The sequence below is a fragment of the Nocardia sp. NPDC056000 genome, from assembly GCF_042269265.1.
Taxonomy (GTDB): Bacteria; Actinomycetota; Actinomycetes; order Mycobacteriales; family Mycobacteriaceae; genus Nocardia.
In genome coordinates this window covers 57,672-114,603 of record NZ_JBHJXS010000014.1, presented here as the reverse complement: position 1 = coordinate 114,603, position 56,932 = coordinate 57,672, and the positions used below count along the sequence as shown (strand labels likewise).

Annotated in this window: 56 protein-coding genes and 1 tRNA gene (2 of these 57 only partly in view); 23 read left to right on the top strand and 34 right to left on the bottom strand. The window is 66.4% G+C overall.

The features are described 5' to 3' along the window. On the bottom strand, positions 1–2 hold a 2-nt sliver of the coding sequence (locus ACFC4D_RS35740; RefSeq protein ID WP_364629325.1) for a TetR/AcrR family transcriptional regulator. The gene continues 580 nt to the left of window position 1, outside the view; only 2 of the gene's 582 nt are visible here; its start codon straddles the left edge of the window (only 2 of its three bases are visible, at positions 1–2); its stop codon lies off the left edge, out of view. Positions 3–88: 86 nt separating this feature from the next. Here ACFC4D_RS35740 and ACFC4D_RS35735 point away from each other — a divergent pair, with 86 nt between their 5' ends. Next, positions 89–1,129: a beta-ketoacyl-ACP synthase III gene (locus ACFC4D_RS35735; protein WP_376069984.1), complete on the top strand. Its 1,041-nt coding sequence runs from the start codon at positions 89–91 to the stop codon at positions 1,127–1,129. Between the two features lie 3 nt (positions 1,130–1,132). Here ACFC4D_RS35735 and ACFC4D_RS35730 read toward each other — a convergent pair whose 3' ends face one another. Beyond that, on the bottom strand, positions 1,133–1,348 hold the full coding sequence (locus tag ACFC4D_RS35730) for a hypothetical protein (RefSeq protein WP_376069981.1): 216 nt from the start codon (positions 1,346–1,348) through the stop codon (positions 1,133–1,135). Positions 1,349–1,449: 101 nt separating this feature from the next. Here ACFC4D_RS35730 and ACFC4D_RS35725 point away from each other — a divergent pair, with 101 nt between their 5' ends. Then, complete coding sequence (locus tag ACFC4D_RS35725) at positions 1,450–1,992, top strand: YaeQ family protein (RefSeq protein WP_376069978.1); 543 nt, start codon at positions 1,450–1,452, stop codon at positions 1,990–1,992. Here the strand turns inward: ACFC4D_RS35725 and ACFC4D_RS35720 are convergent. Further along, positions 1,943–3,334: an ammonium transporter gene (locus ACFC4D_RS35720; protein WP_364629337.1), complete on the bottom strand. Its 1,392-nt coding sequence runs from the start codon at positions 3,332–3,334 to the stop codon at positions 1,943–1,945. The genes ACFC4D_RS35725 and ACFC4D_RS35720 overlap by 50 nt on opposite strands. An 81-nt stretch (positions 3,335–3,415) precedes the next feature. After that, positions 3,416–4,384, bottom strand: a complete 969-nt coding sequence (locus ACFC4D_RS35715; protein WP_376069975.1) for a helix-turn-helix transcriptional regulator — start codon at positions 4,382–4,384, stop codon at positions 3,416–3,418. A gap of 224 nt (positions 4,385–4,608) precedes the next feature. Here ACFC4D_RS35715 and ACFC4D_RS35710 point away from each other — a divergent pair, with 224 nt between their 5' ends. Further along, positions 4,609–5,856: a glycosyltransferase gene (locus ACFC4D_RS35710; protein WP_376069972.1), complete on the top strand. Its 1,248-nt coding sequence runs from the start codon at positions 4,609–4,611 to the stop codon at positions 5,854–5,856. Positions 5,857–5,965: 109 nt separating this feature from the next. On the opposite strand, the gene ACFC4D_RS35705 is transcribed toward ACFC4D_RS35710, so the two are convergent. The 11 genes from ACFC4D_RS35705 to ACFC4D_RS35655 form a co-directional block, all read right to left on the bottom strand. Beyond that, complete coding sequence (locus ACFC4D_RS35705) at positions 5,966–7,015, bottom strand: ABC transporter ATP-binding protein (protein ID WP_376069969.1); 1,050 nt, start codon at positions 7,013–7,015, stop codon at positions 5,966–5,968. A 16-nt stretch (positions 7,016–7,031) separates the two neighbouring features. After that, positions 7,032–7,790, bottom strand: a complete 759-nt coding sequence (gene modB, locus ACFC4D_RS35700) for a molybdate ABC transporter permease subunit (protein ID WP_375956087.1) — start codon at positions 7,788–7,790, stop codon at positions 7,032–7,034. Positions 7,791–7,866: 76 nt separating this feature from the next. Continuing rightward, positions 7,867–8,664: a molybdate ABC transporter substrate-binding protein gene (gene modA, locus ACFC4D_RS35695; protein WP_376069966.1), complete on the bottom strand. Its 798-nt coding sequence runs from the start codon at positions 8,662–8,664 to the stop codon at positions 7,867–7,869. 86 nt (positions 8,665–8,750) lie between these two features. Next, the gene (locus ACFC4D_RS35690; protein WP_375955385.1) at positions 8,751–9,149 is read right to left on the bottom strand and encodes a molybdopterin-binding protein; all 399 of its coding nucleotides are present in this window, start codon (positions 9,147–9,149) and stop codon (positions 8,751–8,753) included. Positions 9,150–9,247: 98 nt separating this feature from the next. Beyond that, complete coding sequence (locus tag ACFC4D_RS35685; protein ID WP_375955383.1) at positions 9,248–9,520, bottom strand: GlsB/YeaQ/YmgE family stress response membrane protein; 273 nt, start codon at positions 9,518–9,520, stop codon at positions 9,248–9,250. Between the two features lie 105 nt (positions 9,521–9,625). Further along, complete coding sequence (locus tag ACFC4D_RS35680; protein ID WP_376069963.1) at positions 9,626–10,138, bottom strand: hypothetical protein; 513 nt, start codon at positions 10,136–10,138, stop codon at positions 9,626–9,628. A gap of 8 nt (positions 10,139–10,146) precedes the next feature. Beyond that, positions 10,147–11,352 (bottom strand): DUF6973 domain-containing protein, encoded by a 1,206-nt coding sequence (locus ACFC4D_RS35675; RefSeq protein ID WP_376069961.1) that lies wholly within the window; start codon positions 11,350–11,352, stop codon positions 10,147–10,149. Next, the gene (locus tag ACFC4D_RS35670) at positions 11,349–11,654 is read right to left on the bottom strand and encodes a hypothetical protein (RefSeq protein ID WP_376069959.1); all 306 of its coding nucleotides are present in this window, start codon (positions 11,652–11,654) and stop codon (positions 11,349–11,351) included. Before ACFC4D_RS35670 ends, ACFC4D_RS35675 begins: the two co-directional genes overlap by 4 nt. 13 nt (positions 11,655–11,667) lie before the next feature. After that, positions 11,668–11,994 (bottom strand): YbaB/EbfC family nucleoid-associated protein, encoded by a 327-nt coding sequence (locus tag ACFC4D_RS35665; protein ID WP_376069957.1) that lies wholly within the window; start codon positions 11,992–11,994, stop codon positions 11,668–11,670. 125 nt (positions 11,995–12,119) lie between these two features. After that, positions 12,120–13,613, bottom strand: coding sequence for a carboxylesterase/lipase family protein (locus ACFC4D_RS35660; protein ID WP_376069955.1), 1,494 nt, complete (start codon positions 13,611–13,613; stop codon positions 12,120–12,122). A 192-nt stretch (positions 13,614–13,805) separates the two neighbouring features. Further along, positions 13,806–13,879, bottom strand: a tRNA-Arg gene (locus tag ACFC4D_RS35655). A gap of 204 nt (positions 13,880–14,083) precedes the next feature. Between ACFC4D_RS35655 and ACFC4D_RS35650 the strand changes: the two genes are divergently transcribed. From ACFC4D_RS35650 to ACFC4D_RS35615, 8 genes are all read left to right on the top strand, one after another. After that, positions 14,084–16,123, top strand: a complete 2,040-nt coding sequence (locus ACFC4D_RS35650; protein WP_376069952.1) for a cytochrome c oxidase assembly protein — start codon at positions 14,084–14,086, stop codon at positions 16,121–16,123. Continuing rightward, positions 16,120–17,079 (top strand): threonine/serine dehydratase, encoded by a 960-nt coding sequence (locus ACFC4D_RS35645; RefSeq protein ID WP_364629376.1) that lies wholly within the window; start codon positions 16,120–16,122, stop codon positions 17,077–17,079. Before ACFC4D_RS35650 ends, ACFC4D_RS35645 begins: the two co-directional genes overlap by 4 nt. Before the next feature lie 151 nt (positions 17,080–17,230). Further along, on the top strand, positions 17,231–17,677 hold the full coding sequence (locus ACFC4D_RS35640; RefSeq protein WP_376069948.1) for a single-stranded DNA-binding protein: 447 nt from the start codon (positions 17,231–17,233) through the stop codon (positions 17,675–17,677). 10 nt (positions 17,678–17,687) lie between these two features. Next, entirely contained in the window at positions 17,688–19,364 is a 1,677-nt protein-coding gene (gene ettA / locus ACFC4D_RS35635) for an energy-dependent translational throttle protein EttA (protein WP_364629381.1), read from the top strand. Between the two features lie 441 nt (positions 19,365–19,805). Next, positions 19,806–24,707: an NAD-glutamate dehydrogenase gene (locus tag ACFC4D_RS35630; protein ID WP_376069945.1), complete on the top strand. Its 4,902-nt coding sequence runs from the start codon at positions 19,806–19,808 to the stop codon at positions 24,705–24,707. A 14-nt stretch (positions 24,708–24,721) separates the two neighbouring features. Continuing rightward, positions 24,722–25,168 (top strand): acyl-CoA thioesterase, encoded by a 447-nt coding sequence (locus ACFC4D_RS35625; protein ID WP_375955372.1) that lies wholly within the window; start codon positions 24,722–24,724, stop codon positions 25,166–25,168. Further along, entirely contained in the window at positions 25,153–25,857 is a 705-nt protein-coding gene (locus ACFC4D_RS35620; protein ID WP_376069942.1) for a hypothetical protein, read from the top strand. Before ACFC4D_RS35625 ends, ACFC4D_RS35620 begins: the two co-directional genes overlap by 16 nt. 92 nt (positions 25,858–25,949) lie before the next feature. After that, complete coding sequence (locus ACFC4D_RS35615; protein ID WP_376069940.1) at positions 25,950–26,681, top strand: dienelactone hydrolase family protein; 732 nt, start codon at positions 25,950–25,952, stop codon at positions 26,679–26,681. Between the two features lie 8 nt (positions 26,682–26,689). Here the strand turns inward: ACFC4D_RS35615 and ACFC4D_RS35610 are convergent, their stop codons facing one another. Next, the gene (locus ACFC4D_RS35610; protein ID WP_375955367.1) at positions 26,690–27,007 is read right to left on the bottom strand and encodes an AzlD domain-containing protein; all 318 of its coding nucleotides are present in this window, start codon (positions 27,005–27,007) and stop codon (positions 26,690–26,692) included. A gap of 98 nt (positions 27,008–27,105) precedes the next feature. After that, positions 27,106–27,954 carry an AzlC family ABC transporter permease gene (locus ACFC4D_RS35605; RefSeq protein ID WP_376069939.1) on the bottom strand — a complete coding sequence of 283 codons (849 nt, stop codon included), beginning with the start codon at positions 27,952–27,954 and terminating at the stop codon, positions 27,106–27,108. A 202-nt stretch (positions 27,955–28,156) separates the two neighbouring features. Between ACFC4D_RS35605 and ACFC4D_RS35600 the strand changes: the two genes are divergently transcribed. Further along, positions 28,157–28,729, top strand: a complete 573-nt coding sequence (locus ACFC4D_RS35600; RefSeq protein WP_364629400.1) for an XRE family transcriptional regulator — start codon at positions 28,157–28,159, stop codon at positions 28,727–28,729. Positions 28,730–28,747: 18 nt separating this feature from the next. On the opposite strand, the gene ACFC4D_RS35595 is transcribed toward ACFC4D_RS35600, so the two are convergent. Continuing rightward, complete coding sequence (locus ACFC4D_RS35595; protein ID WP_364629402.1) at positions 28,748–29,443, bottom strand: HNH endonuclease; 696 nt, start codon at positions 29,441–29,443, stop codon at positions 28,748–28,750. A 235-nt stretch (positions 29,444–29,678) separates the two neighbouring features. Here ACFC4D_RS35595 and ACFC4D_RS35590 point away from each other — a divergent pair, with 235 nt between their 5' ends. The 5 genes from ACFC4D_RS35590 to ACFC4D_RS35570 all read left to right on the top strand — a co-directional run bounded on the left by ACFC4D_RS35590 (position 29,679) and on the right by ACFC4D_RS35570 (position 33,409). Further along, complete coding sequence (locus tag ACFC4D_RS35590) at positions 29,679–30,083, top strand: globin (RefSeq protein WP_375955363.1); 405 nt, start codon at positions 29,679–29,681, stop codon at positions 30,081–30,083. Positions 30,084–30,261: 178 nt separating this feature from the next. Further along, positions 30,262–31,857 (top strand): glycoside hydrolase family 13 protein, encoded by a 1,596-nt coding sequence (locus ACFC4D_RS35585; RefSeq protein WP_375956084.1) that lies wholly within the window; start codon positions 30,262–30,264, stop codon positions 31,855–31,857. Positions 31,858–31,934: 77 nt separating this feature from the next. Beyond that, complete coding sequence (locus tag ACFC4D_RS35580; RefSeq protein ID WP_364629408.1) at positions 31,935–32,216, top strand: hypothetical protein; 282 nt, start codon at positions 31,935–31,937, stop codon at positions 32,214–32,216. Then, positions 32,203–32,670 carry a DUF5130 domain-containing protein gene (locus tag ACFC4D_RS35575; RefSeq protein ID WP_375955361.1) on the top strand — a complete coding sequence of 156 codons (468 nt, stop codon included), beginning with the start codon at positions 32,203–32,205 and terminating at the stop codon, positions 32,668–32,670. The genes ACFC4D_RS35580 and ACFC4D_RS35575 overlap by 14 nt, the downstream gene beginning before the upstream one ends. Before the next feature lie 403 nt (positions 32,671–33,073). Next, complete coding sequence (locus ACFC4D_RS35570; protein WP_364632717.1) at positions 33,074–33,409, top strand: helix-turn-helix transcriptional regulator; 336 nt, start codon at positions 33,074–33,076, stop codon at positions 33,407–33,409. Between the two features lie 247 nt (positions 33,410–33,656). Here ACFC4D_RS35570 and ACFC4D_RS35565 read toward each other — a convergent pair whose 3' ends face one another. The 3 genes from ACFC4D_RS35565 to pepN all read right to left on the bottom strand — a co-directional run bounded on the left by ACFC4D_RS35565 (position 33,657) and on the right by pepN (position 37,587). Further along, positions 33,657–34,247 carry an ATP-dependent Clp protease proteolytic subunit gene (locus ACFC4D_RS35565; protein ID WP_364629414.1) on the bottom strand — a complete coding sequence of 197 codons (591 nt, stop codon included), beginning with the start codon at positions 34,245–34,247 and terminating at the stop codon, positions 33,657–33,659. Next, positions 34,244–34,849 (bottom strand): ATP-dependent Clp protease proteolytic subunit, encoded by a 606-nt coding sequence (locus ACFC4D_RS35560; protein ID WP_364629417.1) that lies wholly within the window; start codon positions 34,847–34,849, stop codon positions 34,244–34,246. The genes ACFC4D_RS35565 and ACFC4D_RS35560 overlap by 4 nt, the downstream gene beginning before the upstream one ends. 149 nt (positions 34,850–34,998) lie before the next feature. Further along, complete coding sequence (pepN, locus tag ACFC4D_RS35555) at positions 34,999–37,587, bottom strand: aminopeptidase N (protein ID WP_376069936.1); 2,589 nt, start codon at positions 37,585–37,587, stop codon at positions 34,999–35,001. Between the two features lie 182 nt (positions 37,588–37,769). On the opposite strand from pepN, the gene ACFC4D_RS35550 reads away from it, so the two are divergent. Beyond that, positions 37,770–38,606, top strand: coding sequence for a phosphoribosylaminoimidazolesuccinocarboxamide synthase (locus ACFC4D_RS35550; protein WP_376069934.1), 837 nt, complete (start codon positions 37,770–37,772; stop codon positions 38,604–38,606). Between the two features lies 1 nt (position 38,607). On the opposite strand, the gene ACFC4D_RS35545 is transcribed toward ACFC4D_RS35550, so the two are convergent. Next, the gene (locus ACFC4D_RS35545) at positions 38,608–39,282 is read right to left on the bottom strand and encodes an NAD(P)H oxidoreductase (RefSeq protein WP_376069932.1); all 675 of its coding nucleotides are present in this window, start codon (positions 39,280–39,282) and stop codon (positions 38,608–38,610) included. Positions 39,283–39,400: 118 nt separating this feature from the next. Between ACFC4D_RS35545 and ACFC4D_RS35540 the strand changes: the two genes are divergently transcribed. After that, positions 39,401–40,324 (top strand): AraC family transcriptional regulator, encoded by a 924-nt coding sequence (locus ACFC4D_RS35540; RefSeq protein ID WP_376069930.1) that lies wholly within the window; start codon positions 39,401–39,403, stop codon positions 40,322–40,324. A gap of 9 nt (positions 40,325–40,333) precedes the next feature. Here the strand turns inward: ACFC4D_RS35540 and ACFC4D_RS35535 are convergent, their stop codons facing one another. The 3 genes from ACFC4D_RS35535 to ACFC4D_RS35525 all read right to left on the bottom strand — a co-directional run bounded on the left by ACFC4D_RS35535 (position 40,334) and on the right by ACFC4D_RS35525 (position 43,332). Continuing rightward, entirely contained in the window at positions 40,334–41,596 is a 1,263-nt protein-coding gene (locus ACFC4D_RS35535; protein ID WP_376069927.1) for an RNA polymerase sigma factor, read from the bottom strand. 9 nt (positions 41,597–41,605) lie between these two features. Further along, positions 41,606–42,007, bottom strand: a complete 402-nt coding sequence (locus tag ACFC4D_RS35530) for a YciI family protein (RefSeq protein ID WP_376069924.1) — start codon at positions 42,005–42,007, stop codon at positions 41,606–41,608. A gap of 104 nt (positions 42,008–42,111) precedes the next feature. After that, positions 42,112–43,332 (bottom strand): NAD(P)/FAD-dependent oxidoreductase, encoded by a 1,221-nt coding sequence (locus tag ACFC4D_RS35525; RefSeq protein ID WP_376069921.1) that lies wholly within the window; start codon positions 43,330–43,332, stop codon positions 42,112–42,114. A 163-nt stretch (positions 43,333–43,495) separates the two neighbouring features. Between ACFC4D_RS35525 and ACFC4D_RS35520 the strand changes: the two genes are divergently transcribed. Then, positions 43,496–44,140, top strand: coding sequence for a DsbA family protein (locus ACFC4D_RS35520; RefSeq protein ID WP_375955345.1), 645 nt, complete (start codon positions 43,496–43,498; stop codon positions 44,138–44,140). A gap of 61 nt (positions 44,141–44,201) precedes the next feature. On the opposite strand, the gene ACFC4D_RS35515 is transcribed toward ACFC4D_RS35520, so the two are convergent. Together ACFC4D_RS35515 and ACFC4D_RS35510 are read right to left on the bottom strand one after the other, a co-directional pair. Continuing rightward, entirely contained in the window at positions 44,202–45,191 is a 990-nt protein-coding gene (locus ACFC4D_RS35515; RefSeq protein WP_376070400.1) for a M48 family metallopeptidase, read from the bottom strand. Between the two features lie 99 nt (positions 45,192–45,290). Beyond that, positions 45,291–46,211, bottom strand: coding sequence for a M48 family metallopeptidase (locus tag ACFC4D_RS35510; RefSeq protein ID WP_376070397.1), 921 nt, complete (start codon positions 46,209–46,211; stop codon positions 45,291–45,293). Positions 46,212–46,400: 189 nt separating this feature from the next. On the opposite strand from ACFC4D_RS35510, the gene ACFC4D_RS35505 reads away from it, so the two are divergent. Continuing rightward, positions 46,401–46,874, top strand: coding sequence for a ribose-5-phosphate isomerase (locus tag ACFC4D_RS35505; RefSeq protein ID WP_364629447.1), 474 nt, complete (start codon positions 46,401–46,403; stop codon positions 46,872–46,874). An 87-nt stretch (positions 46,875–46,961) separates the two neighbouring features. Continuing rightward, positions 46,962–47,774 (top strand): Fpg/Nei family DNA glycosylase, encoded by an 813-nt coding sequence (locus tag ACFC4D_RS35500; RefSeq protein ID WP_376069919.1) that lies wholly within the window; start codon positions 46,962–46,964, stop codon positions 47,772–47,774. 14 nt (positions 47,775–47,788) lie between these two features. Here ACFC4D_RS35500 and ACFC4D_RS35495 read toward each other — a convergent pair whose 3' ends face one another. After that, on the bottom strand, positions 47,789–48,232 hold the full coding sequence (locus ACFC4D_RS35495) for a hypothetical protein (protein ID WP_376069916.1): 444 nt from the start codon (positions 48,230–48,232) through the stop codon (positions 47,789–47,791). Positions 48,233–48,405: 173 nt separating this feature from the next. Here ACFC4D_RS35495 and ACFC4D_RS35490 point away from each other — a divergent pair, with 173 nt between their 5' ends. Continuing rightward, positions 48,406–49,650 carry an MFS transporter gene (locus tag ACFC4D_RS35490; RefSeq protein ID WP_376069913.1) on the top strand — a complete coding sequence of 415 codons (1,245 nt, stop codon included), beginning with the start codon at positions 48,406–48,408 and terminating at the stop codon, positions 49,648–49,650. On the opposite strand, the gene ACFC4D_RS35485 is transcribed toward ACFC4D_RS35490, so the two are convergent. The 6 genes from ACFC4D_RS35485 to ACFC4D_RS35460 all read right to left on the bottom strand — a co-directional run. Next, positions 49,617–51,116 (bottom strand): DUF4246 domain-containing protein, encoded by a 1,500-nt coding sequence (locus ACFC4D_RS35485; protein ID WP_376069910.1) that lies wholly within the window; start codon positions 51,114–51,116, stop codon positions 49,617–49,619. The two genes, ACFC4D_RS35490 and ACFC4D_RS35485, sit on opposite strands and share 34 nt — an antisense overlap. Then, entirely contained in the window at positions 51,109–52,470 is a 1,362-nt protein-coding gene (locus tag ACFC4D_RS35480) for a 2OG-Fe(II) oxygenase (RefSeq protein WP_376069908.1), read from the bottom strand. Before ACFC4D_RS35480 ends, ACFC4D_RS35485 begins: the two co-directional genes overlap by 8 nt. A gap of 64 nt (positions 52,471–52,534) precedes the next feature. Further along, positions 52,535–53,815 carry a glycosyltransferase family 87 protein gene (locus ACFC4D_RS35475; RefSeq protein WP_376069905.1) on the bottom strand — a complete coding sequence of 427 codons (1,281 nt, stop codon included), beginning with the start codon at positions 53,813–53,815 and terminating at the stop codon, positions 52,535–52,537. 60 nt (positions 53,816–53,875) lie between these two features. Next, on the bottom strand, positions 53,876–55,150 hold the full coding sequence (locus ACFC4D_RS35470; RefSeq protein WP_376070395.1) for a phosphatase PAP2 family protein: 1,275 nt from the start codon (positions 55,148–55,150) through the stop codon (positions 53,876–53,878). 164 nt (positions 55,151–55,314) lie between these two features. After that, complete coding sequence (locus ACFC4D_RS35465) at positions 55,315–56,178, bottom strand: DUF1542 domain-containing protein (RefSeq protein WP_376069903.1); 864 nt, start codon at positions 56,176–56,178, stop codon at positions 55,315–55,317. 228 nt (positions 56,179–56,406) lie between these two features. Further along, positions 56,407–56,932, bottom strand: partial view of a GGDEF domain-containing protein gene (locus ACFC4D_RS35460; protein ID WP_364629462.1) — the 3' portion only. The gene runs 479 nt beyond the window's last position; the window shows 526 of its 1,005 coding nt (coding positions 480–1,005); the start codon falls outside the window, past its right edge; it ends in the stop codon at positions 56,407–56,409.

Genomic DNA, 56,932 nt, shown 5'->3' with positions numbered 1-56,932 from the left:
ATGGAAAGTCCTCCAAACCTTGCTTGAACCGATCGGTCCATGTTAAACCTATCCCTGTGAACCGATCGGTTCACTTCGAGAGGATGACATGCCCGCGCACATCGCCACCGCAACGCCGGTAACCCACGCCACCACCCTGGGCCTCGGCGTATACCGTCCCCGCCGCATCGTCCCGAACGCGGAGATCGTCGACCGCATCGATTCCTCGGACGAATGGATTCGCACCCGTTCCGGGATCGAGGCCCGCCACTGGGCCGAAGCCGACGAGACCATCGTGTCCATGAGCACCGCCGCCGCCCGCGACGCGCTCGCCGCCGCGAACATTCCGGCCGAGCAGATCGACGCCGTCATCCTGGCGACCTCCTCGCAGATGGTGCTCGGCCCATCCGCCGGCGCGGTCGTCGCCACCGAACTCGGTATGCACGACACCGCGGCCTTCGACGTCTCGGCGGGCTGCGCGGGCTTCTGCTACGCGCTGGCCAATGCCGCCAATCTGGTGCGCGCGGGCCAGGCCCGGCACGTACTGGTGATCGGCGTCGAACGGCTGTCGGACCTGCTCGATCCGACCGACCGCACCTGCGCCTTCATCTTCGCCGACGGCGCGGGCGCGGTCGTGGTAGGACCGTCCGACATCGAGGGCATCGGGCCGGTGGCCTGGGGTTCGGACGGCAGCCAGACCGCGGCCATCAAGCAGGACAAGGACTTCGCGCAATACTTCGCCGAGGTCGCCGCCGCCGAGGCCAGCGGCGGCACCACCGAACGCCCCTACATCCGGATGAACGGCACCGCCGTATTCCGCTGGGCCGTCACGTTTTTGGAGAAGGCCTGCCGGGACGCCCTGGACCGCTCCGGGGTCACCGTCGACGATCTCGACGCGTTCATTCCGCACCAGGCCAACAGCCGCATCACCGACGCCCTCACCCGCGCGCTGCATATGCCCGACTCGGTGGCCATCGCCCGCGATATCGCCGAAACCGGCAACACCAGCGCCGCGTCCATTCCGATGGCGATGGAACAGCTGCTGCGCACCGGCGCGGCCAAGCCCGGTGACACCGCACTGCTGCTCGGTTTCGGTGCGGGCCTGGCCTACGCCGGTCAGGTGATCACCCTCCCGGCCATCCCCTCCTGAGCGCTATCGCTTGCGCCGGGCGACCCACGCGCTCAATAGCACCGTGACCAGGCATACGGCGACGGCCGACTGCGCGAAATAGCTCGACGTGCGGTCGGAGTCGCTGTCCCACCTGGCCACGAAGAAATACAGACTGATCGACACCAGCACGGCGGCAATGGCGGCGCCGACCACCCTGATTCCGATCGATGTCCTATTTCCCGATCCCCCCAAACGCATTACTCGACTGTAGCGATGCCGGGACGGTCTCGGGTGCCGCGCTTCCCAGCCGGGACGCGGCAGGGAAAGCGCCGTTCGATAGCCGATAAGCTGCTGGAACTATGGCCCTGAGCGCAACGATGCACACCTTCACGATTCAGCTCGCCGATATCGATCGCGGGGTGTACGAGGACCTGGAATTGCGGGTGGCCCGGCATCCCTCGGAATCGGCCGAGTTCATGGTGACGCGCTTGCTGGCGTACCTGCTCGAATACGAGGAGGGGATCGCGTTCAGCGAGGGCGGGGTGTCCGCCACCGATGAACCCGCGGTGCTGGTGCGCGATCTCACCGGGCAGATCACCGCCTGGATCGAGATCGGCGCACCCGACGCCGAGCGGGTGCATCGCGGCAGCAAGCTGGCCGGACGCGCGGCCATCTACACCCATCGTGATCCGGTGAAGGTGCAGGCGCTGTTGGCGGGCAAGCGAATTCACCGGGTCGAGGACATTCCGCTCTACAGTTTCGACCGCGAATTCATCGATGCCGTGGTGGCGGTGCTGGATCGGCGCAACACCGCGTCCCTGTCGATCACCGAACGGGTGCTGTACCTGGATATCAATGGCGCCAGTCTGCGCGGATCGGTGGCGGAACAGCCGATCGGATAGCCGATCCCGCCGGGGATACCGCGGAAACGCCGAGATCGTAAGCGGATTCGGCGTGCTCGGCCTCATCGATGCCGGTGATCTCGGCCTCGTGATCGACCCGGAAACCGATGGTCTTGTGGATGAGCCAGCCGACGATATACGTGGCCACGAACGAATAGAGCAGGACCGCGCCCGCCGCGATCAGCTGCCGCTGCAACTGGGTCCAGCCGCCGCCGTACAGCAGCCCGTTACCGCCCGCCGGATTCACCGTGGCATCGGCGAACACACCCACCAGCAGGGTGCCCACCAGACCGCCCACCAGGTGCACGCCGACCACATCGAGCGAATCGTCGTAGCCGAAGGTGAATTTCAGCCCGACCGCCAGCGCGCAGATCACGCCCGCCGCCACCCCGATCGCCAAAGCGCCCGTCGGGCCGACGAATCCGCAGGCCGGGGTGATCGCGACCAGTCCGGCCACCGCGCCCGAGGCCGCGCCCAGGGTGGTCGGCTTACCATCGCGCAACTGCTCGACGATGATCCACGCCAGCGACGCCACCCCCGTCGCGATGGTCGTATTGGTGAACGCCAGCGCCGCGAGATCTCCCGCGGTCAAAGCGGATCCGGCATTGAAGCCGTACCAGCCGAACCACAGCAGCGCCGCGCCGAGCAGGGTGAACGGCACATTGTGCGGGCGCGGAATACTGCGCGGCCAGCCGTGCCGATCACCGATCACCAATACCAGCGCGAGCGCCGCCGCACCCGCGTTGATATGCACCGCGGTACCGCCCGCGAAGTCGAATGCCTTGAGCCGGTTGGCAATCCAGCCGCCGACAGCGGCGGAATCGCCTGCGGAATCGGTGCCGGTGAACCCGTTCGCGCTGAAAACCCAATGCGCCACCGGGAAATACACCACGCTCGTCCATCCCACGATGAACACCACCCAGGCCCAGAACTTCGCGCGGCCCGCGATCGCACCCGATATGAGCGCGGTGGTGATAATCGCGAACATGAGCTGGAACATCACGAACGCCATGGTCGGAATCTGATGTCCGGCCGGACCGGACAGCGTGCCGTGCGTATCACGCAGCATCACCTGCGACATACCGCCGATCAGGCCCTGATAGGCGTCGGAGCCGAATGATTCGCTGTATCCGTACAGCAGCCACAGGGTCGTCACCACACCCAGGGCGACGAAATTCATCATGAGCATGTTCAGCACGCTCTTGCCGCCGACCATGCCGCCGTAGAAGAAAGCCAAGCCCGGCGTCATCAACATGACCAGTGCCGCACTCGCCAGCACCCACGCGGTATCTCCCGAATTCACGCTATTACCTCTTATTTCCACGGGATTCGCGTGAAGCATCGAGAGTTACTGTTTCGCCGGTGCGGCTCATCGTGTTTCGGGTCGGTGAATTCGAGCGGCCGCGCCGTTCATAGATTGCCGCTATGGCAGAGTTCGGGCGGTCGCGGAGGCGTAGCGGTGCGCCAGGCGGGTGAACGCGGCGGCGAGTTCGGGCGGGCCGACGATTTCGATATCGGCGTCGAATACGCCGAGGGCACACGCCAATGCGTTCCAGGACCAGGAACCAAGGATGACCCGGCAGCGATTCGGGCCGAGTTCCTCGACAACGCCGTCGCGGGCGAACTCGGCGACGGTCGCGGCGGGGGCATCGAGAATCGCCTCGCCCCGGCACGGCCAGCCGCCGGTGCCGTCCGAGCCCTGGAATCTGCTGGTGACGAAGGCCGCGACCGAACCGCCGGGAAGGTCGCGCGGGGCGAACCGGGGACCGTTCGGAATGCGCGGGGTGATGCGGTCGGCGCGGAAGATGCGCCAGTCCCCGCGATCCAGATCCCAGGCCACCAGATACCAGCGGCCGTACCTGGTCACCAGGTGATGCGGTTCGGCCCGGCGCGGGGGAGACTCGAGATCCGTTGCGGGAGAGGAGTAGTCGAAGCGGAGCACTTCACCCGCGTGTACCGCGGCGCTCAGCGTCAACAGGGTCGCGCTGTCCGCCGGAGTGACCGGAGCAGCGACGGTGGTCACCCGAAAGGCGTCGATGCGCCCGCGCAATCGCGCGGGCATAACCTGGCGCACGGTATGCAGCGCGCGCAGCGCGGCCTCCTCGATACCCGCGCCCGCGGTCGCGGCGATGCGCAGGGCGACGGCCAGCGCCACCGCCTGCTCATCGTCGAAGAGCAGCGGCGGCAATTCCGATCCGGCCTCCAGCCGGTAGCCGCCGTCGGGACCCTTGATCGCGGCGATCGGATAGCCGAGCTCGCGCAATCGATCGACATCGCGGCGCACCGTGCGGGCACTGATATCCAGGCGCTCGGCCAGCAGTGAACCCGGCCAGTCCCGGCGGGCCTGGAGCAGCGAGAGCAGCGCCAGCAGACGCGCGGAGGTCTTCGGCATGCTGTCCATGCTGCCAGAAGAAGCGGACATATCCTGGCCTCTTCTACCGCGAGAATTTCTCGTACCCACTCCGACCGGTAACGGAGCAGTCGTGAGTAGCGACACCGTGCGGTACCAGCCCGCCTGATCTGGCCCGAAATACCTTGGCGCTCATCGGAAACCGTGCCGATCATGATCGATATCGATAAGATCCGTTGCGGCTCTTGATGATCGGATGAGGTGTGATGGCCAGAATAGTGATCGTCGGAATCGGCAGCCGGGGCGATGTCGCCCCGCTGACCGGGCTCGGCGTGCGGTTGGCGGCGGCCGGGCACGAGGTCGTCATGGCCGCGCACGAGACCTTCGCGGATATGATCACCGCCTGCGGACTGCGATTCCGGCTGCTGGAGTTGAACTTCGGTTTCGAAGGCGACTACGCGGAGATTCAGCGCAAGACCGTCGCGGCGTTCAATACGCCCGACGGGTTCCGGACCATCGGCGCGGGCTTGATCGCGGCACTGCGGGATGAGCCCGCGGATCTGTTGCTGCTCACCCCGTACGCCGAATTCGCGGGACTGCCTTTCGCCGAGGCCGCCGGGATCCCCACCATCGCGCTGCGTTTGCAACCCACCTGTGCCACAGCCGATTACCCGCCCGCGGTGGCGGGTGTGTGGTCGCTCGGACCGGTCGGGAACCGATGGGCGTCCGATATCGGGGCCTGGCTAGTGGATCGCCGCTACGGCGGCGTGGTTCGCGAATTCCGCCGCGAACTGGGTCTGCCCGCGGTCTCGGTGCGAGAACTGCGGCGTCGGCGCACCGCGGCGGAATGGCCCATCCTGCACGGCTATTCGCCGACCGTCGCGCCGCGACCCGCCGATTGGCGTACGGGCCTGGAGGTTTCGGGCTTCTGGTGGCCCGCCCGGCCCACCGGGTGGGAGCCGCCCGCCGAACTCGTGGCGTTCCTGGAGGCGGGCCCGGCACCGGTCTTCGTCAGCTTCGGCAGCAATATCAACAATCCGGAGCGCACCGCCGAATTGGGCGAGATCGTCGGGACCGCACTGCGCCGCGCCGGGGTGCGCGCCATCGTCCAATCCGGCTGGACCGGGCTCGCGGTCTCGGACGACGATGTCATCACCATCGGCGAAATCCCCTACGACTGGCTGTTTCCGCACCTCGCGGCCGCCGTGCACCATTGCGGTGCGGGCACCTGCGCCGCCGCCTTGCGCGCGGGCGTGCCCACCGTCGCGGTACCGGAGATTCCGGAGCAACAGTTCTGGGCGCACCGGCTGGAGTTGCTCGGCGTCACCGCCGGAATCACCCGCCAGCCCAAGCTGACCGCGGACTGGCTGGCGAGCGCGATCACCACCGCGACAACCGATTCCGGGTTGCGTGGCAGAGTCGGCACGGTGGCCGAGCGTCTCGCGGACGAAGATGGTGCGGGCGCGGTGCTCGAGGTCATCGACGGCGTGCTCGAGAAAACGGCGACTCGCTGACGGGGCTGTCCGCGACCGCCCGGCTGGGATCTGATCGGTGGCCGTAGGCCGCGGCACGTCCTTCGTACCCCATCCGAATCGACTCGGGCGGCGGCATATATCCGCCTGATCAGGCCGGGTAGACGTGAATCTCGGTGGCCTTCAACGCCGCCCAGAGTCGCATACCGGGTTGGAGTCGCAATTCCGCGACCGCCGCCGGGGTGATATCGGCCAGCACCGGCGGTGCGCCGTCCAGTCGGACCCGGGTGGTGTTGGCATGCTGTTCGAAGCCCGCGACGGTGACCGGCCAGGCATTGCGCGGGCTGCCGGTGGGCTGGGTGAGGTGCAATCCGACCGCCGTGGGGGAGAAGGCCGCGAACACTCGTCCCGACGCGGGTTCGGACCCGGTGAGCGTGCCGCCCGCGTCGACCGCGATCTCGGTGCCCGTGGCGGTGCCCCGAAACAGGTTGAGTCCCACCAGATTCGCGACGTAGTCGGATCTGGGCCGCCGGGCGATCTCGGTCGGCGAGCCCTCCTGCACGATCGCGCCGTTCTCCAGAATGATGAGCCGGTCGGCCAGCACCATCGCATCGAGGGGGTCATGCGTGACCAGCACCGTATGCCCGGTGTAGCCGCGTAGGTGATGAGCCAGATCGGCGCGCACCTGCAACCGGGTGCTCGCGTCCAGCGCGGCGAGCGGTTCATCGAGCAGCAGCAGGTGCGGTTCGGTGGCCAGTGCGCGCGCCAGCGCCACCCGCTGTGCCTGCCCGCCCGATAGTTCGCGCGGTCCGGATTGCGCGAACTCGCTCAACCCGACCCGATCCAGCCAGGCGGCGGCGCGCTCCCGCGCGGCGGCGCGGCGCATACCGCGCGCCCGCAAACCGAACGCCACATTGTCCAGCGCCGAAAGATGCTGGAACAGAAGATAATCCTGGAAGACCACGCCGACCTGGCGGCGCTCGGCCGGAATGAACACCGACGGCGGTGCGTCCCAGGTGTTTTCGCCCAAGCGAATCGCGCCGCCGGTGAGCGGTGTGAGCCCGGCCAGCGCCCGCAGCGCCGTGGTCTTGCCCGCCCCATTCGGGCCGAGCAGCGCGATCACCTCACCGGGCGCGGAGGTGAAATCGATATCGAGGCGGAACGGCGCGCGCTCGACGCACAGTGCGGCGTGCAGCGTCATACCGACTCCTCAAGCCTCATACCGCGCCTCGAATCCAGCGCTCCCGCAGGGAGATCAGCACGCCGACCGAGACCACCAGCAGCACCATGCTCAATACGATCGCCGCATCGGGATCGGTTTCCAAGGCGAGGTACACCGCCAGCGGCATGGTCGTCGTCTTACCCGGAAAATTACCCGCGAAGGTGATGGTCGCACCGAATTCGCCCAGCGCCCGCGCCCAGCACAGCACCGTGCCCGCGACCACTCCAGGCAGCACCGAGGGCAGCGTCACCCGGCGGAAGGTGTACCACGCGGACGCGCCCAAAGTGGCTGCCGCTTCCTCGAATCGGGTATCGGCCGCGCGTAATGCGCCCTCCACCGAGATCACCAGGAACGGCATGGCCACGAACGCCTCCGCCACCACCACGCCGGCCGTGGTGAACGGCAGCGAATAGCCGAACCAGTCGTAGATATAGCGCCCGATCAGGCCGCGGCGGCCCAGCACCAGCAGCAGCGCCACACCGCCGACCACCGGCGGCAGCACCAGCGGCACCGTCACCAGTGCGCGAATCAGGCCGCGCCCCGGCAATTGCGCACGCGCCAGCAGCCAGGCCAGCGGAATGCCCAGCACCAGGCAGATACACGTCGCCAGCGTCGCGCAGATCAGTGAAAGCCGCAGCGCCTGACCGACTTCGGCGCTGAACAGTCGTTCGGGCAGCGTGCGCCACGGAGCGCGCACCAGCAGGCCGATCAGCGGGATCAGCAGAAATGCCAATGCGCAGACGGCGGGCAGCATGAGGGCGATCGGCCGCCGCCCCCGCACTGCCCGCCGCCGCGCCGAGGCTCCGGTCACCGGCACGCTCGAAAAGCCGTCACGGGGTGTCGAATCCGGCGTCGGCGAACACCTTCTTGGCCTTGTCCGAGGAAATGAAGGTGACGAACGAGGCGGCCGCCGCGGCATTGGGTGCCTTGTTCAGCGCGGCGATCGGATAGGTGTTGATCGCCTTGCTCGACTCCGGGAAATCGATGCCCTCGACCTTGTCCCCGGCGGCCTTCACATCGGTGCGGTACACCAGCGCGGCATCCACCTCACCGAGCGTCACCTTGGTGAGCGCGGCCTTCACATCCTGCTCACGAGTATCGGGCTGCGGGGTGATCGCGGCGATCTCGAACACCTTCTTCGCCGCCGCGCCACAGGGCACCTGCTCGGCGCACAGCGCCAGCCGCGGCTCGGTCTTACCGAAATCCGCGATCCCGGTGATATGACCCGGATTGCCCTTGGGCACGGCGATTTCCAGCCGATTGCTGACGAAGGTGGCCGGGGTGCCCTTCACATCGCCCGCGTCGACGACCTGTTGCATATTCGCCGGGGCCGCCGAAGCGAACACATCGGCGGGCGCGCCCTGCGTGATCTGCTGTGCCAGCGCCGAACTGCCGCCGAAGCTGAACACCACCTTCACGCCGGGATGATCGGTCTCGAACTGCTTGCCGAGCGTGGTGAAGGTTTCCGTCAGCGACGCCGCGGCCAGCACCGTCACCGTGCCGGAGAGCTTGTCGGAGTCGGCGGGTGCGCTCGAATCCTTGGAGTCGTTCGAGCTGCAACCGGCCAGACCGGCGGTGAGGGCGAGCGCGGCCGTGGCCGCGATGAAGCTGATCCGCAAATTCGTCACGCAGTAGAGCATATTGCCGTAGGCGCGGTACACAAGGCGCGTTTTCGCCAGAGAATCGGACAAGATCGACCGGTGGGTTTGTAGGATCAGCTCTCCGGGACCTCGACCACCACATGCGTCGACTTCACCGAGGCGACCGCGACGCTGCCGACCTCGAGCCCCAGCTCATCCACCGATTCCCGGCTCACCAGCGATACCAGCCGGAACGGCCCCGCCTGCAATTCCACCTGCGCCATCACCGTGTCCTTCACGATCCGCGTCACGATCCCGCGCATCCGATTGCGCGCCGACACCGCCACCGTGATCCCGGCCTCCGGTTTCTCGGCATTGGCCTGCAGGAACTCCGCGAGCTCGCGCCCGCTGACACCCATCCGCCCGTTCTCCAGCTGGATGGCGTTGAGCCGCCCCTGATCGATATATCGGCGCACGGTGTCATCACTGACACCCATCAGAGCGGCGACCTCGCTGATCCGCAGATTCGACACAACCTGCAGCCTATTGACGTATCCACGGAACGCAAACGACATGGATCCGCCCGGTGACCGTGGTCGGCCACCGGGCGGATCACTCACCCATCCGGGCGTCAGCGCAGGGCGCGACGACCGGTGACGAGGTTGACCAGGAACAGCAGAATCACCGCACCACCCAGGCAGGTGAAGAAGCTGAACCACAGCCCACCGCCCTCGACGTCCACCCCGAACAGCTTCAACAGGAAGCCGCCGAGCAGACCGCCGACGACGCCGACGACGATATTGAGCAGGATGCCCTGCTGCGCATCAGTTTTCATGATCTTGCTGGCGATCCATCCGGCCAAACCGCCGATGATGATCCACCCGAGAATGCCGAGGCCGAGCATGATGCGTCTCCTTAACAGAGGTCGGCGCCGAGGAACCGGCGCTCTGCTCAGCGCATACCCGCAATTCCGCAATCGATGCGCGGACCCACCATGTTCGTCCGGGAGCTAGGGCTGCGGGACGATCCAGCCCTTGCCATCAGCTGCGAGCATCGACTCCTTGGTTAAAGCACCGCTGCCGACCTGGAGCACCGGTGTGGGACCTTGCCAACGGACCGACTGCACCGGCCTGCCATCCTTGACGAAGAGCCAGTACTCCTGCGGTCGAAACCCCTCGCCGTCGGACTCCGGAATGTTCTTCCAGCAGTAACCGGCGGTCTCGGCCTTACCGTTCAGCTTGGCCCCGGTGGTGTTGACGCGGACCTCGACGACACGATCCCAGTCGTCGCTCCACCCCGCAGCGTTGGTGACCTCAACCAGAGGGAAGGGCTCGGTGCGGGTTTTGACATTCTGCAATTCGGCATTAAAACGCGCGCCGGACCCGAGCGTCTCGGGGCTGTTGCTCACGTCGAAGGTTGCCGCACAAGGGGGTGCTTCGACCTTGTCTCCGGCGTCGCTCGAACATCCGCTGACCAGCGTCGCCAGCGTGGCCGCCAGTATGACGCCACCGAGATTCTTCATTGGCCTCTTCACTTGCTCGGGAGTGGAACATAGACACCGGGAAGCAGACCGGTTTTCGACTCGGGAATGCCGTTGGGTCCGCCACTCCATCCGATCTGCGGATTGGTCCCATCGCCCGTGGTGCCGATGACAATCGCTCGGCCCTGACTTACGGCAGCGCCCACCTTGTTCGCCAATTCCGCAGGTGAAGCGTTCGGGTTCTCCGCCGCGATCTGGCGGCCGAGGTTGTTGTTGAAAAGATCCATGGCCTCACGGTGCGAAGGCTGTCCGCCGCCGCGTTCATGAGCTGTGGCATAGGATTTGGCAAAATCCTCACCGAACTTATCGGACATCAGCGCGTTCCAATACGTATGCCGGAAGGCATCGCCCTGTCCGTCGTTGACTGAATCGGGAAACAGCTGTTTAGCCGTGTCCGTAGCCTGACTCTTGATGTCGTAGAACTGTTTCAGCGACCAGACCCCTTGAGTGTTGACCAGATTCAGCAACGCGGCGGCTTCGCCCTTGGTCATCGATTGGGGCTGGAACGACGGGTTGAAAACCAGGATGGCATCCAGAATCTTCCCGCTCGGCCACACCACCGACTCGTCGGTTCCGACTTGGTTGTCGAGCAGGATCTGGGCCAGCTTCGGGTCCTTGGGTATGTTGGCCAAAGCCAGCTTCACCGTGTTCGTCAGGTCTTCCAGTACCCCGGCGATATCATTCGTCGCCGCATCCGTCGTACGGATCTTCGCCAGTGGCTCGCGGAACATATCGCCGATGACGAGGATGTCGGCCTGTTTCCTAGCCAATGCCGAAATAGGGTCCCACCAGTGGTCTTTACTGGTCTCCCAGGTCGATTTGTACGACTTCACCTCGCCCTGGTCCGTATAGAACAGATCCCAGTCGGACGCCTTGCATGCCGCGACCGCGACTTTGAGCTTCGCTATTTCGATCTGGAAAGTTTGGACGATCGGTTCGATCTTCTTCGCGAGCTTCCCATAGATGTCAACGGTGGCATGGCCATCGGTCTTGCTCGCGGCGGCCCGCTCGCGCGCCTTCGTGCCGCCTTCACCGATGAAGTACTCATCGGATTTGGCGAATTCAGTGGCGGCCGAGTTCATCTCGGCCTCGATCTCAGGTCCTACCTTCTCCAGGACTTTGACGAGCGACCATAGATGGCTCAGGTTCCAGCCGAGCAGCACCGGCACGGTCAGCTTCGAATCGGTGTCGCTCATTTGGGCATCCGCTCGGCATTGCCGGTATCCATTGCTTCGGCTGCCGCGGCGGCGGCATCGGTGGTATCCGCGATCGACTGAAGTTCATGGGCGTGGTACTTGATCAGCACCATATCCAGCGTTTTCAGGGTCTCTTCAATGGAGACTGCAATGGCCGAGTCCTTCATTCCGGTACCGTTGTCGGCCCGTGCCGCATCTCGCTCGGTTCCTCCGACGGGTGTCTTTCCCGAAATCGCCGTTGCCCGATCCCGCATATAGGTGGCGAGTCCGCGCATCTTCTCCGGATTGAATCCGACCGTCATAGTTGCTCGGCCCTCACATCGAGAAGGTGATCGGCGCGGCCCGGGGTTCGTCATCCCACTCGGGTGCGGCGTGCGCGGCAGAGCGGGGTGCGGTCAACTCCTCGAACACCTTTCGAGCCTCGACCTCGACATCCTCACTCGCCTTGCGGTGCAGGGCCGCGATCACCCGCGCGAGATCATCCGGTGCGGCGCTCATCGCATGCGGCGCTATCCGGATTCCGGTGATCATCTTGTAGGCGTCGACCTCGACCGTCACGGTCCCGCCATTCGATTGCGCTCGCCCCCGCAACCGGGAAATCGCGTCATCGATCCGCTCGGCACGATCCGCGTCGTCGATCATCCCCACCTCCGAAACCCCTTGCCCATAAGACGATCCGCTCCCCAGGTATCGCGAAGGGACCGTACTTTACGGGCAATGCTCGGGGCAACCCGAGAGCAACAGGGCATCGGCGAGAGCGCGGTGACCTATCGCTTCAGCGCGTTGCGGAGTGCGGCGAGTTCGGCTTGCCGCGGAATCGGGCCGACGGTCGAGTCCGGGGCGTCGAAGACCATGATCTGCTGGGCGTCCGGGTTGAGTGCAGACCAGCCGGGGTTTCCGGTTGTCGCGAATGCGAGCCAGGCCGCGCGCATGGTGTCCGCGAGTTGTTGCGGCGGGTTCGGGCCGGTGAGGGTCGAGGCTGCGGCGAGGGTGTCGAAGACGAAGGGGAGTTCGAGGGCGTGGCAGGCGTCGAGGTGCTGTATCGGTGTGCGCCAGGCGAATTCGTAGACGAAGGTGGGGGCGGGGGCCTGGGCGCGCAGCTCCGCTATGCGCAGGGAGCTGTCGCGGAAGGCGAAGTCGGTGATGATGGCGGCGTACAGGTCGGCGGATGAGGCGTCGGGGCGGTCGGCGGCGTAGGCGTCGGCGAGGGATTCGTCGAGTCCGTTGCGGCGCAACAGGAATGGCAGGATGTCCGCCGTGATGGCGGCGTCGATGCCCGCGCCGACGGTGAAGAAACGGAATTCGTCGGAGGTCGTTCCGATGAGCAGCGGAATATCGTGGCCGCGTCCGGCGGCGATGCCGTCGATGGGCGGGTCCGGGACCACCTCGTCATCGATGATGGGGAACAGGGTCATCAAACTCATCCCGTGTCGGATTATCGACGCGCCCCAGCGATCCGGATTCGGATCCTGCACCATGTCGAGCCCGAGCTGATTCTGTGCCGCGAGCAGCTTTTCCGAATCGACGGCAGCGAAAGCCGCTGCGGTCGGCTCGATTTCGAGTATCGCCGCCAATGCGGCGGAGACCTTCCGAGCGTCCTCCGCGGTCGCCGCGGTGCTGCCATTCCCGCTCTGCATGACGGCTTTGCCGAACAGCCCCGCGGCGGCGGGCGAGGCCAGCAGCGCCGCGATGCTCATGGCCCCGGCGGATTCCCCGAACACCGTCACATTGTCCGGATCACCCCCGAACCCGCGAATATTCTCCCGCACCCACCGCAGCGCACTCAATTGATCGAGCAGCCCCCGATTGTCCGGCGCCCCCTCGAGCACCGCGAACCCGGGAATCCCCACCCGATAATTGATCCCCACCACCACAACCCCACCGCGAGCCAGCGACGCCCCGTCATATATCGGAATGCTGTTCGCCCCGCGACTGAACGCACCCCCGTGAATCCACACCATGACGGGCAGATCGGTCCCCGAAGGATCCGGCGTCCACACATTGACCGTCAGCGATTCATCCCCCGGCCGAATATGCGTCCCGAGCAACGCCGCAATAGCCGGTGGATACGGAGTCTGCGAGCACGTCGCACTGTATTCAACAGCCGCCCGCACCCCCTCCCAAGGCGTCACCGCCCCGGGAGCCGCAAACCGCGCCGCCCCCACAAGCGGTGCCGCATAAGGAATCCCGAGAAACGCCGCCACCCCCTCAAACGCCCGCCCACTGACCTTCCCCCCGGTCACCTCGACAATAGGTTCCATCGCGGCACGCTCCTAGCCCCTCGAGATCACGTCGCCCCCGACATTAACCAGAACTCGTCCGGCCAGTGCCGGTTTTGCTTTCCGGACAGAACGCACACGCGCGAACGGGCACCCATCTTCGGGGTTTGGCTCCGGCGGTGGGTGGGTACCACTGAGCCTGGCGACGGTGTCGCGAGGATCAGGGTGGAGAGGCGCCCCCGGCAGGAATCGAACCTGCGACCTAGGGATTAGAAGGCCCTTGCTCTATCCAACTGAGCTACGGAGGCAGTGCGGGGCATCTGGGCGATGCGGCCACCAAACACCTTGACCCATATTGATCTCGGTGTCCAGCGACTTGAGTATAGCGAGCGTCCAGGTGGGGTTTGGGGGGTCGGCTGGCAACCGTTCGGCGCGTCGCGCGGGGGTGCGCGGACCGGAGGTCGGGAAACCCCCGGGAAGTTCGGACCCTTACTCCGAACTACCCTGGGCGTATGTCGTCACCGCAGGACTCGCCCGCAGCTACTGGTGTTCAGGTGACTCGGGCGGGGTCGGGCGGGAAGGTTTCGGTGCTCGCGGCCATGGGCGGGGCGGTCGCGGCGGTGGTCGCGGCGCTGGTCGTCGGGCTTTCCTCGGCGCAGGCGCTGAGTCTGCTGGGAATTCCGGATCCGGGGCCGCTGACCACCTACGGGCTGCCGGCCATGCGTGCGGTTGCCGATCTTGCTGCCGCGCTGACCGTCGGATCGCTGCTGTTCGCGGCGTTCTTCGTACCGCCGCAGGCCGATGGGCTGCTCGATGTGGGCGGGTATCGGGCGCTGCGACGCGCCGGGAACGCGGCGCTGGTGTGGGCGGGTGCGTCGGCGTTGCTGGTGCCGTTGACACTTTCGGACACCACCGGGCAACCATTTCTGGACTCGTTGCGTCCGGAGTCGGTGTGGCGCGCCGCGAATCAGGTCGATGTGGCCGGGTCGTGGCGGTTCACGGTGTTCTTCGTACTGGCCCTGGCGGTGGGTTGCCGTCTCGCGCTGCGCTGGGGCTGGACGCCGGTGCTGCTGTTGCTCTCGGTGATCTCCCTGCTGCCGGTCGCGCTGACCGGGCATTCCTCGGCGGGCGGGGCGCATGACATCGCCACCAATAGCCTTATTCTGCATCTGCTTTCGGCGTGTTTCTGGGTGGGCGGATTGTTCGCGGTGCTGGCGTACGCGCTGCGCGACGGCAAATACACCGCGCTGGCCACCCGCCGATTCTCGAAGATCGCGACGATTTCCTATGTGGTGATCGCGATCAGCGGTGTGATCAATGCCTGGATTCGGGTGCCGTGGGCGGATCTGTTCACTACTACTTATGGCCGCCTCGTACTGGCCAAGACGACGGCGCTGATCGTGCTCGGCATCATCGGCTATTTGCAGCGGCAACGTGCCATCCCCGCACTGGAGAAGGATCCGAGCGATCGCGGTGCGCTCATCCGATTCGCCGGAGTCGAATCGCTGATCTTCGCCGCCACCATCGGCCTGGCGGTCGGCCTCGGCCGCACCCCGCCGCCGGAACTGCGCAGTGTCCCGACCCCCGCCGAGGTCGAGATCGGCTACAACCTGGCCGGTCCGCCGAACCTCGCGCGCCTGGCCTTCGACTGGCGCTTCGATCTGATCTTCGGCACCCTCGCGATCGTGCTGGCGGTGCTCTACCTGCGCGGCGTGGCACGGCTCAAGAAGCGCGGTGACGCCTGGCCCGTCGGCCGCACCATCTCCTGGATCGCCGCGTGCGCGGTGCTGCTGATCGCGACCAGTTCCGGTGTCGGCCGCTACGCCCCGGCCATGTTCAGCGTGCATATGGCCCAGCACATGATGCTGTCCATGCTCGCGCCGATCCTGTTCGCACTGGGCGGCCCGGTGCTGCTGGCCCTGCGCGCGCTGCCGCCCGCCGGTCGCGATGCCCCGCCCGGACCGCGCGAGTGGATTCTGGCGGCCGTGCACAATCCGGTGTCACGCTTCATGACTCAGCCCGTGGTCGCGGCGGTGTTCTTCGTGGCCGGGTTCTACGTTCTGTACCTGGGCGGCCTTTTCGACCAGTTCGTCGGCTCGCACGGTGCGCACCTGTTGATGAATGTGCACTTCCTGCTGAGCGGCTACCTCTTCTACTGGGTCGTCATCGGTATCGATCCCAAGCCGCGTCAGGTGGAGCCGCTGACCAAACTGGGCATGGTGTTCGGTTCGCTGCCGTTCCACGCCTTCTTCGGTATCGCGCTGATGAGCATGAACACCGTGCTGGGCGGCTGGTTCTATCGCGCGCTCGGCCTGGGCTGGAACAACAATCTGCTCGACGATCAGCACACCGGCGGTAGCCTCGCCTGGGCCAGCGGTGAAATCCCATTGGTGGTGGTGATGCTGGCGCTGCTCATCCAGTGGTCGCGCAGCGATAAGAAACTGGCCACCAGGCTGGACCGCGCCGCCGATCGGGACGACGACGCGGAACTGGCCTCGTACAACGCCATGTACGCCGAGCTGGCCCGGCGTGATCGAGAGGTACGTAAGTGAACGACGTCGCCCAGGCGACCCGGAAGATCAAGCGGCTCTATCGATCCGACGTGCGGCGCGCGCGCCGCCTGCTGCACGGCCAGACCCGCAAGACCCCCGTGTTCCACACCGATATCCAGGGTCCGCGCGGCCCGGTGCCGGTGACCCTGAAGCTCGAACACCTCCAGCACGGCGGCACCTTCAAGGTGCGCGGCTGCCTGAACGCGCTGTTGCAGGCGGACCCCGGGATCACGCACGTGGTGATCGCCTCCGGCGGTAACGCGGGCATCGCCGCGGCGCTGGCCAGTTCGCTGCGCGGACTGTCCTGCACGGTGGTGGTGCCCGAATCCGCCCCGCACACCAAGGTGGCGGCCATGTGGTCGCACGGGGCCGAAGTGCTGTGGCACGGAACGACTTACGCCGAGGCGCACCGCTATGCCAGCCAGCTGGCCCGCGAGCGCAAGGCCATGCAGTTGCACGCCTATGACCTGCCCGCCATCGTGGCCGGTGCGGGTGTGGTCGGGCTGGAGATCGAGGAGCAGGTGCGCGGGCGGCCGCCGGTGCTGGTGGCGGTCGGGGGCGGAGGTCTGGTCGCCGGGATCTCGGTGGCGATCGGGCTGCGCGGCCGGGTGATCGGGGTGGAGCCGCAGGGCGCGCCGACCCTGCACAAGGCGCTGGCGGCGGGGCGGCCGGTGGATGTCGATGTGTCCAGCGTGGCCTCGGATGCCCTGGGCGCCAATCGGATCGGCGATATCGCCATGGAGGTGGCGCAGCGCTATGCGGTGCGATCGCTGCTGGTCAGCGATGATGCCATCGTGATGGCGCGGGAGTACCTGTGGCGCGAGTTCCGGATCGTGGTGGAACCCGCCGGGGCGACGGCGCTGGCGGCGATCCAGAGCGGGGCCTACGTTCCGGCGGCGGGGGAGCGGCCGGTGGTGGTGCTGTGCGGGGCGAATACCGATCTGGCGACGCTGTAGCCCGGTCGCGGAAGTCGGTAGCGCGCTGAACTCAAGTTATCCACAGCGCCGAGTTATCCACAATCGCGGAAGTGGGTCTGTCGCGCGAGTTCTCGCCGGTTCACGCTGGAGTCACGACAGCAGACGAGCCGAATCGGCAAGGGGGACAGCGATGTACGAGGCGAATACCGCGGTGATAGGCCGGGTGGTCACGCATCCGAGCCGGCGGGCACTGCCGAATGGGGAGCAGGTGCTCAGTTTCCGGCTGGCGAGTACGACCCGGCGGTTCGATGCCGCTAGCGGGGAGTGGGTCGATGGTGGCACCCTGTATTTGACGGTAACCTGCTGGCGCAAACTCGTGGAGGGTGTCGAGGCGTCCCTGCAGCGCGGTGACCCGGTCATCGCCTACGGTCAACTCCGCTCGAACGAGTACACCACCCGAGACGGTATGGAACGCAACGATCTCGAGATGTGCGCCACTGCCCTCGGTCCCGACCTGGGCCGTTGCACCGCCCCGGTGCAGCGCAAACACTTCGGCCACGGCGACCGCCCCGAGGCGTCGCCGGCGCCGCCCACAGATGCCGACCGCGCCGGAGAACCGGCAACCCAACACAGTTAGGCTTGCCCATATGGCTGAGTTCATTTACCAGATGATTAAGGTTCGAAAGGCGCATGGCGACAAGGTCGTGCTCGACAATGTGACCTTGAACTTCCTTCCGGGCGCGAAGATCGGTGTGGTCGGCCCGAACGGCGCCGGTAAGTCGAGCGTCCTGAAGATCATGGCGGGACTGGACCAGCCGAACAACGGTGAGGCCTGGCTGGCGCCGGGCGCGACCGTCGGCATCCTCATGCAGGAGCCGGAGCTCAACGAGGAAAAGACCGTTCGCGGCAACGTCGAAGAGGGCCTCGGCGAGGTCAAGGTCAAGCTCGACCGGTACAACGAGGTCGCCGAGCTCATGGGCGTCGAGTACACCGATGAGCTCATGGAAGAGATGGGCCAGCTGCAGGAGTACCTCGACCACGCCGATGCGTGGGATGTCGACTCCCAGCTCGAGCAGGCCATGGACGCGCTGCGCTGCCCGCCGCCGGACGAGCCGGTCACCAACCTCTCCGGTGGTGAGCGCCGTCGTGTCGCACTGTGCAAGCTGCTGCTGAGCAAGCCCGATCTGCTGCTGCTCGATGAGCCCACCAACCACCTCGACGCCGAATCGGTGCTGTGGCTGGAGCAGTTCCTGGCGAACTACCCGGGCGCCGTCCTGGCCGTCACCCACGACCGGTACTTCCTCGACAATGTCGCGGAGTGGATCCTCGAGCTCGACCGCGGCCGCACCTTCCCCTACGAGGGCAACTACTCCACCTACCTGGAGAAGAAGGCCGAGCGCCTCGAGGTGCAGGGCAAGAAGGATCAGAAGCTGCAGAAGCGCCTCAAGGAGGAATTGGCCTGGGTCCGCTCCGGCGCCAAGGCCCGCCAGGCTAAGAACAAGGCACGCCTGGGCCGCTACGAGGAAATGGCCGCCGAGGCCGACAAGATGCGCAAGTTGGACTTCGAGGAGATTCAGATCCCCGCGGGTCCGCGCCTGGGCTCGGTCGTCGTCGAGGTCGAGAATCTGGACAAGGGCTTCGGCGATCGCATTCTGATCAAGGATCTCTCGTTCACCTTGCCGCGCAACGGCATTGTCGGCGTCATCGGCCCCAACGGTGTCGGTAAGTCGACGCTCTTCAAGACCATTGTCGGGCTGGAGAGCCCGGACAGCGGCATCGTGAAGGTCGGCGAGACGGTCAAGCTGAGCTATGTCGACCAGAACCGCTCCGGTATCGACCCGAACAAGAATGTCTGGCAGGTCGTTTCCGACGGGCTGGACTTCATTCAGGTCGGCAATCAGGAAATGCCTTCGCGCGCTTACGTTTCCGCGTTCGGGTTCAAGGGCCCGGATCAGCAGAAGCCGGCCGGTGTGCTCTCCGGTGGTGAGCGCAACCGCCTGAATCTGGCGCTGACCCTCAAGCAGGGCGGCAATCTGATCCTGCTCGATGAGCCCACCAACGACCTCGACGTCGAAACCCTTGGCTCGCTGGAGAACGCGCTGGAGAACTTCGCGGGCTGCTCGGTGGTCATCTCCCACGATCGCTGGTTCCTGGACCGCACCTGCACGCACATCCTGGCGTGGGAGGGCAACGACGACAACGAGGCCGCGTGGTTCTGGTTCGAGGGTAACTTCGAGGCGTACGAGGCGAACAAGATCGAGCGCATGGGTCCGGAAGCGGCTCGCCCGCACCGGGTCACGCACCGCAAGCTCACCCGCGGTTAGACCGACTCGGTCACTGTGCCGTGCCCCGAGTGATCGCGGGCACGGTCACCAGGTTGTCCCGCGGCCGATCGCGGTCGCGGGACGAGTTACGGCAAACGCACGGGGCCGATCGATGATCACCGCGCGTAAGCCGCCGGCCGTTAACTGACGGCTCGCCGTTCACCCGGATGAGCACGAACATGCCCATCGATGAACGGCTATCGAAGAGCGAACTCGACAGTTTCGCGTACGCCCTATTGCGTGAAATGTCTTTTGGTGCAAGGTTTGTCGTGCGCGACCTGGTAGTTCCGGTCAGGTATGGCGAGTGCCGTACCGCCCGGTTTGCCCGAACCGTGCGACGCGTCGTGGCATTGACAGGAATTCAGCCCGGCGCATGCGCCGCCCAGCTACTCTCGGACCGGCGTCACTTGGTTACGGAACCGAATCCCAGGAGTTGGCGAAATGACGGTCTCGTCCGAATTGTCCAGCGCGGCCTGGGCTGCGAGTTTGCCCGCGTCGTTGCGAGGCAACCTCGTATCCCTCGAGGAGGCGTATTTCCGCCACGTCGACGCGGGCGACGCCGACTGCGCTATCCCCGTGACTTCGACTCAAATCTTCCGCTGCCAGATCGATCTGGCGGCCGAGCGCACCCTCGGCACCGCGAATCTGCGTGTCTACCACCCGGAGGACGACGCCGACCTCGGCGCGGCGGTCCAATTGGTCACCGAGGATATGCCGCTGCTGGTCGAATCGGTCACCGCGTACCTGAGCCGCATGGGCGTCAGCGTCAGCGAGGTCGTGCATCCCATCTTCGAGGTCACCCGCGATGCGTCGGGGCGGCTGGAAACCGCTGTCCCGCACGGGGTGGACGGCAATGGCAGCACCGGTCTGCGCGAATCCTGGATGCACGTGCAGTTGCATCCCTCCACCAGTCGTGAACAGCTCGAGCAGGTCGCACTGGGCCTGCCCGATGTGCTCACCGATGTGCGCCAGGTCATCGGCGCGACCGGGGCCATGCGCGAGGCGCAGAGCCGGGTCGCCGATGAACTCGACAATGCCGCCAAAGCGGGCGCATCCCCGTTCACCGCAACAGATCTCACCGATTGCGCCAATCTGCTGCGCTGGCTCGCCGACGGTCATTTCACACTCCTCGGCTACGCGCGCTATGAGCGCAGCACGGTGGACGGCCGGGCCAAGTCGGTCATGGCGCCGGGAACCGGTCTGGGCGTACTTGGTTCGCCGGACGGCACCGATTTCCGCGTCCCGGACAACAGTGGCGCCGCACCGCTGCTCATGCTCACCCAGGGGCTGGTCCCGGCCACCGTGCATCGCGCGGTCTACCCGTACTTCGTCGGCGTCGCCGAAATAGACGAATCCGGCAGTGTCACAGGCGAACACCTCTTCATCGGCGTCTTCACCGTGACCGCCCTGCACGAGAACGTGCTGGACATCCCCGTCATCGAACGGCGGGTGCGCACCCTCATCGAGGCCAGCGGTTTCGACCTGGATTCGTTCTCCGGGCAGCAGATGCTCGAGGTCATCCAGTCCTTCCCGCGCACCGAACTGTTCTCCTCGGACGGTGCCGCCCTGCGCCGCACCGCCAGCGCCGTGCTGAATGTCGGTATGCGCCGCCAGGTTCGGCTCTTCATGCGGATGGACGGCTACGGCCGCTTCGTGGCCTGCATGGTGTACCTGCCGCGCGACCGCTACACCACTAGGGTCCGGCTGGAAATGCAGGACATCCTGGTGCACGAGCTCGGCGGCGACTCCATCGACTATTCGGCGCGCGTCTCCGAAAGCGACCTCGCCAGTGTGTATTTCACGGTGCGGCTGCCCGATGAGGGCGCGATCGCCGATACCGATGAGCCCAACCGGCTGCGCATCCAGCATCTGCTCGCCGAGGCCACCCGCACCTGGGAGGACCATCTGCGCGATGAGGTGGCGACCTCCACCGTGCTGGATCCGTCCGTGGTGCAGCGCTATGTCGACGCCCTGCCGGAGAGCTACAAGGAGGATTTCGGCGCCGCCCGCGCGGTCGCCGATATCGTTCGGCTGCAACGGCTTCAGGACGGTGGCATCGACCAGTACCTGTACCGGAACGGCGATTCCGACCCCGGCTCCTGGCGCTTCACCCTCTACATCGGCGGTAACGGCATCTCGCTGAGCCAGGTGCTGCCGGTACTGCAGAGTCTGGGCGTCGAGGTCATCGACGAGCGCCCGCACCAGCTGGAATTCGATTCCGGTCCCGAGCAGTGGGTCTACGATTTCGGCCTGCTGGCCCGCCCGGAACTGCTGCGCGCCGCCCTCGATCGCAATATGGACGCCGAACTGGTGGAGTCCTCCGCCCGGCTGAGCGCCCTCGACGATCAGGTGCGCGGTCTGCGTGAGCGTTTCACCGCCGCCTTCGAAGCGCTCTGGTACGGCCGCGCCGAGGCCGACGGGCTGAACGAACTGGTGCTGCGCGCCGATCTGCACTGGCGCACCGTCTCCATCCTGCGCGCCTACGCGAAATACCTGCAGCAGGCCGGATTCCCGTACAGCCAGGCGAATATCACCCGCGTGCTGCTCGCCTATCCGGATGCCGCACGCATGTTCGTCGACCTCTTCGCCGCGCTCTTCGATCCCGATTCCGCCGACGAGAGCCATGCCCGCGATCTGGAAGGCGCCATGCGCCACCGCATCGACGAGGTGGTGAGCCTGGACGCCGACCGCATCCTGCGCGCCATCCTCGGGCTCATCAAGGCCACCCTGCGCACCAACTACTACGTCACCGATGCCGAGGGCCGCTCCCGCGACTACCTCTCCTTCAAGGTGGAGCCGCGCGAGATCGCCGAATTGCCCAAGCCGCGACCGCAATTCGAGATCTTCGTGTACTCGCCCCGGGTCGAGGGCGTGCATCTGCGCTTCGGTCCGGTGGCGCGCGGCGGATTGCGCTGGTCCGACCGCCTGGAGGATTTCCGCACCGAGATCCTGGGCCTGGTCAAGGCACAGGCGGTGAAGAACGCGGTCATCGTCCCGGTCGGGGCCAAGGGCGGTTTCGTGGTGAAACAGCCGCCGCTGGCCACCACCGATCCGGTGAACGATCGCCAGGCCCTGCAGAACGAGGGCGTTGCCTGCTACCGCACCTTCATCTCCGGTCTGCTCGATGTCACCGACAATGTGGATCGCGCTACCGGACAGGTGATTCCGCCCGCGCGGGTGCGCCGCCTCGATGACGATGACACCTATCTGGTGGTCGCCGCGGACAAGGGCACCGCCACCTTCTCCGATATCGCCAATGATGTGGCGAACCAGTACGGCTTCTGGCTGGGCGACGCGTTCGCCTCCGGTGGTTCGGTGGGCTATGACCACAAGGCCATGGGCATTACCGCTCGCGGCGCGTGGGAATCGGTGAAGCGGCATTTCGCCGAAATGGATATCGACACCCAGACAACGGATTTCACGGTGGTCGGCGTCGGCGATATGAGCGGCGATGTGTTCGGCAACGGCATGCTGCTGTCCCGGCATATCCGCCTGGTGGCCGCGTTCGACCACCGCAATATCTTCCTGGATCCCAATCCCGACGCCGAACGCTCATTCGTGGAACGCGAGCGCATGTTCGCACTGCCCCGTTCATCCTGGGCGGATTACGATCGCTCGCTGATCAGCGAGGGCGGCGGCGTTTTCGACCGCACGGTGAAATCCATTCCGATCAGCGCGCAGGTTCGCGAGGTGCTCGGCCTGGCCGCCGATATCACCGCGCTGTCCCCGCCGGAATTGATGCGCGCCATTCTGACCTCACCGGTGGGTCTGCTCTGGAACGGCGGTATCGGCACCTATATCAAGGCCAGCACCGAGACCAATGCCGAAGTGGGCGATAAGTCCAATGACGCGATCCGGGTGAGCGCGAATGAATTGCGCGTCAAGGTGATCGGCGAGGGCGGCAACCTGGGCGCGACGGCGCTGGGCCGCATCGAGTTCTGCCGCCTCGGCGGCAAGATGAACACCGACGCGCTGGACAATTCCGCGGGCGTGGACTGCTCGGACCACGAGGTCAATATCAAGGTGCTGCTCGACGGCGTGGTGTCGGCCGGGCAGTTGCTGCCCGTCGAGCGCAATCCGCTGCTGGCCTCCATGACAGATGAGGTCGCCGCACTCGTCCTGCGCGACAACGTCTCCCAGAACTACCTCATGGGCATGTCCCGGGCCGAGGCCCCGCGCATGCTGAATGTGCATCAGCGCGTGATCGAGGAACTGGAGACCCGCCGCGGCCTGGACCGCGAACTCGAGGCGCTGCCCAGCGATGCCGAGATGAAGTCGCGCCAGGAGCAGGGCGCGGGCCTCACCTCGCCGGAACTGTCCAATCTCATGGCGCACGTGAAGCTTTCGCTCAAGACCGATCTGCTGGCCAGCGATCTGCCGGACAGCGCGCACTTCTCCGCACGGCTGCCGCAGTACTTCCCGACACCGCTGCGCACCCGCTTCGGCGCGGCCATCAAGAAGCACCGGCTGCGCCGCGAGATCACCACCACCATGCTGATCAACGAGATGGTGGATCTGGGCGGTATCACCTACGCGCATCGGCTCAATGAGGAGATCGGCGCGACGGCCTCGGACGCGGTGCGCGCCTTCACCGCCGCCACTCAGATCTTCGGGCTGCACACCACCTGGGATCGCATTCGCGCCGCCGATATCTCGACCGGGATGAAGGACGCGCTCGAACTCGAGACCAAGCGCACCCTGGATCGCGCCTCGCGCTGGCTGCTGAACAACCGCCCGCAGCCCATCGCGGTCGGCGCGGAGATCCACCGGTACGCGCAGGAGGTGCGCCAGCTCTCGCCCAAGGTGTCGGGCTGGCTGCGCGGACATCACATCGACACGCTCAACGAGCAGTCCCGGGCGATCATGGCCCAGGGCGCGCCGTCCGAGTTGGCGACCGAGGTGTTCGGGCTGCTGAATCTCTTCCCGCTGCTCGATGTGATCGATATCGCCGATATCACCGATCGCTCGGGTGAGGAGGTGGGTGCGCTGTACTACGCGCTCAACGATCACCTCAAGATCGATTGGCTGTTGCAGGCGGTCAGCCACCTGGAACGCGGTGATCGCTGGCATGCGCTCGCCCGGCTCGCGCTGCGCGACGATATGTACGGTTCACTGCGCTCGCTGACCCTCGATGTGCTCTCCGCCGGTGACCCGGAGGAGACGGCCGAGGAGAAAATTGCATACTGGGAGTCGAAAAATCAGTCCCGTCTGGGTCGCGCCCGCGCCGCCCTGTCGGAACTGTTCGAATCCGGAACCCACGACCTGGCCACGCTGTCCGTTGCGGCGCGACAGGTACGCAGCATGGTGAGCGGGGTGGGCGCGCAATCGGAGGTACCGCGTTGACGAGTGTCGGTTCATTGAGTGACCAGGGCAAGACGCAGGCGCAACCCGCCCGCTTCCACACCAGGGTCGAGGTGCGCTGGTCCGATATGGACGCCTTCCAGCACATCAACCATGCGCGCATGGTGACCCTGCTGGAGGAGGCTCGCATCCCCTGGTTGTTCACCGATGACCGGCCCACCGTGCGGTTACGCTCCGGCTGCGTGCTCGCGGATCTGCGCGTGCAGTACAAGGGTCAGCTGCGGCATGAGGATTCACCACTGGACGTGTCCATGTGGATCGATCGCATGCGCGCGGTCGACTTCACCGTCGGCTACGAGGTGCGGGCGGCGGGCGCGGACCCGGCCTCCCCGCCCGCGGTGATCGCCTCCACCCAGCTCGCCGCCTTCGATATCGACACCCAGCGACTACGCCGCCTCGACCCCGCGGAACGGGATTATCTGTCGCTGTGGCTGGCCGACTGAGCCGCACCACAGTGACGTTCGGCGAACACACCCTGCACGTGCCGGATCCCGCGGAACGCGAGAATCTGGCCGCCTTCATCACCCATGCGGTGCGATTGGATCCGGGCGCGGTCATTCGGCTGCGCCGGCGCGGGGATCGCTATGTCTCCGCCTGGGCCGGAACCGGTTTCGAGGCGCTGGCGGTGCGCACGCTGGTGGCCGAACTCGGCACCGACGATGTGACCGTGAGCGGTGACACCGTGCTGTCCGGGCTGCACGGGCCGGGCTCGGCGCAGCCGTTCCCGCTCGGCTACGCCATGGATTCGGCCTGGCGCAGTGCGCTGCCACCCGAATCGGGTTTCGTGCACATCGATGACATACCCGCACGCATGCTCGTCGAATTGGCCGAGCGCGGTGCGGAATTGGCGCAGGAGCACGGGTCGAGTCACGGCCCGCCCGCCTCGCTGCTGGATCAGACGGTGCTCACCGTCTCCGGCGCGGGGGAAGAGGTCGAGGTGCCCATGCGCGTCGTATTCGCCCTGGCCGCAATGGATTTCATCCCGCACGGCGGCGAGAAGACCGATTCGCGCCGCATTTCGGTCGACGAGATCGTGCGGGTGCGGGCCGCCCGCACCTGGCTGCGCCTGGACGCCCGCTACGGTTCGGTGGCGCGCCGTCGCGGTCCCGCGATTCCGCTGCTCTCGCACTGACTTTCGTGAATCCTTCGCTGCCATCGATATGCCGATGGCAGCGATAGAATTCCCGATTGGCCGGTGCCGACCGCCGTGGCTACCTTGAGCGCATGAGTGATATCGGCATCGTGACCGAATGGATCAATATCGAGGTCGATGGCGCGGTGATGGCGGCCTTCCTGGCTCGGCCGGAGGCGCCCGGTGACTATCCGGGAGTCGTTGTCGGACACGAGATCTACGGTCTGCACGATTCGGTGCTCGCCGCCGCCGAGCGCCTCGCGGCCTTCGGTGTGACGGTCCTGGTCCCGGATCTCTTCCACCCCACCGAACCTCGTGCCCACCTGGACTGGACCCCCGAAGGCCGGGAACGCGGACTGGAATTGCTGCGCACCCTCGACCGCCCGGGCGTGCTGGCCGACATCTCCGCCTGCCTCGAGGAACTGAAGCGCCGCAATGCCACCTCGGTGGGCATGGTCGGCTTCAGCGCGGGCGGCCACGTCGCCTACTACGCCGCCACCCAACTCCCGCTGAATGTCGTCGCCGCCTTCTACCCCGGCTGGCTCACCAACACCGAAATCCCGCTCTCCACACCGGAACCCACCATCGAGTCGACCGCCGGAATCACCGGCCGAGTCCTGCTGTTCTTCGGCGGCCAAGACCCCCTCATCGACGCCGAAGCCCGAGCCGAACTCGAAAAAGCCCTCTCCGACAACAACATCGACCACGAACTCATCGTCTACGAGGACGCCCCGCACGGCTTCGTCTACCCCGGCCGCGACTGGTACCGCCCCGAATACGCCGAAGACGCCTGGTCCCGACTGGTAAACCTGCTGCGCGCCTGAGTCTTTCGTCAGTGCACGCCGAGCATTCGCAGTCCCGCGGTGACAACGGCCGCCGCGAGAATCACCACCAATAGCGGCGCTCGCCGCCACGCCAGTACGGCGGCGGCGAGCACCCCCGCCGGAAGCGCCAGCCCGAAATCTCCGGACCCGGACGGCACCAGCGTGGTGACCGCCAACGCCGCCAGCAGTACTACCGAGGCGATCTCGAGCAGCTTCACGGTTCGCGGCGAGACCTTCACGCGGCTGCGCAACGCCGGTCCGGCGAATCGGAAAGCGTAGGTGCCCACGGCAAGTGCGATAACTCCGACAAGCAGTGTGCTGGTCATCTGGGCCCCTCTCGCGGGATTCGTTCCGGTGGTCGTTGACATCGGGTTCTGGGGAGCAGCTCGACTGCGAGCCGGAAAAATGCTGCGCCGCAGGGGGGTTAGGTGTGTGTGCTGCTCGATACCATTGGCGCGGAACTCATCTCGGCTTGGTCCGCGGTAGCGCGCATGTCCACATCGGTCGAGTCGACCGCCCCGGCGCGGCCTGTCATACCTGCGGTGTCGGTCGTCTCGGCGGGCATGTTCGTTCCGGGGGTATCGACCGGATCGGCGGAATCGGCCTCTCCCGCGCGCCTCACGACCAGAAGTACGGCGGTCAGTGCGAGTAGGACCGGCAGGCCCGCGCCCAGGAAGGGGGTGGAGATCGCGGCGATGGCCGCTCCGGCGAGTGCGGCGGTGCGAGTGAGTCGATCGCGCAGGGCGGGCAGTACCAGGGTGATGAGCACCGCGGGGAAGACCGCGTCCAGGCCGAAGGCGTTGGGGTTGGGGACGACCGAGCCGAGCATCGCGCCGACTGCCGCGCCCAGTGGCCAGGCGGCCAGCACCGCGAGTCCGCAGAGCCAGTAGGCGGCGCGGCGGCGGGTGCGGTCGGGCTGGGCCAGGGCCATGGCGACCGATTCGTCGTTCATGACGTGGGTGCCCACGAGCCGCCGCCAGCCGGTGCCGACGACGTCGGGCACGGATAGCCCGTAGGGCACGTGCCGGGCGTTGACCAGCAGTCCGGCCAACACGGCCGCGATCAGGCTGCCGCCCGCGGTCAGAATGCCCAGGAAGACGAATTCGGATCCGCCCGCGACCACGGCCACGCTCAGCAGCATGGGCAGCCAGGTGGGGAATCCGGCAGTCACGGCCGTAGCGCCGTAGGACACGCCGATCATGGCAACCGCCAGGCAGATCGCCGCTATCCCCGTCAGTACACCCCGATCGAGTGTTCGCCATATCGAACGCATGCCGTCTATAGTGAACGCATCTCGTTCGCTAAGTCAAAGGATTCCCGTCGCCGACGTTCGGCCATGTCGTCGTGTCCATGACCAGGCGATTTATCCGCGGTGTAGTTCGATCCGGCGTTGGAAACTCCGTCGCACCTGTACGCCGGACCCGCGTGGCCGAAGTCGTGTTCCCGGTCCCGCGCCGGTACTGTGTGAACCCGATATGACCGTGTCCGACAGCCCCTCCGCCGCGTCTCCGCAAGAGGCGATCGCCGCTGCCCTGCGCCGTGAGCGCGCCCGAGCCGGGCTCTCGCTGACCGAGGTGGCGAAGAAGGCCGGAATCGCGAAATCGACTCTCTCGCAATTGGAGTCGGGATCCGGAAATCCCAGCATCGAGACCCTGTGGGCGCTGTGCGTGGCGCTGGATATCCCGTTCTCCAGGCTGCTGGATCCGCCGCGCCCGATGGTTCAGGTGATCCGCGCGGGGGAGGGCGCGATGCTCGCCTCATCGCAGTCGGAATATCGAACGACGCTGCTGGCGGCTTCCCCGCCCAATGCGCGGCGTGATATCTACCGCATCAAGGCCGAGCCGGGGCACTCGCGTGACTCGGATCCGCACAGTCACGGCGTTGTCGAGCACATCGTGCTCGGCGGCGGGCGCGCGAAAGTCGGTCCGGCCGATGCTCCGGTGGAGCTGAATCCGGGGGACTACATCTGCTACCCCGGTGACTCACCGCATGTGTTCGAGGCGCTCGAGCCCGGCACCTGGGCACTGCTGGTCAGCGAATACAGCTGAATCGGGTGGGCGTCTGTGTCAGGCGGCGCCTTCGCCGAGGTACTGCAGCCAGGTTGGGTCCAATTCCGAACTGGCGGTGAGTAGTCGCCAATGCGGACCCTTGGGGGACACCAGTTGATGGTGCAGCGTCCAGCCCAATTCGCTGAGCAGTTTGTCGGCCTTGCGGTGATTGCAGGGGGCGCAGGAGGCCACGCAGTTCTCCCACGAGTGCGCGCCGCCGCGGCTGCGCGGGATCACGTGGTCGATGGTCTCGGCCTTGCCGCCGCAGTACGCGCAGCGGTATCGATCTCGGTGCATGAGCGCGGCGCGGGTCATGGGCACCCGGGCGCGATAGGGGACGTGCACGTAGGTGCGTAGTCGAATCACCGAGGGGAGCGCCACCGAGGTGCCGGCGGAATGTACGACCGGACCTTCGGGATTGTCGTGAACGGTATGCGCCTTATCGCAGATGAGCAGTACGACGGCGCGGCGCGCGGATAGCGCGGTGAGCGGCTCATAGGTGGCGTTCAGGAGCAGAACGCGACTCTTGCTCCAGCTCAGGCCGGGAGTGACATCGGCCGGGCGATGCGCGGAATGATCATGATGCGCATCCGGATAGGAATGTTCGGACAAGATGTGCAGCGGAGTAGCCCCCGACCCACGATTGTGGACATCGGCGGGCTGGAGTTGTCGGTGCGTGCGCGCCTCGTGCCGGGCGCCGTGCCGCTGCTTCATGGGCTATACCCCGAATTCGTATTCGTCCGATGGTGTGGTAATCGGCAGACTGCCACCCAGTTGACCATGGAACGGCGCACATTGCACGGTGATTTCGCACATTGTCGGGCACAAACGGATGAACGACACATGACGGTATGAAACACCGCCCGCGACCAGCCGGTTCCCGCAAGATCATCCCGTCTCGACCCCGCCCCGGGCCGTGCGATATCGACGCGACGGGCACAATGGGGGCGTGACTTCCGGCGAGCAGACAGCGACCTCCTTCTATGAGGCGGTCGGCGGGGCAGCGACCTTCGAGCGGATCGTTGCCGCTTTCTACCGGGAGGTGGCAGCCGATGAGGTGCTGCGCCCGCTCTACCCCGAAGAGGATCTCGGGCCCGCCGAGCGTCGATTGCGGATGTTCCTGGAGCAGTACTGGGGTGGCCCGCGCACCTACGGTGAAGAGCGCGGACATCCGCGTTTGCGGATGCGGCACCACCCGTTCAAGGTCGGGCCGATCGAGCGTGACGCCTGGCTGCGCGCCATGCATATCGCAGTCGCCGAGATCGAGCCCGCACTGCTCGACGACGCCCACCGCAAACAGCTGCTCGACTACTTCGAGATGGCCGCCAATTCGCTCATGAACTCGCCCATCTGAATTCATGCCGCAGAAGTTGTAGGCCCCCAGAGCCTTTCCGGTTCCACGGCTCGCCCGCTGATCATTTGCTGAATCTGGACAAGTGTCGTCGTCACCCCCTCGAGTGTCGGCGGGCTGAGGCACCATTACGGCTGTGACCGACAACTTCGCCGCCGTGCCCGGCGCTGTTCCTTCCGCCGTGCCGGATGCGCTGTTTCCGCAGCCGCCGTGGTGGCGATCCGCGGTGTTCTATCAGGTGTATCCGCGCTCGTTCGCGGACTCCGACGGTGACGGCGTCGGTGACCTGCGCGGATTGCGCGACAAGATGGGCTATCTGGAGTTGCTGGGGGTGGACGCGCTGTGGATCTGCCCGGTCATGCGCTCGCCCATGGCCGATGGCGGTTACGACGTCTCCGATCCGCGCGATATCGATCCGCTGTTCGGCGGGCTGGCCGCGCTGGACGATCTGATCGATGAGGCGCACCACCGGCATATCCGGGTCACCATGGATCTGGTGCCCAACCACACCAGCGATCAGCATCACTGGTTCCGCGCGGCGCTGGCGTCCGCGCCGGGGAGTCCCGAGCGCGCCCGCTACTGGTTCCGGGACGGGCGCGGGCCGGATGGCAGTGTGCCGCCGAATAATTGGCCCGGTATCTTCGGCGGCCCGGCCTGGACCCGCGTCATCGAGGCCGATGGCAGACCCGGGCAGTGGTATCTGCATCTGTTCGCGCCGGAACAGCCGGATCTGAATTGGGAGAATCCGGAGGTGGCAGCGGATTTCGAGCAGACCATCCGGTTCTGGCTGAATCGCGGCGTCGACGGATTCCGTATCGACGTCGCGCACGGAATGGCCAAACCCGCTGGTCTACCCGATATGGAACTGCCCACCCGGCCCATCGGCGATGACCATTTGGTGGTGCACGACGATGATGATCCGCGCTTCAACAATCCGGGCGTGCACGAGATTCACCGCCGCCTGCGCCGGGTTATGGACGAATATCCGAACGCGGTGTCCATCGGTGAGGTGTGGGTCGACGACAACATCAGATTCGGCGAATACGTCCGTCCCGATGAGCTACATCTGGCATTCAATTTCCGATTAGCGGAGACGCCGTTCCATCCCGACAGAATCCGTGACGCCGTGGACAATTCGCTGCGCGCGGTCGCCGCGGTCGGTGCGAGTCCGACCTGGACGCTGTCCAATCACGATGTCGAGCGCGAGGTCAGCCGGTACGGCGGCGGGGCGCTGGGGCAGGCGCGGGCGCGGGCCATGATCATGCTGGAGTTGGCGCTGCCGGGCAGCGTATTCATCTACAACGGTGCGGAATTGGGTCTGCCCAATGTCGACGATCTGCCCGAGGAGGCGCTGCAGGATCCGACCTGGGAGCGTTCCGGGCATACCCAGCGCGGGCGGGACGGCTGCCGGGTGCCGCTGCCCTGGGAGGGGGAGCGGCCGCCGTTCGGATTCACCTCGGGGACGCCGTGGTTGCCGATGCCACCGCAGTGGTCGGGGGTGACGGTGGAAAAACAGTTGGAGCGTTTGGACTCCATGCTGTCGCTGTATCGGATGGCGATCGAATTGCGGGCCGAGCGAAAGGAATTCATCGGGCCCGGACTGGAGTGGTACGGAAGTCCGCCCGGTTGCTTGGCATTTCGGCGTGAAGGCGGACTGCTGTGTGTGCTCAATGCCACAGATGCGGCGATTAGTCTGCCCGCGGGTGAGGTGTTGCTGACGAGCGCTCCGATTAGCGCTGGAAAACTTCCGGCAAACTCGACTGCGTGGCTTGTTTGAGCGGAATCACGACGACACGTGCGCGCACACGCTCACCGGTCGGTCGCGACGATCCGGGCATCGATTACCGTTGGGCTGTGAGCATTCTCCAGACAGTGCTGATCTACGTCGGCATCCCGCTTGCGATCTATTTGGTGATCGCCGGATTGTCGTTCCTCGGTAAGCCGCTGCCCGGCAAGAAGCCGGACCACTTCGCGCTGGGCGCCAAGTGGACCCAGCCTCCCGTGCTGTGGAGCGCGACGGACGAGGTGACCGGTTCCGGTCATCACGACAATGCTGAGTCATCGCATGGCAACCATGCTGCTATCGAATCCGCCGCGGCGGACCTGATCGGAGGCCGGGCAAGTGGCAAGTTCTAATTGGCCCGCTGTGAACGAGGCCGAGCTACCGCACGGCTACGCCGTCACCGTCAGCGGGCGCGTCTCCGGCGTGCACGAGGCCGGCGATGTGTTCAGCGAGGTGCCGTTCACCGATCACGAGCGCCTGCTCATGGATAACGCGCTCACCGATGCCACCCGCGCCACCAAGGTGCGGTTCAACATCTTCATCGGTGATCTCGGCGCGGATTCCGGCGCCGGCGCGGACGCGGTCTTCCCCGGTACCCCCGAGGCGGCTCGCTCGGTGCTGATCGCCGTCGACCCGAACGCCCGCGCCGTCGAGGTCCGCTCCGGCCGCGATGTCGCCGAGCGCGCCAACGATCGCGTCTGCCAGCTCGGTTCCACCGCCGCCCAGAGTTCCTTCCGCCAGGGCGATCTCATCGACGGCCTGGTCTCCGCGGTGCGCGTCATGGCCGCCGCCATCGGCCGCGTCTGACATTCGCACCGGCGTCGCGAATACGCGCGACGCCGGAACCTTTCGCACCCCTTCCGTCTCCGCGCCCCGGCACGCCCGGTGCCCGCAGAGGGAAGGGGTGCGCTGCCGTAAAGCCCCGTCATCCCGGCGCGCTTTTGGCCGGGATCCACACCCCGGCCGCATTTCCTTCTGCTCAGAGCAGAACGAAGCGCGCCACGGGGCCGCGCCGACTTACGCTCGGACCATGTCCGAGCTGCCGCGTCTCCATTCCATCCCCGGCGGACTTGCCGAGCGGTCCGAAGCACCACGCCCGCAAGCCGTCGGCGAGACGCGCGGTGAACTGACTCGTCCGGCGTTGCAACCGGTCGCCGGTGACCCCGGGAAACGTCCCGAATCCCGCCGCCCGAACGAGCAGCCCCGTGCCCTGCGCGCGGTCCGCGAACCGCTCTGGCGCGAAGTGCTCGGCGCGGAACTGCGGGCCATGCGTCAGGCGAACGGCGAGAAGCTCGTCGAAACGGCTGGGCGCGCGGGCATCTCGCCGCAGTACCTCTCCGAGGTGGAGCGCGGCCGCAAGGAACCCTCCAGCGAAATGATCGCCGCCCTGGCCGGTGCCCTCGGCACCGACCTCATCGGCCTCACCGAACAGGTAGCCAACGCCCTGCGCCGCCAGCGTCTGGCCGCGATCCCCGCCACCCCGCGTCCCGCGCCGGTCCAGCGTCCGACTGCTCAGGCATACAACGCCTTGCTCCTGGCCGCCTGACCCGCCGCCGGATACCGCCGACAATCTCGACTTCGGTGGGAGGCAGGGGTATTCGATCGGGAGCGGCCAAGTGGTCAAAGCGTCTCTATCGCCGGTTCTGCCTTCGCTCGCCACTCCGGCGGATCTCGGTGACCTCGTGGCAGTCTGCTTCGCCGTCCTCGGGCGCGCGGCGTGCCCCGTGCTCCGCTGGTGACTCGCGGAGCACGGGGCTACACCGCTTCCTCATCGCGCCCGGTGGGCGGTGAAATCAGGCTCGGGGGTCCAGGATTCGGTCCACGAGGCCGTAGGCGAGGGCGGCTTCGGGGGTGAAGACGCGGTCGCGGTCGGTATCGCGGCGGAGGGTTTCCAGGGGTTGGCCGGTGTGCAGGGAGAGGATGTCCTCGACCTGGCCACGCAGGCGCACCACTTCGTCGGCCTGGATGATGAGGTCGGGGATGGTGCCGCGGCCGCTGATCGCGGGCTGGTGCAGGACCACGCGGGCATGCGGGAGCATGGTGCGCATACCCTTCGCCCCGCCCGACAGCAGTACCGCGCCGACCGCGATCGCCTGTCCCACACAGGTTGTCGCGACGGGAGCCGAGATGTGCTGCATGGTGTCGTAGACCGCGAGCATGGCGGTCAGGTCGCCGCCCTCGCAGTTGACGTACAGGTTGATCTCCTGGCCCGGACTGTCGGCCTCGAGGTGCAGGAGTTGGGCGATCAGTGCGTTGGCGACGCCGGAATCTATTGGGGTGCCCAGGTATACGATGCGCTCGGCCAGTAGATGCGAGTAGACGTCCATGATGCGCTCGCCGCGCGGATGCTGGGCGATCACATTGGGGATGGTGTAGCTGCTCATGCCGAGATTCCCATCTTCTGCTTCTGCGGGATGATCTGCCAGAAGGATTCGACGATCTCGTCGATGAACCCGTACTCCTTGGCCTGGGTCGCGGTGAACCACCGATCGTGCAGCGAGTCCTCGTAGATCTGGTCGAACGGCTGCCCGGTGTCCTGTGCGATCAGCCCGAGCACGGTCTGCACGGTGTAGCGCAGATCATCGGCCTGCACCTCCACCTCGACCGCGCTGCCGCCGATACCGGCCGACCCCTGATGCATGAGGATCCGCGCGTGCGGCAGCGCGAACCGCTTCCCGGGGGTCCCCGAAGACAGCAGGAATTGCCCTGCACTGCAAGCCAATCCGAGCGCCAGCGTGGAAACATCACACGGCACCAGCCGCATCACATCCCGGATGGCGAGCATCGCGGGCACCGACCCGCCCGGCGAATGAATCCACAGCGAGATCCCCGTCTCGGGATCCTCCGCCGCCAGCTGCAACAACTGCGTCATCAACAGCGACCCGTTGTCATCATCGAGCCCACCGTCCAGCACCAGAATCCGCTTGGCGAAGAGCTGTTCCCGTGTGCGCCAGTTGAACATCGGCGTCTTCTCGTCCTGTGCCATGACTCCACGGTGCCGCACCGGCACCGCGATTTCCGCCGGTGCTGCCCACAGCGGATCCGCTCACAGCAGCGTGGGCGCCTGCGTGCCCCGAAAAGCCCGCAGCCCCTCTCGCGCGAGGCGAAAGGGGCTGCGGGACTTCGGTTTACGGGCTAGACGCGGTCGAAGGCGCGGGCGCGCAACGAGCGCTCGATGCCTGCCTTGCCTTCCACCACGAGGCGGCGCAGGGCGGGCGGGAGGTCGCCGGAGAGGAACTTGTCGGCGACCGCTACGGCCTCGTCCGAAATGGCCCAGTGCGGGTAGAGGCCGACCACTACGGTTTGCGCGACTTCGCTGGAGCGACGGTCCCAGACCGACGGGATCTCGGCGAAATAGCGTTCGACGTAGGGGGTCAGCAGGTGGGCCTGGCCCACCGGGGCGAAGCCCGCGACGATGGCTCGGGCGGTGATGTTCGGGACCGAGTCGTCGTCCATGACCGTGGCCCAGGCTTGTGCCTTGACCGGGATCTGAGGGCGGGCGGTGGCTGCCGCGGCGGCTTGGCGGCGGCCCGCGGCGGTGTCGTCGCGGGCGAGTTCGCCGTCGATGACCGGGGTTTCGGTGCCGTCGTTGTCGATGTCACCGGCGGCGGCGAGGGCCTGGATGAGTCGCCAGCGCAGGTCGGTGTCGACCACGAGACCGGGCAGTCCGGCGGCGGCATCGCCTTCGAGGACCTGACGCAGCGCCTCGATGTGGCGGACCGAGAGGTGCGCGCCGGTGAGGGCGTTCACGAAGGCCAGCTGATAATCCGAACCCGCCTCGGCGGCCCGTGCCAGCGACAGCAGGCGGTCGGCGAACTCCGGCCAGCCGGTGTCGGTGGCCCAGTTCGGGTCGGCGTAGGAGGAGATCGCGGTGTGCGCCTGCATGAGAAGGCGTTGCACCACACCGATTTCGGTCTCCGAGCCGACGCCGCGCTGCACCAGCGCCACGAAATCGCGGGCCCGCATCTCGGCCTGCCGGGTCATCTCCCAGGCGGCCGACCAGGCCAGCGTGCGCGGCAGCGGTTCGGCGATATCGGCGATGCGATCGACCACGGTCTCCAGCGAGCCGGAGTCCAGCCGCACCGAGCAGTAGGTGAGGTCGTCGTCATTGACCAGCACCAGCTTGCCCTGCGCGACACCGATCAGCTCGGGCACCTCGGTGCGCTCGGCCGGATCGATATCGAGCTCGACGCGCTTGGTGCGCACCAGCTTTCCGTCCTGATCGTCGTACACGCCGATGGCCAAGCGATGCGTGCGCCGCTCACCCGCGCCCGGCTCCGCGCCGTCCTGGATGACGGTGAACGAGCTGTACTTGCCGTCCGCGTCGACGGCGAACTCGGGCCGCAGGATATTCAGGCCGGTGGTCTTGAGCCACTGCGCGCCCCAATCCGACAGGTCGCGCCCGGACGCCTTCTCCAGCGCGCCCACCAGATCGTCGAAAGTGGCGTTGCCGTAGGCGTGTTCGGTGAAGTAGTCGCGCAGACCCGCCAGGAACGGCTCCTGCCCGACGTACGCCACCAACTGCTTGAGCACCGAAGCGCCCTTGGCATAGGTGATTCCGTCGAAGTTCACCTCGACCGCGTGCAGATCCGGGATGTCCGCGGCGATGGGGTGTGTGGAGGGCAGCTGATCCTGCCGGTACGCCCAGGACTTCTCCACATTCGCGAAAGTTGTCCAGGCATTGGTGTATTCGGTCGCGCTCACCTGGCACAGCACCGAGGCGAAGGTGGCGAACGATTCGTTCAACCACAGGTCGTCCCACCACTTCATGGTGACCAGATCGCCGAACCACATGTGCGCCATCTCGTGCAGCACGGTCTCGCAGCGGCGCTCGTACGAAGCGCGAGTCACCTTGGAGCGGAACACATAATCTTCCAGGAAGGTGACCGCGCCCGCGTTCTCCATTGCGCCCGCGTTGAATTCGGGCACGAACAGCTGGTCGTACTTGCCGAAGGCATAGGGCACACCGAAATTGGTGTGATAGAAGCCGAAGCCCTGCTTGGTTTCGGTGAAAAGCCGTTCGTGGTCCATGAATTCGGCGAGCGAGGCGCGGCAGTAGATGCCCAGCGGGATATCACCGTGCTCGTCGACGAAGGTGTCTGTCCACTTCGCGTACGGTCCGGCGATGAGCGCCACCAGGTAGGTGCTCATGCGCGGGGTGGTGTCGAAGGTGTGCTCGACGACCGCGCCGATGCTCTTGGTCGAGGTGGTCGCACCGTTGGAGATGACCTCCCAGTCCGCGGGCGCGGTGACGATGACGTCGTAGGTGGCCTTGAGGTCCGGCTGGTCGAAGCACGCGAACATGCGCTTGGCATCGGCGGTTTCGAACTGCGAGTACAGGTACACCTTGTTATCGGTGGGGTCGACGAAGCGGTGCAGGCCCTCGCCGGTGTGCGAGTACTCGGCATCGGCCTCGACGACCAGTTCATTGCGCGCGGCCAGCCCCGTCAGGGTCAGGCCCTTGGATTCGTCGTAATCGCTCACATCGACCGCGACGCCGTTCAGCACGGCCGAGCGCACGCCCGCGCCGACGAAGTCGATGAAGGTGCTCGCGCCCGGCGTCGCCGTGAATGTCACCGTGGAACGCGAGAAGAACAGGTCACTGGTCGCCGCTTCGGCGCTGGTGGGCTGCCCGGTCAGGTCCAGTTCGACGCGGTAGTTATCCACCTGGACCGTCGCGGCGCGCTCGATCGCCTGCTCGCGGGTGAGATTCGGTGCGGACAAGGGTGCTCCTTCGCTCTCGCAAGTGCTGCGGGCGGCGCTGCCCGCCGTAAAGCCAACGTGCCCACAATGCCATGTCGGCGCAGCGCATGGCAGGCGCATGCCTCGTCCCGGCGGGTGCGTAGGAGACAGGAGCGCCTCGGTAGGCTGTGCGGCGGCAGCGATCCAGTCTGAGGAGGACAAAGTTGAAGCACATTCACGCCGGTAAGGTGCGCGACCTGTACGAGGACGGCGATTCGCTGATCCTGGTCGCATCCGACCGGGTGTCGGTGTACGACGTGGTGCTGCCCACCCCGATTCCGGACAAGGGTGCGATGCTCACCCAGCTGTCGAACTGGTGGTTCGGGTTCTTCGACAGCATTCCCAATCACATCGTCTCCACCACCGATGTGCCCGCGGAGTTCGCCGGGCGCGGGGTGCGGGTCAAACCGCTGAAGATGCTGAAGGTCGAATGCGTCGCGCGCGGGTATCTCACCGGCGGCGGGCTGGCCGAATACAAGCGCAGCGGCACCGTATCCGGTATCGCGCTGCCGCCGGGGCTGGTGGACGGCGACAAGCTGCCCGAACCGCTCTTCACCCCGTCGTCGAAGGCCGATGAGGGGCACGATGAGCCCATCTCGTTCGCCGATGTGATCAACCAGGAGGGCGAGGAGGTCGCGAACAAGCTCCGCGACCTGACCCTGGAGATCTATTCGCGCGGTGCGACGCACGCCGCCGAGCGCGGTGTGATCATCGCCGACACCAAGGTCGAATTCGGCTGGGACGGTGACGTTCTCACCCTCGGCGATGAAGTGCTCACCTCCGATTCCTCCCGTTTCTGGCCCGCCGACGAGTACGCGCCCGGCCGCCCCCAGGCGTCGTTCGACAAGCAGTACGTGCGCGACTGGTCCACCGGCACCGGCTGGAACAAGGAGTACCCGGGCCCCGAGCTCCCCGCCGAGGTCGTCGAGGTCACCCGCCAGAAGTACATGCAGGCTTACGAACTCATCACCGGCACACCCTGGGTGAGCAGCGCCGAGTAGGTCAGGCCGGGACGCGGTCGGCTGCCAGGAAGTCCGAAACGTGTTCCGCGGCTTTGCGTTCGAAGTCGGCGAAGTGGGCTTCGCGGGCCGCGCCCTGGACCGCGTCGCCGATTTCGAGTTTGCCCTCGGCGTCCAGACGCTGGGGGCGTTCCTCGGCGTCGGGCAGGACCACGGTGCGGGAGTCGGAGACACCACAGTAGTACGCGATCGCGCCGCTGAGCTGGGTGTCGAGCATGGTCTGGATGGCCGGGATGATCATGTCGTCGGCGGTCGCGCCGGCCAGGCCGAGCCACAGCATGCGCTTGCCCGCGAGTTTCGGCTTACTGCGGCCGTAGGCGAAACCGTAGTTCCAGACGCGGTCGACCCAGCCTTTGAGCAGGGCGGGCGCGTAACCCCAGTAGATGGGGAAGACGGGGATTATCAAGTCGGCGGCCAGGATTCGGCGCATATGGTCTTCGACCTCGGGGGAGTAGGTCTTGTCGCGGTCGTTCCAGTCGGGCTGATCCGCGGTGTTCATGCGCGGGTCGAAACCCTCGGCGGTCAGGTCGAGCAGGTCGACCGCGTATCCGGCGTCCTCGAGCTGGGTCGCGGTGCGGCGGGCGATATGCGCGGTCAGCGAATCGGCGCGATGATGTGAGACGACGATGAGAGCTGTACGACTATCGTTGTGCGACAAGGGAATTCCTCCTGATCGAGCGGTGGTCGTGCGGTGCTGCATTCAGTACACCGGTTGCGGCGTGGACGATCCATGGGTGATCCACTCCGATCGATAGGAATTCGTCTACGCTCGAAGCGTGGACCCCTTGAGTCAGCTGTTGAGCGGAATTCGCGCCGAAGGGTCGGTCGTCACGCACGCGGTGCTCACCGCGCCCTGGACTATTCGCTTCACCGACGGCGCGCCCATGACCATGATCACCGTGCTGCGCGGCGGCGGCACCCTGGTGCTGGCGGACGGCACCCGGCAGTGCCTCGCCGCCGATGACACCGTCATCGTGCGGGGTCCCGAACCGTTCCACTTCACCGATCGCCCCGAATCACTCGGCGTACCGCATACCGAGTACGAGATCGCCTGCTTCACCGAAGTGGATTGCACCGCAGCGGATTTGAGCGGAATCAACTGGGGAGAGGACTCCGGGGAGGCGACCGCCCTGCTGGTCGGCGCGTACCGCGCCTCCTCGCGCCGCCACGAACGCCTGGTGCGTGCCCTGCCGCCCGCGCTGGTCATCCACGAGGACGCCGAGATCTGCCCATGGATGGAAGCGGTCGCCACCGAGGCGGTCAGCCACAGCGCGGGCTCGCAGGCCATGATGGACCGCCTGCTGGACTGGGGCCTGGTGTGCACCCTGCGCAGCTGGTTCGAACAGGCCGGGGCCGACGCGCCCGGCTGGTATCGCGGCGTCGAGGATCCCCTGGTCGCCCCCGCCCTGGAGGCGATCCACGCGCGCCCCGGCCTGCCCTGGACGGTGGCTTCGCTGGCTGCCCAGGCGGGCGTTTCCCGCGCGCTGTTCGCCAAACGCTTCACCGCGATCATGGGCACCCCGCCCCTGGCCTACCTCACCGAACTCCGCATGGAGGAGGCCGAAGAACTGCTCACCGCAACCGATCTCACCGTCGCCCAGATAGCCAGATCCCTCGGCTACGCCGACGCCTTCGGCTTCAGCGCCGCCTTCAAACGCCACCGCGGCCTGAGCCCCACCGGCTTCCGCGCCGCCGCCTGACCGCCGCGATCAGTGCTGCTCGCGCAGCAGTGCCGCTCTGAGTGTCAGGTAGTTGCGTTCGGGGGTGCTGGTGGTGCGTCCGGCGGCGGCCGTGTACGCGGTGATCGCCGCCGTGTAATCGCCTGCCATTTCATGGAAGTGGCCGCGTACGGCGTCGAGCCGGTGCGAACCCTTCAGCGGCGCTTCGAGAGTCGCGGCGAGTTCCAGTCCGGCCTGCGGACCGTCGACCATTGCCAAGGCCACCGCGCGATTCAGTGTCACCATGGGGTTGGGCGCGATGCGTTCGAGTCTGTTGTACAGCGCCAGGATTCGATCCCATTCGGTGTCCTCGGCCCGTCGCGCCTGCGCGTGCAGCGCGGCGATGGCGGCCTGGATCTGATACGGCCCGGTCAACCTGCCCGCCAGTGTGGCTGTGATGAGCCGGACGCCCTCGGTGATGGTCGCGCGCTCCCACCGCCCGCGATCCTGTTCGGCCAGCGGAATCAGCTCACCGTGCGCCCCGGATCTGGCGGCCCGCCGCGAATCGGTCAGCAGCAGTAGCGCCAAGAGTCCGGTGACCTCGGAATCATCCGGCAGCAGCCGATGCAGCGCACGGGCGAGCCGAATCGCTTCCGCGGAAAGGTCATTGCGCCGCAGCTCGGTCCCGGTACTGGTGTGGCCCTCGGTGAAGATCAGATAGAGCACCTGCAACACCGTGCCCACCCGGGCCCGCCATTGCTGTGGGTAACCGGATTCCCCTGTCTCCGAGCTGCTTTCGCCGGACTCGAAGGGCCGATCCACCGCTGCCAGCCGCTTCTTGGCCCGCGAGATCCGCTGCGCCATAGTCGATTCCGGCAGCAGGAAGGCGCGGGCGATCTCCTCGGTGGAGAGCCCGCCGACGGCGCGCAGCGTCAAAGCGATGGCGCTGGCCGGGGACAGTACGGGATGGCAGCACAGGAAGAACAGCGTCAGCGTGTCATCCCGCTCATCCACGGCGTCGGAGAGTTCAGCTGCGGCGGGCACTTCGCGCAGCATGGTCGCGGTTTCGCGATTGCGCCGCGCCACTTCGGCGCGCACGGTGTCGACGAGCCTGCGGGCCGCGACCTGGATCAGCCAGCCGCGCGGATTATCCGGAGTGCCCTCGTCGGGCCACTGGGTGGCGGCCGCCAGCATGGCCTCCTGCAGGGCGTCCTCGGCGGTGTCGAAATCCCCGTAGCGCCGGGTCAGCACCCCGAGGACCTGCGGGGCGAGTGTGCGCAGCAGGTCCTCGACCTCATAGGTGGTGGAGCCCATCGAACCAGGTCACAGATCGCTGGTGGGTGCGCTCATCACCGCGCGCACCTCGATGTATTCGCCGATCGGCTTACCGCCCGGGCCGGGTCCGGCCGAGGCCAGGGCCGCGATCTCCAGTGCCCGTTCCCGGCTGTCGACGTCGATGAGGTAGTACCCGGCGAGGAATTCCTTGGTCTCCGGGAACGGCCCGTCGGTGATCACCGCGGCGGACCGACCGTCCGAGCTGACCAGCACCGCGTCATCGGGTCCGGTCAGCCCCTGCGCGTCCACCAGTTCGCCGGACTTGGCGAGCTCCTCGCCCAGCGCACGCTGAAAATCGATGTGCGCCTTGATTTCCTCGGGCGTCCACTCGTTGATCGGCGTATCGCAGTGCGCATTGGCCCCGTAGGTCTTGAGCAGCATGTACTTCATGGTCGACTCCTATGTTCGGTGCGCCGGGCGGGCGCGTTCACGGACAGGTCGGAGCCCGGGCCGCGAATTCGACATGGTCGCTCGAACGCGCCGGGTGACGGTCGTCACAGCGGAATCGAGGTGTCGGCCAGCCGGTCCGGATCGACCGCCTCGCCGCCCAGGATCAATTCCTTGATCCGGTCGCCCGCATCCCAGATATTCACGTTCATCCCGGCGAGCACCCGATTCCCGGAGTCCAGCCAGAAGGCGATGAATTCGCGTTTGCCGAGATCGCCGCGCACCACCACGCGCGCGGTCTGCTTGGCGGTCGCATAACCGGTGTACTCCATGCCGAGGTCGTATTGATCGGTGAAGAAGTACGGCAGCCGGTCGTATACCGCGTCCTTGCCGAGCATGGTCGCCGCCGCCACCGCGGGCTGATTGAGCGCATTTGCCCAGTGCTCCACCCGAATTCGGCGTTCCAGCACCGGATGCTGTTGATCGGCGATGTCCCCGACGGCGACGATATCGGGATCGCTGGTGGCCAGGCTCTCATCCACCAGCACGCCCTCGCCGGTGGCCAGTCCGGCATCGACGGCGAGTTCGATATTGGGTCGCGCGCCCACCGCGATCAGCACCGCGTCGGCGGGGATGGCGGTGTCATCGGCGAGGCGGACCCCGGTCGCGCGCCCGTCGGCGACGGTGATCTCGGCGACCTTGGTCGCCACGCGCAGATCGACGCCGTGCTCGCGATGCAGATCCGCGAAAACCTGTCCCATCTCCGGCCCGAGCGCGGTCTGCAATGGCACGTCCAGCGATTCCAGCACCGTCACCTCCAGCCCGGCATTGCGGGCGGCGGCGGTGACTTCGAGGCCGATCCAGCCCGCCCCGATCACCACGAGTCGCCTGGCGGCACCGAACATTTCGAGGATCGCCTCGGAGTCCTCGGCGGTGCGCAGCGTGTACACCCCGGCCGCATCGGCTCCCGGTATCGGCAGCTTGCGCGGCCGGGATCCGGTGGCCAGCGCCAGTTTGTCGTAGGTGATCGTCGTATGATCCGGCAGCGTAATGGTTTTCGTCGCCCGATCGACCCCTGTCACGGTGGTGCCGAGCAGTACCTCGACGTGATGATCGCGATACCACTGCGACTGTTCCACGATCGCGTCCGCGGGTGTTTTCTTACCCAGCAGGCAGTCCTTGGACAGCGGCGGTCGCTCGTACGGTAATCGCTCCTCCGCGCAGACGAGGGTGATCGTCCCGTCGAAATCATTGGCGCGCAAGGCCGCCGCGAGCTTGGCCGCTGCCAGCCCACCACCTGCGATGACAAACCTGGATGCCGTGGTCATGTGTGACCTTCCTGCGCCGCCCATCCGCGGCTGCCGACGACGAAGGCTGATATTCCGACCCTAACCCGCAGAACATGCCGCTCGGCGGAAATATCGGTAAGAAGGTGCATTGTTGCCCATAGTGGCGGCCATGCCCGGCCGACGAATGCGAAAGGGATTACTCGTGAGTGACACCAACAAGGACCGGGTCGACTTCTGGTTCGATCCGCTGTGCCCGTGGTGCTGGATCACCTCCCGCTGGATCCTCGAGGTCGAGCAGGTCCGCGATATCGACGTGAACTTCCATGTCATGAGCCTGTCGGTGCTCAACGAGGGCCGCGACGGCCTGCCGGAGCAGTACAAGGAATTGCTCGCGACCGGGTGGGGCCCGGTGCGCGTGGCCATCGCCGCCGCCGCGAAGAACGGTGACGAGGTGCTGCCCGCGCTCTACACCGCGATGGGCACCCGCCTGCACAATCGCCGCGCCGAATACGAGACGGACGGCCCGCGCGAGGACCTGCTCACCAAGGTGATCGCGGAATCGCTGGCCGAGGTTGGCCTGCCCGCCGAGCTGGCCGAGGCGGCCACCAGCACCGAATACGACGAGGCGCTGCGCGTCTCGCACCACGCCGGTATGGACAAGGTCGGCCCGGATGTCGGCACGCCGACCATCCACATCAACGGGGTCGCCTTCTTCGGGCCGGTGCTGTCGCGGATTCCGCGCGGCGAGGTCGCGGGCAAGGTGTGGGACGGCGCGGTCGCGCTGGCGTCCTACCCGCACTTCTTCGAGATCAAGCGCACCCGCACCGAGGATCCGCAGTTCGACTGATTTTCGCATCGGGCCGCCGGAATACGAAGGGCCCGCCGGAAACGGCGGGCCCTTGGCGTCGCTACTGCTCGAAATAGGTTGTGGCGGAACCATATCCGGCCGGTGGCGGCTGCTGCTGCGGATAGCCGCCGTACGGTGCGGGCGGTTGTGCGAGCGCGGGCGGGGCGGGGCGCAGGAACAACTTGCCGTGTCTACTGCGATCGCGCAGTGCCCACATGCGCCAGGTCAGCACCGGATGGCTGGACAGCGCGTTCACCACCCAGACGAAGAAACCCTTCTCCTGCGGTGCGCGATCGGCCATCTCGTCGAATCCGACAATGGCATTGAGGTATTTGCCGCCCGCGAGCGTCTGCATCGCGCCGGGCGCGCCCAGATGCCGATTGCAGTAGCCGTGATTATCAGCCGTGTACTCCTGTGCGCGAATCAGCGAATTGCCCAGGATCGGCAGGAACGGTCCCAGGAACATGCCCAGCTGCCGCCAATAGGAGACATGCCCCGCCGCGATATGCCCGACCTCGTGGCCGATGATGAACGCCAAAGCGTCGGGTTGCCGTGCCGCACCGCCGATTTCGAACAGATCGCTGTACACCACCACGTAGCGGCGGAAACCGTGACCGGAGGCGAACGCGTTGATCTGACCATTGCCGAGCACCACGTACGCGTCCGGAACCGTCTGCATTCCGAAACGCGCGGCGGCCTCCTGCACCATCCGATAACCCTCGGGGAACTGCGTCGGCGACATTTTCACGCCGTTCACCCGCTGCGTCGCGTAATTCACACCGCGGCCGAACCACAGCAGCGGCGGCGCGAACGTGAACAGCAGCACATATTGATTCAGGCTGCCGGTCAGCAACAGCAGCAGCGCGAACATATACGCGAGCACGGTCAGCACCACCACGACCGCCAGCAGCGGAATCTCCCAGCTGTGCCGGGCGGGCATACCGAATGGGGACAGCCCGCGGGTCGGCTGATGCGGGGGGACCTGCGGCGGTGAATAGCCGGGCTGGGCAACCCATCCCGGCGGGCCGACCTGCGGATTCCATCCGGTCATCCCCGTGACCGGATTCCACCCCGGATGGCTCCCCGTGACCGGATTCCCCTGCTCGGCGTTCGGCGGCTGCGACTGATCGTCGGACGTCATGAGCAAACTCTATGCGGACGGGGGAGCCGGGCGCAGGAACAGCTTCCCGTGACGGCTGCGATCACGCAGCGCCCACATCCGCCAGGTGTTCACCGGATGACTGGCCTGCAAGTTGGTGAGCCAGACGAAGAATCCGGTTTCGGTGAAGGCGCGGTCCGCCATTTCGTCGAATCCGACCATCACACCGAGGTATTTGCCCGCGGACAGCGTGGTCATCGCGCCGGACGCGCCCAAGAAGCAATAGCTGTAGCCGTGATTATCGGCCGTGTACTCCTGCGCGCGGCTCAGCGCCGGACCGAGCACGGGCACGAATTGCATGAGTATGGTGCCGAATTGCCGCCAATACGAGGTGTGGCCCGCCGCGATATGACCGACCTCGTGACCGATCACGAAGGCCAGCGCCTCGGGTTGCCGTGCCGCACCGCCGATTTCGAACAGATCGCTGTTGACGACCACGAAACGCCGGAAACCGTGACCGGCCGCGAAAGCATTGAGTTGCCCATTGCCGAGCACCACGTAGGCATCCGGGACCTTCTTCATACCGAATCGCGTCGCCGCCTCCTGCACCATGCGATACGCGTCCGGGAATTGCGTCGGCGACATCTTCACCCCCGACACCCGCGCCGCACCCCACTGCGAACCGCGCAGGAACCACACCAGAATCGGCGCGAACGCCAGAATCGACAGGTACAGATTGTCGGTACCGCGGCTCACCGCGAAAACCGCGTAGGGATAGGCGAATACGGTCAGCACCACGACCAGCACCAGCAGCGGAATCTCCCAGCTGTGCCGGGCGGGCAACCCGAACGGGGACAGCCCGCGCGTCTGCGGATCCATCGGCATGCGCGGCGGCAGCTGTTGCGGGCGCGTCTCATCCGGCGCGACCGGACCCCAGCCGGGCGGGCCGGTGGCCGGATCCCAGCCGGTCATCCCCGATACGGGATTCCAGGCCGGGCCGTTGACCGTGGTCCGGGCGGTCAAAGCGGGCATTCGTTCTTGGCGGTCATCGGACGGCATGGCGCACCTTCGCATCGGAGGCCGGAAAGTTGGCACCTGTTATTCGCGCTCCCGCTCACCCACCGTTAATGGCGGATCGGCGCTCCTGAGAGAATCCCTGCCATGCGCGTATACCTGGGTGCCGATCACGCCGGCTTCGAACTGAAGAACCACGTCAAGTCCCACCTGGAGGGCCAGGGCCACGAGGTCGTCGACTGCGGCGCCCTCGAGTACGACGCCCTCGACGACTACCCGGCCTTCTGCATCGAGGCCGCCCGCCGCACCGTCGCCGATCCCGGCAGCCTCGGCCTGGTCTTCGGCGGCTCCGGCAATGGCGAGCAGATCGCCGCCAACAAGGTCCCCGGCGCCCGCTGCGCCCTGGCCTGGAGCGTGGAAACCGCTCAGCTCGCCCGCCAGCACAACAACGCCCAGCTGATCGGCGTCGGCGGCCGCATGCACAGCACCGAGGAAGCCCTCGCCATCGTCGACGCCTTCCTGGCCGCCGAATGGTCCGATGAGGCCCGGCACCAGCGCCGCATCGACATCCTCGCCGAATACGAGAAGACCGGCGTCGCCCCCGCCGTTCCCGCGTACTGAGTTCCGCCACCCCGGAATAGGCCACGCCGCCGCGAACTCTCGTTCGCGGCGGCATTCCTGTTTTCCTCCAGAGAGATCGGTGAGTTCGTGCCCGAAGGCCACACACTGCATCGCCTGGCAAAGCTGCACCAACAGCGCCTGGCCGGTGCACCCGTGCGGGTATCCAGCCCCCAGGGCCGCTTCGCCGCCGAGGCCGCCCGGCTCGACGGCCACGTCCTCACCCATGCCGAAGCCTGGGGCAAACACCTACTGCACCACTACGATTCGGGCCTCACCGTCCACATCCACCTGGGCCTCTACGGCAAATTCTACGAATCCCCGGTCCCCATGGGCGAACCCGTCGGCGAAGTCCGCCTGCGCATGTACGGCCCCGGCCGCAAAGACGCCCCCTACGGCATAGACCTGCGCGGCCCCAACACCTGCGAAATCCTCCTCGCCCCCGAAATCGACGCCCTCACAGCCCGTCTCGGCCCCGACCCGCTCCGCGGTGACGCCGACCCGGACCGCGCATGGCACCGCATCAGTCGCTCCCAGCGCCCCATCGGCTCCCTCCTGATGGACCAGAAGGTCATCGCAGGCGTCGGCAACGTCTACCGCGCCGAAGTCCTCTTCCGCCACGGCATCTCACCGACGCGCCCCGGCAAGCAGCTGACCCATGAAGAGTGGCAAGCGATCTGGACCGACCTGGTGGCCCTCATGAAGGTGGGCGTCAAACGCGGCGTAATGGTCGTGGTCCGCCCCGAAGACGACCACGGCGCACCGTCCTACTCCCCGGACCGCCCCCGTACGTATGTCTACCGCCGGGCGGGCGAACCCTGCCGGTTGTGCACCACCACGGTCCTGCACTCGGTCATGGAAGGCCGAAACCTGTTCTGGTGCCCCACCTGCCAGCCCAGCTGATCGCGTCTCTGCGGTTATTGCAGGCAGGGGGTGGTGGTGTCGGAGGCGGGGACGACCGTTGTCTGCACCGAGGTGGAAGGCGCGCGGAAGAAGCCGCTGCCTGTGCCCAGGTCGGTCAGCTTCGAGCTGCCGAGTTGGATCAATGTCACCGCGACTTCGGTTCGGTCACCGGAGAGGGTCAAGGTGTGGCGACCGGTTGTGGTTGGTGTCCAGTCGACTCGGCTGATGTGGTAGTCGCTCCAGTGGACAGGTATCGATACCCCATTGTCGGTGACTTCGATGACGTCCCTGCCCGGCGTGATAGTTGAGAGCCACAGCCGATAGGTCTGATTGACGTGGCATGGCGCGCCCTCCAGCGGGCCGGTGTGAATCTTCGTTTCGGAGGCTTGGGCCGATGGTGCGGCGATCACCATTCCGACCGCGGCGATGGCGAAAGCTGTTGTGAGCGTGGACTTCATTGATCTCTCCCCGTGTAGATCCGGCGGCGCAAATCTAGCAGTTGTGAACTGAATGTGTTTCACATTCGGAGTTGGAATCAGCGTGATTTCCACGGGGTGGAAAGGGCGTTGTCAGGGGTGGGGTGGGTTCGGAGAGTGAGTGGGCGTTATCGGGCACTCATGGAGGCTGGAAGTTGACTGTCATTCGGCAGGTTGAGGGGGCGGGGGAGGTGTCCTCGCTGCGGCCGTTGTTGTTCACCGTTTATCTGCCCGCTACGGCGTATGGGATCGGGATGGGGGCGGCGGCTCCGGTGATGGCGTTGACGGCGTTGAGTTTGGGGGCCTCGCCTGCCGTGGCGGGACTGACGGTTGCGCTCGTGGGGTTGGGGCAGGTGCTGGGGGATATTCCGGCGGGGCAGGTGGTTTCGCGGTTGGGGGAGCGGCTTTCGATTGTTCTCGCGAGTTCCGCGGGGGTGCTCGGGGTGCTGGCGTGTCTGCTCGCACCGAGTGTGCCGGTGCTGTGTATGGGACTGGTGGTCGTCGGACTGTCCAATGCCGTATGGGGATTGGCACGGATGAGCTATCTGTCGGAGGTGATTCCGTTCGAGCGGCGGGCGCGGGCCATGGCGTTGTTCGGCGGGGCCATGCGGCTGGGGAGTTTCCTCGGGCCGTTTCTCGGGGCGGCGGCGATCATCGGATTCGGTACGCGCGGTGGGTTCGTCGTTCAGTTGATCGCCATCGCGGTGGCCGGATATCTCATGACGAGGCTGCCGGATCCGCAGACCGCGAACTCCGGGATCGATAAGGTGCCGCCGCTTTCGCTGCTGAGCATCGGCCGCGCCCATCGCACGCTGCTGTTCACCCTGGGTGGCGGATCGCTGCTGATGGGTGCGGCGCGCTCGGCGCGTGATGCCATATTGCCTTTGTGGGCAGACCATCTCGGCGCGAGCGCCGCGACGGCCGCGCTCGTCTACGGCATCGGGGCGGGGTTGGACGTCCTATGTGCCTATCCCGCAGGGCATTTGATGGATCGATTCGGCAGGCGATTCATCGCGGTGCCCTCGCTGGCCATTCTGGCGATCGGGTATCTGATTGTGCCGCTTGCCGATTCGATCGCCGTTCTCACCGTGGCCGCGATCGTCATGGGAATCGGCAATGGCATCGGCAACGGTGTCATCATGACCATCGGCGCGGATGTCGCCCCGGCCGCCACCCGCGCCGAATTCCTGGCCGCCTGGCGATTGACCCACGATTGCGGCTTCTTCATAGGTCCACTGCTGGTCAGCGGACTGGCCGCACTCGCACCACTCGCCGTCGCGGTGGTGACCCTGGGTGGCGTATCGGCCCTGGGCGCGGTGGCGATGGGCCGCTACATCCCGGTGTACATCCCGTGGCCGGGCCGGAATCAGTGCTCGCAGAGCGAGAATTCCCGCTCGTAGATCTCCTCGTTGTGTTCGTCGACGAAGAACTTCCGTTCCCGCATGAGTTCTTCGCGATAGCCCTCGGCCTGCGCCCGCGTCATGGTCGAGGTCGGTGACCCCGGTTGTTGCGGTGGCACATCGGAGGTCGAGGTGATCGTCACGGAGGGATCGACCAGGAAGAACGCCAGGATCTTGCGATGCCCCGGCCGGGTCGGATCCGCGAGGCGGAACGGTGCGACGCGATGCTGGAGGATATTCGGGAACGCCAGGCAGCGGCCCGCATTCGTCGATACCGATCCCAGCACCTGACTCATCGGATCCTCATCGCTGAGGCCGTAGACATCCTCCATACCGTTGCCGTCGTTCTGTTCGTATTCCGGATCGTCGATCGACGCGCGGAAACTCAACTGGCTCTCGGTGATGTTGTCGCTGTCCCAGTAGTAGATACCGGTCGAGACGATGCGCTCGTTCATCATCCCCTCGACATGCCAACTGCCACCGGCATATTCGGGGCTGTCCGGGGTGAGGTGAATCGTGGCGAGTTTGACGATGACCTGGAGTCGCCGCCCCCGCAGATCGACGCGAACGAAGTCGTCTGGTACGGCCGGTGGAGCGAATTCGGGAGCGTCCGGGATGACCGGACGACGGATATCCCACCATTCCTCACGCGCGGCATCCCAAGCGGCCCTGGCCTCTTCGTCATTCGGATCCTCGGGCTCGACCGGCTTCCCCGGGGCATTGTCGTACCAGGTGTACGGATCGACCTCGATCCGCACCGGCCGCGGATACCGCAGATCGGTCAGCACATTCTCGAACAACGGCAGCAGCCGTGCGAACAGCACCGGCAACACCGCGTCGAGTTCGCGATGAGCTACCGGATCCACATTGTTGACGTACGACGCGAACACCGCCCCGCCATCGGAGTCGATATCGACATCGGTGGGCAACCACTGGAACTTCTCCGAATACGCGTACCGCGCAATATCTTTCCCCCGCTGCGGCCAGGCCGCCGCATCCACCCCGCTCACCCCGCGCACCAGGCAGAACAGCGACGGATGCACCAGATCCAGCACCTGCCCATTCGACCCCGGATGCCAATCCCGCTCCCCCTCGGGCACCTCCTCCAGCACCCGAACAGCCTCCCGCAGAGCATTTCTCAACTCATCGCCGATCAAGCCATCCGACTGCCACACCCCGTCGACCCCGGAAACCTCCACCCCCGTCCGCTCATCACGCAACGACGCGTAATACGCCAATTCCGCGACCACATAACGGATCTGAGCCGCGCTCAACCCCTGCTCCGCCGCCTCCCGAGCCCACCTCCCAACAATTTCGGCATCGCCCATCTTCACGAACCACTGCGCCTTGGCCCGAATCCCCGCACTGAACCGCATCATCGCCAGCTCCGACACCGCCCTCTCGGGCGCAACCGGCATCAAATGCGATTCGACGAAAGGCAATGGAAACCCGGACAGCTCAGTCATTTTCCTGAATCTCCCCGCTCGCGGGCCTGACGACGAGCGCGGCGCGCCGATACCAGCGGTCCACCGTATTGCCCTCGTTCCCCATATAGCCCTCGGTCTCGATCGCGAACGGCGCGAGCACCGACTCGTGTGTTCCCGTGCATATTTCGTCGTCCGTGAGTGCGGCGGAGAATTCCCGCGCATGACCCGATCGATCGATCCACCAGGTCAGTTCGATATCCCGCCCCCACTGTTCCTCGAGCTGATCCGGGCCGAGGCGATCGGGGTGGTCGGCGGGCACGGTGGCATCGGACTCGTCATCGATCGGCTCGTCCAGATCGTCGATCTGCTCCCACTGCTCGCCGATCAGTCGCCACGTTCCGTCGCGTCGCTCCCAGCGTCGCCGCCGCCCGCACATCCACTCCTCGTCCTCGAGGAGATCGCAGGCGTAGGTCTGCTGGATTTCCGCAAGCGCGAGCGCCGCTTCATATCCGGCCTGGTCGACCGCCGCCAGCAGCGCCGCGGCTCGTGCGGCGTCCGCGCCTTTGAGCTGTTCCCAGCCGAATCCGCGCTGGGAGTATTGGTGATCCAGCAGGTAGACCAACCGCTGCGGCGGCAGGCTTTCCGGACCGTCTTTCCGGCGCCAGCTCGGCACCGGCACCGGTACCGCGAAATGCTCGCGTAGCTGGGCGGCGAGCACCGTCGTGTCCGCGTCGGCCGCCGCGCTCGGCAGGGTGCGTCCCTGTGTAATCAGGTTGTAGGTCAAAGTGATTCGGTAGCCGTTGGTCACCGGCAGCACTTCATGATCGCAGTCGGCATAGAACGCGACGAAGCCGAGCTCATCGGGCGAGCCGGTGCCGATCACCCGCTCGCCGTCATGCTCGATCACCAGATCCCCGCCGGTGTAGGTCGAGGGCAGCGTGATCACCAGGGTGCCGGTCATGCCGTCGGCCTTCTCCGAATCCCGGTGTCGCCGAAAGAATTGGCCCGCCTCGTACACCAGCATGGAGTGCGGTTGCGCGGACAGTTCGGCGGTGTCCGGTAGTCCTAGTTCCCGCCGCACCGAGTCGAGCAACGGCCCCAGAGTCCGCTGCCATCGCGGCTCGTCGATGCTGATCCGATCGCGTGGAATCTCCCACGTGTCACGAACATTCGCATCGAGCAGGGTCTGTTCGCCGAGCCCGTAGCGCGCGGGGCGCGCGATATCGCGCAGCGCCCGTGCCTGTTCCGGCGATACCGGCCAGCTCAGTGGTCCCACCCCGTCGACCGTCACCGCCAGATCCGCGGCCGTCACGCTGCCGCGCACGGCGAACGAACCCGGCGATCGCATCGAACCCAAGAGCGCACCGATGCCCTGCAAGGTCTGTTCCGTCATCCACATCTCCCCACCGAAATCGACTCGCCCAGCAGTATTGCCGATGCCGCCGACAGAGTCCGGATCAGCCGGGAATCAATGCGGGCCGGATACGTTGGCCCGTACGCGCTTTGACCAGCCACCACAGTCCGAGTGCGAGCAGCGCGATGGTGGTGATGATGTAGATATCGCCGAAGATGCTTTGCCACCAGGACCATTTCAGTTCCTGATGTCGGCCGTTGGGCACGATGCCCGGGCCGATCAGGAAGGGGAGGGTGAAGGCGGCGGTGAGGGCGGCCGGGGCGCGGCCGGGTTGGGTGGTGGCCCAGGCGATGGCGGCCACTATCGCGGGGCCCGCCCAGATCCAGTGGTGGGTCCAGGAGACCGGTGAAATCAGCAGCAGGACCGCGGCATTCACCAGTAGGGCGGCTACGGAGTAGACGGTGAGTGCGGGCTGATCGGTGAGGGATTCGGCCTTGAAGAGGTAGTGCATGAGGATCGCGCCCGCGCCCACCACGACCAGGCCGGTGGCGAGCCAGGCGATGGTGGCCGCCGAATGCGTCAGGCCGAGGCGGAAGAACAGGCCCTTGATCGACTGGTTGCCGACGTAGTCGGGGGAGCCGATGCGGTTGGTGTCGGTGACCGCGTGGAACCAGTAGTCGCGGGATTCGCGCGGGAAGAGCAGGAAGCCGCCGAGTACGACCGCGATCGCGGTCGCCGTGGAGGTGGCCGCGGCCTTCCAATCCCGGCGCAGCAGGAAGTAGAGGATGAAGGCCGCCGGGGTCAGTTTGGTGACCGCGGCGATGCCGATGAGCACACCGCGCGGCCAGCGCGGTTTCTCGGTGAGGCAGTCCAGCGCGACCGCGGCCATCAATACGAGATTGATCTGCCCGAACCACAGTGTGGTGCGGACGGGTTCGATGGCCAGCAGCGCGAATACCGCCGTCGTGGTCAGCGTGAATTTCGTGCGCACCGCCAGATCGGGGCGAATGCGCGAGAGCACCAGCCAGATCGTCACCCCGAGACAGGACAGCGAGCTCGCCGTCACCAGGATTTCCGCCAGCCACAGCGGCGTCACCGCCAGCGGAATCATCAGGATCGCGGCGGACGGCGGATAGGTGAACGGCAGATCGGTATGCCCCGCCACCGGCAGGGTCGGTCCGTAGAGGGTGCTGCCGTGCAGCCAGGCGCGGGTGACGACCCGATACACCTGCAGATCCAGGAAGCCGTGCATGCGCGAGAACAGCATGGCGATGCCCACCGAGAGCAGAATTCCGATCGCGAACGGAACGCGCGGGATATTTCTCAGGTCATCGGACTTCGCTTTGCGCAGCACTCCCCGCTGCCCCGTCCGCATGGTGATCATTCGGCAGACACTAACCCTTCGGCCTTCGCATAAGTTGTCCGGATTGTATTGCGGGAGTAGCTAGTTGATGACCACGGATTCCCGCGCGATCCGGCCGCCCCAGTCCGCCAGGCGACCGCCAGGGGGACTGAACCAGGTCGCATAGAAGACCAGCGAAACTACGGCAAGCGAGCCCAGCACGGCAAACCCGGCCACCACCGGATACGCGGACATGGTCACCGGCAGGAAGCGATAGGACAGCAATAGCCCCGCGAACACCGTCACCCCGAGCGTGACGATCCGCACCCGGTACCGATTCCAGCCGCGATCGGGCTCCCGCAGCGCCGACTCCACCGTCAGGCACAGCACCGCGCCCGCCACCAGATCGCAGCCGTAGTGATAGCCGAAACCCAGGGTCGCCAGCAGCGTGCACACCAGCCAGGTCGCCCCCGCCCAGCGCAGCCAGCGCGGACCGCCGCGCGAATGAATGAAAAGCGCCGTCGCCCACGCGGTATGCATGGACGGCATGCAATTGCGCGCGGTGACGGTATCGAACAGCAGCGGTTTCGGCATGGAGGTCAGCGCGGGCAGCACACGCGGCCAATCCCCGATTTGCAGACCGTTGCCCTCGGGTCCGTACGCGAACACCGGTCCGACCACGGGAAAAAGCACATAGCCGAGCGGCCCGACCACGCCCAGCACCAGGAACGTCCGCAGCAGATTGTGGCGCGGCCACGGACTCGTCGTCACATTGCGCAGCTGCCACACCGCGATCGCCACCGCCGCCACCGGCAACTGGATATAGACGACATGCAGAATCCCGGACGGAATCGGACCGAGCGCGTCCAGCGCCCGCCCGACCAGCCACGCGGGCTCACCCAGCGCGTGATCGGCGAGCTGCACGTACTGATCCAGCACCCGCGGCCCGGCGATGACGCTGACCATCAGCCAGGTGTCGGCGACCTTCGAGGCCATGATGAGCAGCACACCGAACGCGATGGCGTGCAAAGCCGTCCGTCGCCGCTGCCCGTCCCAGCGCGAGGCGGCGATCGCCAATCCGGTCAGTGCCAGCGTCGGCCCGGTCCCGATCGACACATGCCAGCCGCACAGCGCTTGCAGGCCCAGGGTCAACAGGTCCAGCACCGCCGCCGCAACCAGGCTGACCACCCGGACGCGCGCGGTCACGCCCACGCAGGCCAGTCCCAAACCCGCCCAGGAAACGAACGCCGACTGCGGATTCGCGAAATAGTCGTCGATCAGACTGTGCAGCGGTCCCAGCACCCCGTGATCGGAGGCCCACCACTGCGCGGCGATCAGCAATATCGCCGCAACGGCCACCCCGGCGGCAGGCAGCACCCGCGATCCCGCCCCGGCGCCGGACGACGACGGGCCGGAAATCTTCACCTCGTGGTCGACCAGCACCGTCAATCGATAACACAGGCCAAACGGAGGCACAACTTCCGGTTACCGCCAGACGTACAAGCGACCGACCAGCACCCGAGCGCGGTTCGGGGAGCGGGCTAGATGCCGCCGCCGTCGAAGCTGTCGAAACCACCGAAATCGCCGTAGTCGCCGAAATCACTGCCGCCGAGATCGGATCGCGGGTCCGCGAGGCCCGCATCGGTGAAGCCCGGATCGCCCGTGCCGTAGCCCTGGTCGCCGTACCCCTGATCGGCACCGCCCGAGTCGTAGCCCTGATCCCCGTTGTCGCCCGCGTCCAGCCCGGCCTGATAGCCGTCGCCGTATCCGCTCTCGAAGGCGGCCGCGTTGTAATCCACCCCGGACATCCCGCTGAACAGCGCGTCGAACAGCAGTACCGAGCCGACGCCCCACGCGCCCGCGACAAGCGCTGTGCGCCACCAGGGTTCGGAGTACCAGCCCGCGGGGACCGGACGGCCCGCCACCCGTCCGCCCGGGTAGTAGTTCGGCGTCCGCGCGGAGGGATCGGCGGACGCCTCGATGTGGCGGCCGTCGAATTCCACGGTGCGATCCTCGGTGACCTTGCCCGCGCTGCGCTGACCGTCGAGTTCGGGGACATCGGGCCCCGGATCCATTTTCATGGCGGAACGGGCGGCACGGACGTAATAGAGGCCCTCCAGCGCGGTCTCCTTGGCGAGCCGGGCCTGCGCCGGCGTGCTGGCCTGCTCGATCTGGGAGCCCGCGGCGTTGAATCGTTCGCCCGCGTCGGCGAGCGCCTGTTTGGAGGGTTCGTCATTGCCGGTCAGGTTGTAGACCTGCCCGCCGAGGCGCTCGATGACGCGCCGGGCGTCGGCTTTCGCATCGGCGAGTTGGGTATTCGCGCGGGATCGCTGACCGCGGCTGACGATGAGCACCGCCAGCAGTACGACGATCAGCAGAACGAGTAGTACGACAACCGTAGCCACGCGAACCACCCTACGCGGCACCGATTGCTGTCCAGTTGCTATAACTCGCCGCACGTTCGTATGCGCAGCTCGGTCCGGTGCGCGCGGGCTACTCGGCCTCGCGACGCCGGGCATGAGAGGTGTCGATCACTCGCCGCACGGCGGCGTGGACTGCCTCCGTCCCGGACGATCCGGACGGTGGCGAATTCGGCGCTGTTTCCCCCGCGCCGAGGCTCGTCCCCAGGTCGCTCAGCCCGCTACCGCGGCGAATCTGCCGGTGGTGGTTGCTGAGTCGACCTCCTCTGGGTCGAGCTCCGATATGGCGAATTGCCGCTTTCCTGCGGTTTTGGCGGAATACATGGCACGGTCGGCGCTGCGCAGCAGATCTGCGAAATCGCAGTCGCGGCCGGGCGGGCAGAACGCGGTGCCGACACTGGCCGAGGCCGGTACCGGACCCGCCGCGGTGTGCACGGGTTCGCACAGCGCCGCCAGCACCCGCATGGCCAGCTCGCCCAGGGCATTGCGGCGGGCGGGCAGCGCGACCACGAATTCGTCACCGCCGTAGCGCGAGATGACCGTTTCGGCCGGGCACGCGGCACGCAGTCGTTTGGCGATGGTGACCAGCACCTCATCGCCGACCGAATGCCCGTAACCGTCATTGATCTGCTTGAAATCGTCGAGATCGATGAGCAGCAGGCCGATGCCGCGCGCGGGATCGGTGGCCATCACCCGTACCCGCTCCTTGAGCAGTGAGCGATTGGCCAGATCGGTCAGC

Coding starts and splice junctions, on each gene's coding strand:
- ACFC4D_RS35475 (WP_376069905.1), bottom strand. CDS start 53,815: ATGATCACCATGCGGACGGGGCAGCGGGGAGTGCTGCGCAAAGCGAAG.
- modB (WP_375956087.1), bottom strand. CDS start 7,790: ATGCTGCCCGCCGTCTGCGCATTGGCATTTCTGCTGATCCCGCTGATC.
- ACFC4D_RS35480 (WP_376069908.1), bottom strand. CDS start 52,470: ATGACGGAACAGACCTTGCAGGGCATCGGTGCGCTCTTGGGTTCGATG.
- ACFC4D_RS35535 (WP_376069927.1), bottom strand. CDS start 41,596: ATGGGCTCCACCACCTATGAGGTCGAGGACCTGCTGCGCACACTCGCC.
- ACFC4D_RS35600 (WP_364629400.1), top strand. CDS start 28,157: ATGACCGTGTCCGACAGCCCCTCCGCCGCGTCTCCGCAAGAGGCGATC.
- ACFC4D_RS35525 (WP_376069921.1), bottom strand. CDS start 43,332: ATGACCACGGCATCCAGGTTTGTCATCGCAGGTGGTGGGCTGGCAGCG.
- ACFC4D_RS35715 (WP_376069975.1), bottom strand. CDS start 4,384: ATGCCGAAGACCTCCGCGCGTCTGCTGGCGCTGCTCTCGCTGCTCCAG.
- ACFC4D_RS35615 (WP_376069940.1), top strand. CDS start 25,950: ATGAGTGATATCGGCATCGTGACCGAATGGATCAATATCGAGGTCGAT.
- ACFC4D_RS35725 (WP_376069978.1), top strand. CDS start 1,450: ATGGCCCTGAGCGCAACGATGCACACCTTCACGATTCAGCTCGCCGAT.
- ACFC4D_RS35530 (WP_376069924.1), bottom strand. CDS start 42,007: ATGAAGTACATGCTGCTCAAGACCTACGGGGCCAATGCGCACTGCGAT.
- ACFC4D_RS35650 (WP_376069952.1), top strand. CDS start 14,084: ATGTCGTCACCGCAGGACTCGCCCGCAGCTACTGGTGTTCAGGTGACT.
- ACFC4D_RS35515 (WP_376070400.1), bottom strand. CDS start 45,191: ATGACCGGATGGAATCCGCAGGTCGGCCCGCCGGGATGGGTTGCCCAG.
- ACFC4D_RS35505 (WP_364629447.1), top strand. CDS start 46,401: ATGCGCGTATACCTGGGTGCCGATCACGCCGGCTTCGAACTGAAGAAC.
- ACFC4D_RS35675 (WP_376069961.1), bottom strand. CDS start 11,352: ATGAGCGACACCGATTCGAAGCTGACCGTGCCGGTGCTGCTCGGCTGG.
- ACFC4D_RS35705 (WP_376069969.1), bottom strand. CDS start 7,015: ATGACGCTGCACGCCGCACTGTGCGTCGAGCGCGCGCCGTTCCGCCTC.
- ACFC4D_RS35720 (WP_364629337.1), bottom strand. CDS start 3,334: ATGCTTCACGCGAATCCCGTGGAAATAAGAGGTAATAGCGTGAATTCG.
- ACFC4D_RS35710 (WP_376069972.1), top strand. CDS start 4,609: ATGGCCAGAATAGTGATCGTCGGAATCGGCAGCCGGGGCGATGTCGCC.
- ACFC4D_RS35665 (WP_376069957.1), bottom strand. CDS start 11,994: ATGATCGACGACGCGGATCGTGCCGAGCGGATCGATGACGCGATTTCC.
- ACFC4D_RS35560 (WP_364629417.1), bottom strand. CDS start 34,849: ATGGCACAGGACGAGAAGACGCCGATGTTCAACTGGCGCACACGGGAA.
- ACFC4D_RS35680 (WP_376069963.1), bottom strand. CDS start 10,138: ATGAAGAATCTCGGTGGCGTCATACTGGCGGCCACGCTGGCGACGCTG.
- ACFC4D_RS35630 (WP_376069945.1), top strand. CDS start 19,806: ATGACGGTCTCGTCCGAATTGTCCAGCGCGGCCTGGGCTGCGAGTTTG.
- ACFC4D_RS35485 (WP_376069910.1), bottom strand. CDS start 51,116: ATGACTGAGCTGTCCGGGTTTCCATTGCCTTTCGTCGAATCGCATTTG.
- ACFC4D_RS35510 (WP_376070397.1), bottom strand. CDS start 46,211: ATGACCGGCTGGGATCCGGCCACCGGCCCGCCCGGCTGGGGTCCGGTC.
- ACFC4D_RS35685 (WP_375955383.1), bottom strand. CDS start 9,520: ATGCTCGGCCTCGGCATTCTCGGGTGGATCATCATCGGCGGTTTGGCC.
- ettA (WP_364629381.1), top strand. CDS start 17,688: ATGGCTGAGTTCATTTACCAGATGATTAAGGTTCGAAAGGCGCATGGC.
- ACFC4D_RS35735 (WP_376069984.1), top strand. CDS start 89: ATGCCCGCGCACATCGCCACCGCAACGCCGGTAACCCACGCCACCACC.
- ACFC4D_RS35610 (WP_375955367.1), bottom strand. CDS start 27,007: ATGACCAGCACACTGCTTGTCGGAGTTATCGCACTTGCCGTGGGCACC.
- ACFC4D_RS35565 (WP_364629414.1), bottom strand. CDS start 34,247: ATGAGCAGCTACACCATCCCCAATGTGATCGCCCAGCATCCGCGCGGC.
- ACFC4D_RS35640 (WP_376069948.1), top strand. CDS start 17,231: ATGTACGAGGCGAATACCGCGGTGATAGGCCGGGTGGTCACGCATCCG.
- ACFC4D_RS35495 (WP_376069916.1), bottom strand. CDS start 48,232: ATGAAGTCCACGCTCACAACAGCTTTCGCCATCGCCGCGGTCGGAATG.
- ACFC4D_RS35595 (WP_364629402.1), bottom strand. CDS start 29,443: ATGAAGCAGCGGCACGGCGCCCGGCACGAGGCGCGCACGCACCGACAA.
- ACFC4D_RS35660 (WP_376069955.1), bottom strand. CDS start 13,613: ATGGAACCTATTGTCGAGGTGACCGGGGGGAAGGTCAGTGGGCGGGCG.
- ACFC4D_RS35605 (WP_376069939.1), bottom strand. CDS start 27,954: ATGCGTTCGATATGGCGAACACTCGATCGGGGTGTACTGACGGGGATA.
- ACFC4D_RS35670 (WP_376069959.1), bottom strand. CDS start 11,654: ATGACGGTCGGATTCAATCCGGAGAAGATGCGCGGACTCGCCACCTAT.
- ACFC4D_RS35730 (WP_376069981.1), bottom strand. CDS start 1,348: ATGCGTTTGGGGGGATCGGGAAATAGGACATCGATCGGAATCAGGGTG.